This window comes from Chitinophaga sp. RAB17 (genome assembly GCF_052114225.1).
Classification (GTDB): Bacteria; Bacteroidota; Bacteroidia; order Chitinophagales; family Chitinophagaceae; genus Chitinophaga.
Map to the genome: position 1 here is coordinate 288,358 of NZ_JBFREI010000006.1, position 57,671 is coordinate 346,028.

General features: G+C 45.1%; 46 protein-coding genes and 1 tRNA gene (2 of these 47 only partly in view). 29 read left to right on the forward strand and 18 right to left on the reverse strand.

Features of this window, described 5'->3' with window-relative positions; all coding sequences use genetic code 11:
- Together AB4Z08_RS20890 and AB4Z08_RS20895 are read right to left on the reverse strand one after the other, a co-directional pair.
- On the reverse strand, positions 1-517 hold the 5' portion of the coding sequence (locus AB4Z08_RS20890) for a serine hydrolase domain-containing protein (RefSeq protein ID WP_441575720.1). It extends 488 nt beyond the left edge of the window; only the first 517 of its 1,005 coding nucleotides appear in the window; the start codon lies at positions 515-517; its stop codon lies off the left edge, out of view.
- 24 nt (positions 518-541) lie between these two features.
- Positions 542-1,066, reverse strand: coding sequence for a class I SAM-dependent methyltransferase (locus AB4Z08_RS20895; RefSeq protein WP_441575721.1), 525 nt, complete (start codon positions 1,064-1,066; stop codon positions 542-544).
- Positions 1,067-1,357: 291 nt separating this feature from the next.
- Between AB4Z08_RS20895 and AB4Z08_RS20900 the strand changes: the two genes are divergently transcribed.
- From AB4Z08_RS20900 to AB4Z08_RS20950, 11 genes are all read left to right on the forward strand, one after another.
- Positions 1,358-1,969: an RNA polymerase sigma factor gene (locus tag AB4Z08_RS20900; RefSeq protein ID WP_441575722.1), complete on the forward strand. Its 612-nt coding sequence runs from the start codon at positions 1,358-1,360 to the stop codon at positions 1,967-1,969.
- Positions 1,970-2,161: 192 nt separating this feature from the next.
- Entirely contained in the window at positions 2,162-3,238 is a 1,077-nt protein-coding gene (locus AB4Z08_RS20905; protein WP_441575723.1) for a FecR family protein, read from the forward strand.
- A gap of 185 nt (positions 3,239-3,423) precedes the next feature.
- A complete protein-coding gene (locus AB4Z08_RS20910; RefSeq protein WP_441575724.1) occupies positions 3,424-7,155 on the forward strand; it encodes a SusC/RagA family TonB-linked outer membrane protein in 3,732 nt (1,243 codons plus the stop codon).
- 37 nt (positions 7,156-7,192) lie between these two features.
- Positions 7,193-8,794 carry a SusD/RagB family nutrient-binding outer membrane lipoprotein gene (locus tag AB4Z08_RS20915; protein ID WP_441575725.1) on the forward strand — a complete coding sequence of 534 codons (1,602 nt, stop codon included), beginning with the start codon at positions 7,193-7,195 and terminating at the stop codon, positions 8,792-8,794.
- Positions 8,795-9,075: 281 nt separating this feature from the next.
- On the forward strand, positions 9,076-9,963 hold the full coding sequence (locus tag AB4Z08_RS20920; protein WP_441575726.1) for a hypothetical protein: 888 nt from the start codon (positions 9,076-9,078) through the stop codon (positions 9,961-9,963).
- A 92-nt stretch (positions 9,964-10,055) separates the two neighbouring features.
- Entirely contained in the window at positions 10,056-10,349 is a 294-nt protein-coding gene (locus tag AB4Z08_RS20925; RefSeq protein ID WP_441575727.1) for a YHS domain-containing protein, read from the forward strand.
- A complete protein-coding gene (locus AB4Z08_RS20930) occupies positions 10,346-10,972 on the forward strand; it encodes an SCO family protein (protein ID WP_441575728.1) in 627 nt (208 codons plus the stop codon). Before AB4Z08_RS20925 ends, AB4Z08_RS20930 begins: the two co-directional genes overlap by 4 nt.
- Before the next feature lie 32 nt (positions 10,973-11,004).
- The gene (locus AB4Z08_RS20935; protein WP_441575729.1) at positions 11,005-11,343 is read left to right on the forward strand and encodes a hypothetical protein; all 339 of its coding nucleotides are present in this window, start codon (positions 11,005-11,007) and stop codon (positions 11,341-11,343) included.
- Between the two features lie 201 nt (positions 11,344-11,544).
- Complete coding sequence (locus tag AB4Z08_RS20940; RefSeq protein ID WP_441575730.1) at positions 11,545-13,005, forward strand: c-type cytochrome; 1,461 nt, start codon at positions 11,545-11,547, stop codon at positions 13,003-13,005.
- A gap of 18 nt (positions 13,006-13,023) precedes the next feature.
- Positions 13,024-14,361, forward strand: a complete 1,338-nt coding sequence (locus tag AB4Z08_RS20945) for a c-type cytochrome (protein WP_441575731.1) — start codon at positions 13,024-13,026, stop codon at positions 14,359-14,361.
- A gap of 8 nt (positions 14,362-14,369) precedes the next feature.
- Positions 14,370-14,537: a hypothetical protein gene (locus AB4Z08_RS20950; protein ID WP_441575732.1), complete on the forward strand. Its 168-nt coding sequence runs from the start codon at positions 14,370-14,372 to the stop codon at positions 14,535-14,537.
- Positions 14,538-14,617: 80 nt separating this feature from the next.
- On the opposite strand, the gene AB4Z08_RS20955 is transcribed toward AB4Z08_RS20950, so the two are convergent.
- Entirely contained in the window at positions 14,618-14,872 is a 255-nt protein-coding gene (locus tag AB4Z08_RS20955) for a hypothetical protein (RefSeq protein WP_441575733.1), read from the reverse strand.
- A 256-nt stretch (positions 14,873-15,128) separates the two neighbouring features.
- Here AB4Z08_RS20955 and AB4Z08_RS20960 point away from each other — a divergent pair, with 256 nt between their 5' ends.
- Positions 15,129-16,955 (forward strand): serine hydrolase, encoded by a 1,827-nt coding sequence (locus AB4Z08_RS20960; protein WP_441575734.1) that lies wholly within the window; start codon positions 15,129-15,131, stop codon positions 16,953-16,955.
- A gap of 200 nt (positions 16,956-17,155) precedes the next feature.
- Here AB4Z08_RS20960 and AB4Z08_RS20965 read toward each other — a convergent pair whose 3' ends face one another.
- From AB4Z08_RS20965 to AB4Z08_RS20995, 7 genes are all read right to left on the reverse strand, one after another.
- The gene (locus tag AB4Z08_RS20965; protein WP_441575735.1) at positions 17,156-17,452 is read right to left on the reverse strand and encodes a hypothetical protein; all 297 of its coding nucleotides are present in this window, start codon (positions 17,450-17,452) and stop codon (positions 17,156-17,158) included.
- A 332-nt stretch (positions 17,453-17,784) separates the two neighbouring features.
- Entirely contained in the window at positions 17,785-18,045 is a 261-nt protein-coding gene (locus AB4Z08_RS20970; protein ID WP_441575736.1) for a DUF4342 domain-containing protein, read from the reverse strand.
- Positions 18,046-18,149: 104 nt separating this feature from the next.
- Positions 18,150-18,533 carry a YybH family protein gene (locus AB4Z08_RS20975; RefSeq protein ID WP_441575737.1) on the reverse strand — a complete coding sequence of 128 codons (384 nt, stop codon included), beginning with the start codon at positions 18,531-18,533 and terminating at the stop codon, positions 18,150-18,152.
- Between the two features lie 11 nt (positions 18,534-18,544).
- A complete protein-coding gene (locus AB4Z08_RS20980) occupies positions 18,545-19,318 on the reverse strand; it encodes an isocitrate lyase/PEP mutase family protein (protein WP_441575738.1) in 774 nt (257 codons plus the stop codon).
- A gap of 103 nt (positions 19,319-19,421) precedes the next feature.
- On the reverse strand, positions 19,422-20,237 hold the full coding sequence (locus AB4Z08_RS20985; protein WP_441575739.1) for a DUF6597 domain-containing transcriptional factor: 816 nt from the start codon (positions 20,235-20,237) through the stop codon (positions 19,422-19,424).
- A 128-nt stretch (positions 20,238-20,365) separates the two neighbouring features.
- Complete coding sequence (gene msrA, locus AB4Z08_RS20990; RefSeq protein ID WP_441575740.1) at positions 20,366-20,857, reverse strand: peptide-methionine (S)-S-oxide reductase MsrA; 492 nt, start codon at positions 20,855-20,857, stop codon at positions 20,366-20,368.
- A 98-nt stretch (positions 20,858-20,955) separates the two neighbouring features.
- The gene (locus tag AB4Z08_RS20995) at positions 20,956-21,783 is read right to left on the reverse strand and encodes a glycoside hydrolase family 16 protein (protein ID WP_441575741.1); all 828 of its coding nucleotides are present in this window, start codon (positions 21,781-21,783) and stop codon (positions 20,956-20,958) included.
- A 141-nt stretch (positions 21,784-21,924) separates the two neighbouring features.
- Here AB4Z08_RS20995 and AB4Z08_RS21000 point away from each other — a divergent pair, with 141 nt between their 5' ends.
- Positions 21,925-22,440: a hypothetical protein gene (locus AB4Z08_RS21000; RefSeq protein WP_441575742.1), complete on the forward strand. Its 516-nt coding sequence runs from the start codon at positions 21,925-21,927 to the stop codon at positions 22,438-22,440.
- Positions 22,441-22,671: 231 nt separating this feature from the next.
- On the opposite strand, the gene AB4Z08_RS21005 is transcribed toward AB4Z08_RS21000, so the two are convergent.
- Complete coding sequence (locus tag AB4Z08_RS21005) at positions 22,672-23,070, reverse strand: (R)-mandelonitrile lyase (protein WP_441575743.1); 399 nt, start codon at positions 23,068-23,070, stop codon at positions 22,672-22,674.
- Between the two features lie 247 nt (positions 23,071-23,317).
- Here AB4Z08_RS21005 and AB4Z08_RS21010 point away from each other — a divergent pair, with 247 nt between their 5' ends.
- Complete coding sequence (locus AB4Z08_RS21010) at positions 23,318-23,719, forward strand: nuclease A inhibitor family protein (RefSeq protein WP_441575744.1); 402 nt, start codon at positions 23,318-23,320, stop codon at positions 23,717-23,719.
- 41 nt (positions 23,720-23,760) lie between these two features.
- Positions 23,761-25,116, forward strand: coding sequence for a DNA/RNA non-specific endonuclease (locus tag AB4Z08_RS21015; protein WP_441575745.1), 1,356 nt, complete (start codon positions 23,761-23,763; stop codon positions 25,114-25,116).
- A 506-nt stretch (positions 25,117-25,622) separates the two neighbouring features.
- Here the strand turns inward: AB4Z08_RS21015 and AB4Z08_RS21020 are convergent.
- Positions 25,623-26,366, reverse strand: a complete 744-nt coding sequence (locus tag AB4Z08_RS21020) for a hypothetical protein (protein WP_441575746.1) — start codon at positions 26,364-26,366, stop codon at positions 25,623-25,625.
- Between the two features lie 376 nt (positions 26,367-26,742).
- On the opposite strand from AB4Z08_RS21020, the gene AB4Z08_RS21025 reads away from it, so the two are divergent.
- The 9 genes from AB4Z08_RS21025 (at position 26,743) to AB4Z08_RS21065 (ending at position 38,944) form a co-directional block, all read left to right on the forward strand.
- Positions 26,743-28,080 (forward strand): hypothetical protein, encoded by a 1,338-nt coding sequence (locus AB4Z08_RS21025; RefSeq protein ID WP_441575747.1) that lies wholly within the window; start codon positions 26,743-26,745, stop codon positions 28,078-28,080.
- Positions 28,079-28,150 (forward strand) — tRNA-Lys (locus AB4Z08_RS21030). The genes AB4Z08_RS21025 and AB4Z08_RS21030 overlap by 2 nt, the downstream gene beginning before the upstream one ends.
- Positions 28,151-28,398: 248 nt before the next feature.
- Entirely contained in the window at positions 28,399-28,887 is a 489-nt protein-coding gene (locus tag AB4Z08_RS21035; protein WP_441575748.1) for a GNAT family N-acetyltransferase, read from the forward strand.
- Positions 28,888-29,034: 147 nt separating this feature from the next.
- On the forward strand, positions 29,035-29,625 hold the full coding sequence (locus AB4Z08_RS21040) for an RNA polymerase sigma-70 factor (protein ID WP_441575749.1): 591 nt from the start codon (positions 29,035-29,037) through the stop codon (positions 29,623-29,625).
- A 96-nt stretch (positions 29,626-29,721) separates the two neighbouring features.
- Entirely contained in the window at positions 29,722-30,711 is a 990-nt protein-coding gene (locus AB4Z08_RS21045) for a FecR family protein (RefSeq protein ID WP_441575750.1), read from the forward strand.
- Between the two features lie 370 nt (positions 30,712-31,081).
- On the forward strand, positions 31,082-34,483 hold the full coding sequence (locus AB4Z08_RS21050) for a SusC/RagA family TonB-linked outer membrane protein (RefSeq protein ID WP_441575751.1): 3,402 nt from the start codon (positions 31,082-31,084) through the stop codon (positions 34,481-34,483).
- A 12-nt stretch (positions 34,484-34,495) separates the two neighbouring features.
- Positions 34,496-36,319 (forward strand): RagB/SusD family nutrient uptake outer membrane protein, encoded by a 1,824-nt coding sequence (locus AB4Z08_RS21055; RefSeq protein ID WP_441575752.1) that lies wholly within the window; start codon positions 34,496-34,498, stop codon positions 36,317-36,319.
- A 201-nt stretch (positions 36,320-36,520) separates the two neighbouring features.
- Positions 36,521-38,635 (forward strand): outer membrane beta-barrel protein, encoded by a 2,115-nt coding sequence (locus AB4Z08_RS21060; protein ID WP_441575753.1) that lies wholly within the window; start codon positions 36,521-36,523, stop codon positions 38,633-38,635.
- A gap of 117 nt (positions 38,636-38,752) precedes the next feature.
- Positions 38,753-38,944, forward strand: a complete 192-nt coding sequence (locus AB4Z08_RS21065) for a pinensin family lanthipeptide (RefSeq protein ID WP_441575754.1) — start codon at positions 38,753-38,755, stop codon at positions 38,942-38,944.
- 53 nt (positions 38,945-38,997) lie between these two features.
- Here AB4Z08_RS21065 and AB4Z08_RS21070 read toward each other — a convergent pair whose 3' ends face one another.
- From AB4Z08_RS21070 to AB4Z08_RS21085, 4 genes are read right to left on the reverse strand one after another with little or no spacing between them, the layout of a single operon-like run.
- Entirely contained in the window at positions 38,998-40,794 is a 1,797-nt protein-coding gene (locus tag AB4Z08_RS21070; RefSeq protein ID WP_441575755.1) for a lanthionine synthetase LanC family protein, read from the reverse strand.
- A gap of 16 nt (positions 40,795-40,810) precedes the next feature.
- Positions 40,811-41,653 (reverse strand): thiopeptide-type bacteriocin biosynthesis protein, encoded by an 843-nt coding sequence (locus AB4Z08_RS21075; RefSeq protein ID WP_441575756.1) that lies wholly within the window; start codon positions 41,651-41,653, stop codon positions 40,811-40,813.
- A gap of 4 nt (positions 41,654-41,657) precedes the next feature.
- Entirely contained in the window at positions 41,658-44,234 is a 2,577-nt protein-coding gene (locus AB4Z08_RS21080) for a lantibiotic dehydratase (protein ID WP_441575757.1), read from the reverse strand.
- Positions 44,235-44,243: 9 nt separating this feature from the next.
- Positions 44,244-46,448, reverse strand: a complete 2,205-nt coding sequence (locus AB4Z08_RS21085; protein WP_441575758.1) for a peptidase domain-containing ABC transporter — start codon at positions 46,446-46,448, stop codon at positions 44,244-44,246.
- Positions 46,449-46,565: 117 nt separating this feature from the next.
- On the opposite strand from AB4Z08_RS21085, the gene AB4Z08_RS21090 reads away from it, so the two are divergent.
- The 4 genes from AB4Z08_RS21090 to AB4Z08_RS21105 are packed head-to-tail and all read left to right on the forward strand — an operon-like array spanning position 46,566 to position 52,356.
- Positions 46,566-47,957, forward strand: a complete 1,392-nt coding sequence (locus AB4Z08_RS21090; RefSeq protein ID WP_441575759.1) for a DUF3526 domain-containing protein — start codon at positions 46,566-46,568, stop codon at positions 47,955-47,957.
- 3 nt (positions 47,958-47,960) lie between these two features.
- The gene (locus AB4Z08_RS21095) at positions 47,961-49,391 is read left to right on the forward strand and encodes a DUF3526 domain-containing protein (protein WP_441575760.1); all 1,431 of its coding nucleotides are present in this window, start codon (positions 47,961-47,963) and stop codon (positions 49,389-49,391) included.
- A 12-nt stretch (positions 49,392-49,403) separates the two neighbouring features.
- Positions 49,404-51,608, forward strand: coding sequence for a TonB-dependent siderophore receptor (locus AB4Z08_RS21100; RefSeq protein WP_441575761.1), 2,205 nt, complete (start codon positions 49,404-49,406; stop codon positions 51,606-51,608).
- Positions 51,609-51,657: 49 nt separating this feature from the next.
- On the forward strand, positions 51,658-52,356 hold the full coding sequence (locus tag AB4Z08_RS21105) for an ABC transporter ATP-binding protein (RefSeq protein ID WP_441575762.1): 699 nt from the start codon (positions 51,658-51,660) through the stop codon (positions 52,354-52,356).
- A 39-nt stretch (positions 52,357-52,395) separates the two neighbouring features.
- Here the strand turns inward: AB4Z08_RS21105 and AB4Z08_RS21110 are convergent, their stop codons facing one another.
- Positions 52,396-52,866 (reverse strand): hypothetical protein, encoded by a 471-nt coding sequence (locus tag AB4Z08_RS21110; protein WP_441575763.1) that lies wholly within the window; start codon positions 52,864-52,866, stop codon positions 52,396-52,398.
- A gap of 101 nt (positions 52,867-52,967) precedes the next feature.
- Positions 52,968-54,296 (reverse strand): hypothetical protein, encoded by a 1,329-nt coding sequence (locus tag AB4Z08_RS21115; protein ID WP_441575764.1) that lies wholly within the window; start codon positions 54,294-54,296, stop codon positions 52,968-52,970.
- A 409-nt stretch (positions 54,297-54,705) separates the two neighbouring features.
- On the opposite strand from AB4Z08_RS21115, the gene AB4Z08_RS21120 reads away from it, so the two are divergent.
- Positions 54,706-57,671, forward strand: the 5' end (the start) of a protein-coding gene (locus AB4Z08_RS21120; RefSeq protein WP_441575765.1) for a SpvB/TcaC N-terminal domain-containing protein. 4,864 nt of this gene lie beyond the right edge of the window; 2,966 of the gene's 7,830 nt are visible here — the first part of the coding sequence; the start codon lies at positions 54,706-54,708; its stop codon lies beyond the right edge, outside the window.

The following is a 57,671-nucleotide window of genomic DNA, read 5'->3' on the forward strand; positions in this document are numbered from 1 at the left end:
TGGTGGCCTTTGTAAGGATGAGGGACATCAGGTGAGAAGCGGCGTTGTTGTAGTGCAACTCGCTGCCGGGGTCTGACAACAATGGTTGCTTCAATACGTACCCGGAAGGATCGGTCATATTCAGATAGATATCCAGCCGTTCCAGGTTTTCATGCCATAAGCCGGATGCCTGGTTCATGATGTCCCTCAGCGTAATAAGCTGCCTGCGTTTGTCCGGGTCCTCTTTCAGTGCGGGCAGGATGTTGGCCACCGGTACATCCAATGACGGGATAAATCCTTTATCAATGGCAATGCCTATCAGTACCGCACAGATATTTTTGGTGAGGGATTGACTATTGAAAAGATCGTCATTTTTTTTGCCGTTAAAAGACCGGTTGTAAATGATACTGTCTTTTACAGATACTACCAGCGAGTAAATGCCCCGGTTATCCCGGACAAGGGAAGAAGTATCAAAAGCAGTTTGGGCGCCTGCGGTCAACGTAGAAAAGAACAATAAAAAGAAAGTAATTATTCTCATGATGACAAATTGTTAATGGTTGAATTATCTGTTGAATAATGCGGCATACATATGTCCGGATCCATACAGCGATGGTCTTTCATTTAGTTTAACAGCAGCGATAAAACCAGCTTTATGAAAAAGTGCTTTTAAAGCCTGGAATGGTACCGGGTAGGGGACCCAGGGATTAGCTTTAGTGGTTTCATATTCTACGATCAGAAAGGAGCCATTTTCCCGGAGATGAGCACTTACTTTATCAATAAAGGCCGATTTCTCCCGGACATAATGCAGTGAATTGGCCATTAGTATTCCATCCAGTCCGGATACCGGGATCTCCTCTTCCAGGAAGTCCAGCCGCCCGGGTTTTATATCAATATGATGTGGATTGGCGAGGGCTGATAAGTGGGGGTTTCCTTTATCCCAGGCATAAATAGTACTGCCTTTTTCCAACAGGTTAGCCAGGGCATAGGTGAACAGGCCCGAACCACATCCAAGGTCGGCCCAGGTACTTTTAGGCGAAGCGCCAGTATTTGCCTGCGCTATCAGGGCAATGGCATCTCTTAAATCCATAACATGAAAGATAACTTATTTTCTTTTTGCCCGATAAATTTTGGCAACTCAAACAGCATGGGGCACGGTTACAGGTAAAAGCTGATTAGTTGTCTATTGTACGTTTAATAATCAGGTATCTTCATTCATTTCCTGCCGTGTTGGAATCCTGATATTTTTATGTTCTTCCATTATGGTATTTGAATCATATTTGACCAATTGCCGGAAAATATTTACATTACCTGAACATATTAAAGTTTTAACCAGCCAATATTTAATACCAAAATCAGTTTTGCTGTAAAAGATCCACGCATGCCTGCAATGATAGACGTAAGTTTTGATGAAGCTGCTTTATGGAAGCGATTTAGAGCTGGTGACAAAGCTGCTTTTACACTGATTTACCGCGAGTATACGGTATCCCTGTTTCAATATGGTTCCAGGTTTTGTACAGACCCGGAGAAGTTAAAGGACATCATCCAGGATCTCTTTATCGAGATGTGGAATACCCGGGCCAACACCAGTGAGCAGGTAGCCATACGGTTCTATTTATGCCGTAGCCTCAGGTATAAATTGATCCGGTCTGATTACCAGTACCGTGCGGCTACAGGTAAGCAAAACAAATACCTTCACGACATTACGGAGTCAGAAGCCACGATAGAGGAACGGATCATTGATTCAGAAATCAGCGACTCGCGTAGCATATTGCTGGACGATGCCATTAAAAAACTTTCCAGGCGCCAACAGGAAATTATTACCCTCCGTTTTTATATGGGTTTTACCAATGCCCAGATTGCAGAAATGATGCAGATGAAGTATCAGTCTGTCAGTAACCTGCTTTACAGCGCGTTGGGACGCATTAAGGAAACACTCGAAGCAACGCCGTTTGCCCGGCGTTTACTGGAAACATTCTACCTGTTTCTCTAATCAGTTGATCATCTTACTATCCTCCAATAGTATATAAGCGCAGCATTTTTGCTGCGGGGTGCCTGTCTTTTCCTTTATGGCAGGGCATTATAGCTGAAAGTTAAAAAAACTTTATTTTTTTTGAGTATAAAATGAAAGCTTTTGTCATTTATTAATGAAGGGCAGTTGATTGCCTCCTAAATAAATTATTGCATGAAGCATTTTGGAGAGGATACCTGGGAATTTATCCAGGATGACCGCTTTGTTCAATGGGTATTGTTTCCGGACGCAACTAATACTTTGTGGTGGGAACAATGGATGGCAGCCCATCCGGAGCGTGTACCTGTTCTGGAAAAGGCCAGGAGTATGGTGCTGGCATTGGGTAAAAGCTCGAAACCAGTCGCTGTGAATGAAATGCTGCTGGAAGAGGTGTATGCCGTCCTGGATCATCATCTGCAGGAAGAACGTAGGGTGGAAAAGTCTGCACCTATACGCCGTATGTTGCATTACAGATGGTGGGGGGTAGCGGCCGCAGTATTGGGAGGGGTTGTACTGGGATTCATCTACCTGAAAAAAGATAACAAAATGCTGGTGGCCGAAAAGCTGAAAAGCCACATAGAGGATCAGCAACTGATACGCGAAAATACGACGAACGTCAACCAGGTGGCTTATTTAACGGATGGTTCTTCCGTAGTGCTAAAGGCGGGTGCCTCCATCAAGCATGCCCTTTTTTTATGGCATTCCCAAAGGGAAGTATACCTGAAAGGAGATGCTTTTTTTGATATCGCCAAAGATGCCACCAGGCCATTTTTTGTTTATACACCTGAATTAGGAATCCGTGTGCTGGGAACAAGTTTTAACGTATCTGAAAAGAATGGTAGTCTTACCATAACGGTGAAAACGGGTAAAATAGCGGTGTATAACCTGGCAGATAAACAGCAGCATACTTATATTGTAACGCCTAATCATCAGATCCGTTTCAATACCCGGACGGCCGCATTTGTGGCTGATTCGCTGGATAACAGACAGTTGGCAGCCATACAGCCTGCCACTGAAGTACCGTCTTTTGTATTTGACAATACACCGGTAACTACCATCTTTAATGCACTGGAAGCAGCCTACGGTATTAAGATTAATGCCAGCGAAGAGGTATTTGGTAAATGCATGATTACTACCACTATCACCAATGAATCATTTGAAGATAAGCTAAAGATCATCTGCGCGGCCATTAATGCCGGCTATACGATCAGGGGGGATCAGGTATATATTACCGGGAAGCCCTGCAGTTAAAGGTATTGTTCACTTGTAATTCCACTAAAACGTTCCCTATGTTTACTTGATATTATCAGCCAAAAAAAGTGACGATGCGCTAACATCGCCACCTGTAATTTTTTCCTGTAAGGTCTGGACAACTGATACAGGAAACGGATTGTCGTACTAATCATTTTATTAATCACAACAAAACACTTGAAGTTATGCACAAATTTGCAAACTCCAACCGGACTGTCATATTTTTTATGAGGGTTGCACTACTACAAATAGGTCTTTTGTTTTGCCTGATTACCTGCTCGTTTGCTAAAACTGCACACGGACAAGAGGTATTGAGCAAAAAGGTGTCATTAAACATGCCGCCCAGTGATCTGCGTAGTATTCTTAAAACCATCACAGAAAAGACAGCTGTAAACTTTACTTACAGCAGCAGCACTTTACCGGCGAAGCAACGAATTGCAGTAACAGCCCGCGAAGAGCAACTGGGCGATGTATTGCAGCGTTTATTCAGCCCCTTCCACATCACTTTTGAAGTGATCAACGAACAGATTGTTTTGAAGAAAGCCAAAAGTAATGAGTCCGCTATGAATATAGAAGGGCTGAACGTACTTTTTCAGAAGATCAGCGGGATCGTAAAGTCCAATACCGGAGAGGCATTGCCTGGTGTGAATGTAATGGTGGCAGGTACTAACCGGGGTACTGTAACAAATATAAACGGTCATTTTGAGCTGGAAGCGAAACAGGGAGATGTACTCATTTTTTCTTCCATCGGCTTTGCACAGCAACGCGTCACCATTGGCACTGACGCCGTGGTGAATGTGGTACTGGCTACCTCCGCTACCTCACTGGATGCCGTAGCGGTCACCGCACTGGGTATCAAAAGAAGTGTAAGAACACTGGGCTATTCACAGGAAGAAGTAAAAGGGGGAGAAGTGGCCAGATCCAATGCTCCTAATGTGCTGAACGCATTGGCCGGTAAAATGGCCGGTGTGAATGTAACCAGTCCAAATGGCGTTGACGGCGGTACCACACGTATTGTCATTGGCGGTAATAACACCATACAGGGCGATAACCAGCCTTTAATCATTGTGGATGGTATGCCTATGGCCAATGACCTGGCACAGCCCTACAACGTGCGTACTGCGCCTACAGGTAGTGCCATGTACGCGGGGAATAATGCAGATGCCAGCAACACCAGTTCTCCCAAAGATTTTGGTAGCCCTATAAATATGATTAATCCTGAGGACATTGAAACGATCAGCGTACTGAAAGGCCCCACCGCTGCGGCTTTGTATGGTGGTAAAGGTGCTAATGGGGTGATCCTGATCACCACTAAGAAGGGTGCTCAACGCAGCGGATTAGGCGTGGACTATACCTATGGATTTAAAAGTATTGATCCATACCGTTACCTCGAATTGCAGAATGAATATGGAGCGGGTGGCATGGTTTCGCTGAATGCACCACAATACTTAACAGATGCCAGCGGGAAGCCCAAGTTAACAGAAAACTGGAAGGGCATGTACGTGGATCCTAAAACAGATTCCGGCCCATTCGGCGTAAATACCTACAACCAGGTAGGATGGCCTGGTTCCGGCGTTTCATGGGGGCCTAAAATGGATGGTAAAATGATTACCTGGTGGGATGGTACACAAAAAGCCGATTTACCACAACCTGATAATATCAAGTTACTGTTCCGCAATGGTATACAGTCATCCCATAATGTATCACTGGCAGGTGGAAACGAATGGGGATCTATCAGGGCCTCCTTTTCCCGCCTGGATAACACCGCGGTACTGCCCAACAGTGGCTACTACCGTAATACTTTCAACCTGGGAGCTAACATGAAGCTGACTAAAAGGGTGAATGTACAGTTAACAACTTCCTACATTGTTAATCAATATCATAACCCTCCGCAACTGGGTAATGATGATGGCAACTCCTGGATGAAACGACTGATATACAATGCCGGTAGAAATTATCGTGGCGAGGATATTGGTATCTATAAAAATGAAGATGGTTCCCAGAATACGTTGACGAATTTCCCCTGGGTAGGAAACGGCGGCGCTACAGTATGGAATATCTATGAAAATAACACCAACCAGAACAGGCGGAAATTACTGGCAGGTGTTCAGTTGAATTACGAAGCCACTGATTTTCTGAATTTCATTTTCCGTGGAGGGGTGGATAACAACACCAACGAAATGACCATGAAGAATACACCTACTGATGTTGTAGGTATTAAAGGATATTATGGACATGGTACGGAGCGGGATAATGCGTCCAATATGGATTTCATTGGTACGCTGCATAAAGATAAAATGCTGGGTGGCGCCATCAATGCCAAGTTTTCCCTGGGAGGAACCGTGTACCAGCGCGAAATGTATGGCATGTTTAGTTACAACGACAACTGGGCGATACCGAATGTATATTCCCTGAATACCGGCACTTATCTTGGCAACCCGCATCCGGTAACAGAAAGCCAGTTACGTAAACGCATGAATTCTGTATACAGTTTTATTAACCTGTCATACAAGGATTTCCTTTACCTGGATATAACTGGTCGTAATGACTGGTCATCTGCTTTGCCTAAAAATCAGTGGTCTTATTTCTTCCCTTCCTTTGCGGGAAGCTTTGTGTTTTCCGATGCCTTCAAAATAGATCCTTCCATCCTGAGCTTTGGTAAGATAAGGGTTGCCTGGGCACAGGCAGCTACTGATCCATTGCCTTTCCAGATCAACTATAACTATTCTACCCTGACATTCGCCGGTCAGGCAGCTACGATGTTGCCGAACACATTACCGGCACTTAATTTTAAACCTGCTATCAACACCACTGCAGATTTTGGCGTAGTGTTAGGTTTTCTCAATAACCGCCTGAACGCAGACTTCAGGTATTACAAAGGAAAATCGAGGAACCAGATACTCATCTCTCCACTGCCCCTCAGCTCAGGTGTGAGCAGCATCGTGGTAAATACCGGTGTACTGGAAAATTCAGGTATAGAATTAATACTGCGTGCGAAAGTAATTGATCAGAAAAATTTTGGATGGGACGTATCCCTCAACCTGGCGCATAGCAACAATAAACTGCTGTCTTTATCTGACGGAACAGATCACGTAGATATGGCCAGTGCCTGGGGTGACGGCGGCGCACACGGTCCTGTTATTTCAGCAAGGGTTGGAGATCAGTACGGCACGATATACGGATATGATTATGTATACGATCCGAAAACGCACCTGCCTTTGATGGTCCAGAATCCATATGATAAACCGGAAATGAATGGAACCATGTACCAGGCTACAGATGGTTTGGTACCGTTGGGAAATGCTACCCCCAAATTAACCGGTGGTATCACCAACACCTTTAGCTTTAAAGGAATTTCTGTAAGCACATTGATTGACGCCAAAATAGGTGGCGACATCTGGTCGGGTACTTATGCTACGCTCATGCAGCAGGGACAGGCAAGGGAAACGCTGAAAGAAAGAGATGGCGGCGGTTTGGCCTATACTACTCCCGATGGCACCAAAACCAACTGGGGAGTGATATTGCCAGGTGTATTTCCTGATGGAAAGGTCAATGATAATGTAGTGCATTACTATTATAAATACATGCCATATGGCGTATGGAGCAGTACCGACATTGGACACGGTGTGAAGGGAAGTGACTGGATCAACAGAAATTCTGTTTTGGAAAATACATGGGTAAAGATGAGAGAAATATCAGTTAGCTACCAGGTGCCGCAAAGTTTTATCAGGAGGACAAAAGTTTTCCAGGCAGCATCGCTGTCGCTTGTTGGAAGGGATCTCTTTTACCTGTATACTTCTTTGCCGGATCATATCAACCCGGAAGGCGTAAATGGCGCAGGAAATGCGCAGGGGCTGGAGTTTATGTCTATGCCTAGTTTCCGCTCATTAGGTTTCCAGGTAAGAGTTTCTTTCTAAAGGAAACAGATCTACTCACCGATTAAAACGTGCAAACATGAACAAAGCAAACAAAATATTTTTCTATATAGCCGGTATTTCCATCACGTTCGGCGCCTGTACCAAGGACTTTCAGGATATCAATACCACCCCTGGATTGCCTACCACCACCACGATACCACCCCTGGTAAATGGTGTGATCAGTACCCTGTTCCTCAAGGGCCAGGAACAAGCTGCCATTCATAATGAATATTATTATCCGGTTACCCAGCTGGCAACCATCAGTGGCAATTCCGGCTACCTGGTGCAGAATGGCGCATTGGATATATGGACAGACTATTATGCCGCGCTGCAAAACCTGAACCAGATCCAGGATAAAATAGATGCTTATACAGGAGACAAAGCAGAAATGGATAATGTGCAGGGAATCACCTACATTTTAAGGGCGTATAAGACACTACGTATTACTGATCAGTTCGGGGACATACCTTATTCCAAGGCTGGCCGTGCTTATGCCAATGAAGCCGCTAATTTCCGGCCGGCATATGATTCCCAGGAAAGCATCTATAAAAGTGTGTTAACACAGCTTAAATGGGCTTCCCAACATCTTACCACTGCTGCCAGCACGCCCGGAGGTAAACCTTATGTAACACTTGGTTCTTCTGAAACATTGTTTAACAGCAACATAGCCATGTGGCAGAAGTTTGGTAATTCTTTACTGCTGCGCTACGCCATGCAGATGGTTGAAAAAGATGCCGCCACCGCTACTCCTTACCTGCAGTATGCTTTGAGCGGTATTCCACTGATCGGGGAAGGTGATGACGCTGGTATGTGGCCGGTAAAATTGAATAATTATGTGTTGAACGATAGCCGTTTCTGGTCTTTCACCTCCCATAAATTTGTTCGTTTAAGTACTACCTGCTGGAATATGATGTCCGATGGCACAGCTGCGTCACAGATCTTTGATCCAAGGGTAGCGCTGTTTTTTGAAACCAACCAGGCCGGTAATTGGGCGCCCCTGAAGCCGGGAAGCACCGCCAGCGATAATACGAATCCTTACCAGGATAAAAGGGATGCTACTTTCAGCAACAAGGATAATTGCGTATTCTCTCCCTTCAATTACCTGATAGTAAGAGATATTTATTATCAGCCTGAATTATTTATGACGGCTGCTGAAGTACATTTCCTTAAAGCCGAAGCATTGGCGCGTGGTCTGGGAGTAGCTAAAAATATGGTGACTGCCGGAACAGAGTATGTCGCTGGTATTACGTCTGCGGTGAACTTCTGGTATTTCATTGCACACAATACCAATGTTACAAATGACAACTGGTCGGCTGTAGCTCCCGCCAGTCCTACTGCAGCACAGATGGCTACATTTCTGGCCAATCCCAAAGTGGCCTTCACCGGCACCGATGATCAGAAGCTGGATAAAATCTACGCGCAGGAATGGTTGTCTTTTTTCCGCCAGCCATGGCTGGCCTACAATTTATGGAGAAGGACGGGTCGCACTCCTCGCGATGGCAGCCCGGCTACCTATGCAAACTTTAACAGGTTGCAATATCCACAACAGGAATCGATTAACAATACTGAAAATTATAAAGCACAGTCTGATCGCATGGGTGGTAACTCTACTACCGTAAAAGTTTGGTGGATGAAATAGCATAGTGAATGATGTCGAGTGCAACAGCCCTGGAGAAGATCATCTCTCCGGGGCTGTTTTGTTTTTTATATACCGTATCAGTATAACAGTAATTTATTTAATTTGCTCTTTTCCGCCCTCCATCCCTATGCCACTGCGATGAAAATCATCAGAAGGGGAGCGAGGTGAGGGAATGTGATAATGTGTAAATTTCCGGCAGGAGCGAAGGAGAGCAGGTGGATTGTTTACCTGCCATATGCTGACCGGTAAAAATAAGCTATACAAAGATGATCGTCTTTAAAATGCAATCATATATCGAAGCAATTGAGAAAGATGCCTCCCTCTATGAAGAAAGAAATTTTGAAAAACGCAGTGAGGCCATTGATTTCCTGGGATTTCAGTTAATAGATCAGATAGATGAATTCCTGCAGGAATCGTCTTCACCGGATAAACTGCTGCAGCTCCGGCAGCGTGCGGAAGAATTAGTATCTGCGCTGGAAGCAACAGACCGGAAACTGTTTCAGCGCATCCAGTCAGCTATCCGGCTAAAAGGATGTACAGGAATGGCATTCAAAAAGCTGATTAAGCAGTACGTTGATTTTAATATAGCTGATGCCGGCTCCCTGGAAGAAGTTGGTTATGATAACCTCGATGTATTTATCAATGGGCTGTCTCTCTTTGAAACCATGCCGGAGCAGACAAAAGACCTGGAACCGGAAATGGTCTATTATCAGAAAACGCCCGCCCGGATTATTTTCGAACTGGTAGAGAAATCTGATTTCCGGAAAGACGATGTTTTCTTTGATATAGGTGCGGGCCTTGGACAGGTAGCCATCCTGGTAAATTTGCTGGCTGGCATCACCGCCAAAGGGCTGGAATTTGAGCCTGCCTTTTGCGACTATGCACGGGATTGTGCGGCGGCACTTGATTTGTCGGACGTAACATTTATCAACGTAGATGCACGACAGGCAGATTATTCCGAAGGTACCGTGTTTTTTATGTTTACCCCCTTTAAAGGAGAAATCCTGGACACCGTACTGGACATGCTGAGGCGGGAGTCGTTACAACGGAAAATAAAAATCATTACCTATGGCCCCTGCACTGCCCGGGTGGCTGCACAAAGCTGGCTGCATGTTGCCGTTCCGGAGCAAAGTAATATATACACACTCCATATTTTCACTAGTTTTTAAAGTACCCTTTTTCTAAACAATTGTCCCGTTCCGTTAATTCCTCCTCCTCATTTAATACCTAATTTTGCTGCTGACTTCAAAGAAAACGCAGCATGAAAATTTATCCTGGATTATTGATCCTGACGGTGCTGGCAGCATGTGCCGGAAATAGCAGCTCCGTTAAACAGACGCCTGCAAAAGATTCCATGACAGCCATGACGCCGGAGGAAGTGGAATATGATACCGCATTGGTGGCTAATAAACGAGATCCGGTGTGCAGAATGCCCATACGTGCAGGCATATACGATACCGCACATTATAAAGGTGCTGTTCTCGGATTTTGTTCTTCTTCCTGCAAAGACAGCTTCCTGCTGAAACCAGACACCTACCCACTCGTTATGAAATGAAACAGTGCATTGTTATCGCCTTGATACTGGCATCCGGATGTAAGCAAGCGGAGAAACGGCTCCCGATACTGGGAGAACCTGCTGTGACATCGCATCAGCAGCATGGCACGACGGTATATGACACCATTTACCCGGCTATTCCACCTTTTTCGTTCACAGATCAGGACAGTCTGACGGTGAGCGAAACGGCATTTGCCGGTAAGATCTATGTGGCCGACTTCATTTTTCTTTCCTGCCCTAATATATGTCCTAAGATCACAGCGGAAATGAAGCACGTATACGATGCTTTCAAAACGGAGGATCGTGTACTTTTCCTCTCACATACCATTGATCCGGAAGATGATTCTATTCCCCGGTTAAAAGCATATGCCGGCAGCCTGGAAGTAAGCAGCCCTAAATGGCGCTTTGTTACCGGCCACCAGGATAGCATTTACCACCTGGCGGAGAAAGGATATTTCTCCACTGCCTATAAAGATAGTACCGCTCCCGGTGGATACGTACATAGTGGAGGCCTGGTGCTGGTAGATAAAAACCGGCATATACGCGGGGTATATAATGGCACAGATCCAAAGGAAGGAAACCGGCTGATAAACGATATTCACATCTTACTAAAAGAAAATTGAAAAGAGCACTGACCATATGGCTCTTGTGCATCATGCTTTTACAAAGCACGGGCAACTGCTTTATTGTAGCAGCGTTTTACCTGAACAGGAATTACATTGCGTCTACGCTTTGTATTAACCGTTTTGATCTCATCCCGGTATGTAAAGGGTCCTGCTTCCTGGAACAAAAAATGAAGGAAAACAGCCAGCAGCAGGGAAATACCAACAGCATCCGCTACAAGGAAATTACTTTGTTTTGCCAGCCATATGAACGGATACCGGCAAAACAACTATCCTCCGAAAGCCTTATTACATTTGGTGATTATCGTTCACCGCATTTTCCCCGTCAGCTACTCTCCCAGGTATTCAGACCACCAGTTCCTGCCGTGTAATTATTCCTGCATTACACATTTATTACGGAAGATTTGTCATCTTCCCCGGATTACTATTGCCCAAAAATAACGGTATGAGTACGATCATTCTCTTAAACAGGGTATCGGTAGGCATTTTATTATGCTGCCTGATGCTACTGCTTTTAAAGCTGTTGTAAAATCACAGCACTGTTTTACTAAAAGTGTCAAAAATATTATAGCATGGATTTTCCAATGTTTCATCTCGACTGGCTCAATGACCGGTTCCTCATCGCTATGATTGCCATCGTGCATGTTTTCATTAATCATGGACTGGCGGTAGGATTTATTCCTTACATCACCTGGCTGGAACAGAAAGGCGTTAATATGGCAGGGCCTTCACAAATCACGCACCCGGAATGGGATGCAATGGTGTACAAAAAAATGATGGTAGCATTTATTATCACCACTACCATTGGAGCCATGACCGGCGTGGGGATTTGGTTTGCCGCCGCACTGATCAGTCCTGCTTCTATCGGAAGCCTGATTCGGGTATTCTATTTTGCCTGGTTTGTGGAGTGGCTTACGTTCGTAACAGAAGTGGTATTGATTATGATCTATTTCCTCACCTGGAAGCAGGCGAATACCAACCTTCGGGCAAAACTGCGTCATATCAGGTTTGGCTGGTTCCTGTCCTTGTTCTCCTGGATTACGATGGTCATAATAGTATCTATACTTGGTTTCATGATGGACCCGGGCAACTGGCATCAGCACCATAGTTTGCTGAATGGGTTTACGAATCCCATATACCTGCCGCAGCTTTTCTTCAGAACACCCGCTGCCATGATATTGGGAGGGATATTCGGTATGTTGCTGACCACCATTTTTGCAAAGAAAGGAACCATGGAAAGAAGAGTAGCCCTGAAAAGTGCTGCCCGCTGGATATTGGCCTGGGCGCCTATTGCGCTTACCGCTTCCTATATTTACTACCACGTGATGCCGGAAGCCATGCGTTTAAATATGAGTACAGCCGTAGGCACCATGGAGTTTGCACAATACTATGAACTGCTGCGCTATATTATTCCGGCTGCGCTATCTCTGTTGGTGTTGATTAGTATCTGGGCATTGTTGCGACCACGTACCATTCGTTTTGCATTTGTATTGTTGCCATGCCTGGCAGCTTTCGGCTTCCTGGGCATATTTGAACGTGTAAGAGAATTTATCAGGAAGCCATATGTGATCGGCGGCTACATGTATTCCAATTTATTGCGGGAAGAAGACTATCCCTTATATAAAAGAGATGGAATACTGAAGTATGCTACCTATGCCAGCACAGCAGAAATAACGGACAACAATCAATTGACTGTGGGCAAAGATGTATTTATGTTATCCTGTAGCCGCTGCCATACCACTAACGGGATTAACTCCATTGTAGCTGTATTTGAACGGGTATACGGCGCAGGTAAGCCGCTGTCTGAAAATGACATGGAAGCCTATATCCCCAATATGCATAATGGCAGAACATATATGCCACCTTTCCCCGGAAATAAAAAGGAATTACATGCATTAGCTGTCTACATACGGCATCTGCAGCTAAGCGGAGAATCATTGGAGGGGGCACAAACGGAAGGCGTGATGGTGAACCCGGTAAATGATATGTCTGCTGCAGAAGAGTTGATAAAGGAAGAAGAAAAAAAGAAGTAACGACAAAAAATTGATGACATGACCTATTGCTTATTGGCCAATACACCCGTACCCAGGGATATTCCGCTGGATTTACCTTTACCTGAATGGTTGTTGGTGGTGCTGCTGGTGCTTTCTTTTCTCGCACATATTGTATTCGTAAACCTGATGCTGGGAGGATCTGTGCTTACACTGTGGGCACAAATCAAAGGACTGAAAGACAAAGAATACGACACCCTCGCGTATGAAATAGCCAGGACCATTACCGTGAATAAAAGTTTGGCGGTAGTACTGGGTGTAGCGCCATTACTTAGTATCAACACGCTGTATACTATTTATTTTTATTCTGCCAATGCACTGACAGGGATGATGTGGATCTCCATTATTCCACTGGTCACTTTTGCATTTCTGCTGACCTATCTGCATAAATATACCTGGCATAAACTGGAGCATAACAAGCCATTGCATATAGCTATTATTGCAGCAGCTGTGTTACTGTTTTTATTTATCCCGCTCATCTTTCTCACCAACATCAACCTGATGCTGTTTCCGGAAAAATGGGGTACTATCCGTGGATTTATCAGTGCATTAACATTGCCCAATGTTTTTCCCCGATACCTGCACTTTCTCTGTGCCTCCATGGCCGTTACGGGATTGTTTTTATTTTGGTATTTCGGGAGAAGAAAATATCCTTTTGAATGTGCCTTCAACAGGCTTACCCGTTACGATATCAAGAGGAAAGCTTATTCCCTGACATTCGCATTTTCCCTGTTTCAGTTTATGATAGGGCCCATTGTACTCATGACACTTCCTGTCAAAGGCGTGAACTGGCGTTTGTTGCTGGTCATCTTTGCCGGCGCTGCAATGGCTGTGCCGGCGATGTACTGGATGTGGAAAGGTATCACCGGGCCTCCGGAGCAGATCAGCCGGCATTTTGGGAAAGTGGCAGTGACCATGACTATCACGGTGTTGCTGATGGGGAGCGGGAGACATGTATACCGTGCCAATGCCCTGGCTCCCCATAAAAAGATGATGGCGGCGAAAACAGCGGCATTTGAAAAACTGTCGGCCGAAGCACGGCAGCATCCGGAGGAAGAAGAAGCGCCGTCTCTGCCTGATGTCCCGCTGGGTGAAACTGCAAAAGGAGCCGCTATTTTTCAGGCCAACTGCAGCGCGTGCCACCGGCCTCACGAAAAATTAATAGGTCCGCCTATGACAGAAATGGTCAGTATCTACCAGCATAATATCGATGGACTTAAAAACTGGATCAGGGCCCCCGGCAAGAAAAGAGCCGGATATCCGCAGATGCCGGGATTTCCTCAGTTGTCGGCAGCAGATCTCAACGAATTATCTAAATATATTCTTTCTATTAAATAGCTTTTTATATGTGGACGACTACATTTTTTATCGCCATCATCGTGTTGCTTTTTTGCATCCTGCGACTCCTGATACTAATCAGCACCGCGATACAGTTGTTATCAAAACAAACAACGCTCCTAAAAGAAAAGGGCGCTGCCGAAGAGGAATATCAATTTGTAAAGGGATTGTATTGACGAGGAAGCCCTGCCGGAAAAAGGCAGGGCTTTTCAAAAAACGGGCAACCCGCTTTTCTTATAATAGTTGTCGTTATTGATTAATTAATGCCAATAGCGTCTGACAACTGTTGTTCCAGCTGTATATAGGCGGGAGGACAGGTGTTTCTGTCAGTAATCTTGAAATTCAGGCCGTCAGTAGCCTGCATATGAAAGCGCACAGGGGTATTGTTGTAGTGCGTATACACCTGGTATAGTTGCTTTTCCCTGATATTCACCGGGTGCATATCAAATTTTACTTCTGCTTCATCTACCTGGGCAGAGAATATGAACTTCTTTATTACTGGTATCGCCATATCTGAGTTTCTACTAAAGTTGGGAGCGCGAAGGTCTGGTATTAAAGTAGTATTTGCAAATTGGATTTGAATAGACTGTGGGGTATTGTATTTTACCTATATAGCGAAAACCCGGCAATTAACAGGCTTGCAATAGTGTAGAAATGCTCATCCTGCTGAATGTTCCACTGATCCTTTTACTGCTGCCATTCTGCAGAATACGTTTGCTTAATTCATTTATTTGCTGTAAAATTAGGTCAGGTAACAATTTAACCCGATGAGACGATCAATCATACGCAGCTGCTTCGGCAGTCTGTGTTGTCTGGGCGCAATGGCAGTAGCCACTGCCCAAAAGCCTGCTGACAAGGCCAACAAACTCGAAAAGATAGATGCCATTTTATCGTCTATACTACAGGAGGCACATGGCGCCGGGTTTGCAATAGCCGTAGTAGAAAAAGATAAAGTCATATTTTCCAAAGGGTTCGGTTACCGCGACATGGCCCGTAAACTACCGGTAACGCCGCATACGCAGTTTGCGATAGGCTCCTGTACCAAATCATTTACCAGCACCCTGCTGGGTGATTTACGCAAACAGGGAAAAGTAGATTTTGATAAACCCGCCACCACTTATTTACCTGCCCTGGATTTTTCTGATCCTGCATTGAACTACCAGGTCACATTACGGGATATGATGTGCCATAGAACCGGCTATTCCCGTTACGACCTGGCATGGTATCTTTTTAATACCAGCTCAAGGGACACGTTGTTACAGCGTATACATTTTATGAAGCCTACCGCTCCATTACGCGCCCGCTGGCAGTATAATAACTTTATGTTCATGGTGCAGGGGATGGTGGCTGAAAAGTTAACCGGTCAATCCTGGGAACAGAATATCAACAGCCTGATTTTTCAGCCGTTGGGGATGAATGAATCTTCTATAGGCACCATTGCCCTGGCCGCGGCCCCCGAGCCATCGCGCGGATATACACTCGACAAAGACCAGGGTATCAAAGAAATAAAGTATCATCCTATCATCGCCATGGGCCCTGCAGGTGCTATCAACAGTACTGTAATGGATATGTCCAAATGGCTGATCGCCTGGATGCATGGAGGGATGTATAACAACAAAGAAGTTATCCCGGCAGATTACGTGAAAGAAGCTACTTCTTCGCAGATGATCATGGATGCAGGCGCCCCGGATCCCAAAACGCCCCATGTGCAATTTGGTAACTATGGATTTGGCTGGATGCTGTATGCCTATCGTGGCCACTATCGGGTGGAGCATGGGGGCAATGTGGATGGATTTACTGCGCTGACTACCTTTTATCCTTTAGATAGTATTGGCATTGTTGTCCTTAGCAATCAGATGAATTCCAAAATCCCGGCTTTGGTCATCGATGTTGTATCCAATCAGTTGTTCGGCGCGGCGGCCCTGCCTAAAAAGAAGGACATGTCCGTTGATAAGGATACCACCAAACCATACGTCGATCCTGATTTTAAAGCGCATGCGCCTACCCATCCCATCAACGCTTTCGTGGGCGTTTTTAAAAATGATGCATACGGTAACCTGAACATTTATAACAGGGCAGATTCTTTGTTTGTGGGACTCCCTGATATCACCTGGTTCCTGAATCATGAAGATTATAACATTTACTCCCCTTACGATGCCACGGATTCCGTTATTGATCCGGCCTACAAATCCAATATGCGCCTGCAGTTCCTGATGAGTAATTCGGGAGATATTGATCGCGTGAGCTTTTCCTATGATCCGTATGGAGATCCGGTGATATTTGATAAGCAACCGGCAGGTGCAGCTACGTCTGCTGCCGTATTGGAGCCCTTTACAGGCACTTATAACCTATCCGGCACACCTATTACAATAAGTGTCGGTGATGGAAATATACTTGAGATGGATATTCCAGGTCAACCGAAGTTTACATTGGAAGCAGTGGACAGTCATGTTTTCCGTTTAAAGGGACTGAAAGACTATAAAGTGAAATTTATCAGTGATGCCAATAAGAAAGTGACGGCATTGATTTTTATGCAGCCCAATGGTGCTTTCAGAGCGGAAAAAACGGAGAAGAAGGCTGCAGAGAAGAAATAGAGCTATTATTTACAGGCTTTTATTTGTCAGCAGGAGGATGGAGATGTAATGCCGGCGCATTTATTCTTTTACCACTTTTCTGCATCCATCAGTCATCGATCTGCAGGATATGGATGTATTGACTACAGATATCACCAGTGATGGTAGTAAACTGGATGCGTACCGGAATCCGGGTATGAAACTGGTATAAACAAGTAGTCCTACTCGTTATTTTTTTCCTTTTGCTCTGCCTTCCAGATCAGCAAATCTATGCCGGATAATCCGGAAGGATGTGCTGTTGCTTCGTTCTTCGGTTCTTTTGCAACAGGAGGAGCCTTCTTTGCAGGCTTCTTTACTTCGCCGGCAAAATCAGTGGTGGCAGGCCGGTTGTTTTCCCAGAAATTTGACAGGAAGTTCAACGCTTGTTGAGGGGTATCTATCTTCTCTTCTTCCTTCAGCAATTCCATTATCTTCAAATCGAATCTTACCGCAACTGGTTTGTTCTTTTCTTTTGCCATAGTTACAAATATAGGGAAATCGTAGCCGATTCTGTTCCGGACACTATAATTGGGCAGGAGTCACACCAAAGCATACCGCGCCATAAAAGGATTGATTTGTACATGAATTACCGTCAATAGTACAATTTTTATATGCCCTTCCTGTCCGACCTTTGCGAAGTATTATTGGCAAACAGCATCTCCATAAAGATAGTGTTACAACTTTAACAGTGTAACAGTTGTAGGTTTATAGAGCGGGCTCCGATGTTAATCGGAGCTTTTTGTTTGCAAATGCCTCTGGAGTCACCAACTGCAGAAAGTAGCGCTCGTAGATAAAGGGGGGAACATGTTATTTAAGGCTTAGGCGTTTCCTCATCAGGTTCTCTTTCCACGATAATGCTGCATTCCCCGATCAGGGCAGCTATTGCGCCAATGGCGGCCAGGATGGGGGCAAAAATAGCGCCTACAATGCCTATCGTGAGTGGGAAAGACATCAGCTCTTTGCCTTCTTTATCTGCGATCGTAATTTTCCGGATATTTCCTTCTGCTATCAGTTCTTTTACTTTTTTTACCAGGTTTTCGCCGTGGAGGGTAAACGTTTCTTTTGTGGTCATAGTAATTATCTGGTTTTTCTTTAAGTTATCGAAAATAGTTTAATATCCGGAAGGAATTTTAAACCACCAGGGGAAGTGGTGGCCAGGTTCCCGGCCACCACTTTTTACCAGGCTACCAGGTTTTCCAATGCGCCAAAGGCATGGTCAATCAAAATTTTCCAGGTGCCATCTGCCTGTTGCTGCATGACTTCAATTCCTTTGGCGCTTACTTTCACTTCGTCGCCATCCGTAATGTTCCATTCAGAACGCCCTACTGCCAGGTTGCCTGTTTGAAGGCAGTACACCGTTTTAATTTCCATTTTCCCTTTAACAGATAAAATGGACCTGATGGCTGACTCAAAGGCTTCCTTACCTGAAACCGGCTTTCCAGGCTCAGGTACAATAATGCCGTTAAAATCATACATACTCAATACAGTAGCTACATCGCCGGTGTTGAATGCTGCAGCAAGCGTTGCATGGGCGTCTGCAGCCCTTTTAGGTAGATTCATGGTACTTGTTTTTATATAATAGGTGAAAAATTGTTGGTAAGGCCGATTTCCTGGCTAAGCCGGCTGATGTTATCATACACTTTGTTAAACAAGAAAGGGCCCATACTCGCCCGTTTTACGCCGAGTTTATTCAGTGTGTCAAAGTCAGGCAGACCGGGGATACACATCACATTTAAAGGCAGGGATGTATTGCTTACTGCTATCGCAATATCTTCCGCTGTGCTGATGCAGGGGAGGAAAATGCCGTCTGCTCCGGTGTGATCGTAAATTTTTAATCTGCGGATGGTTTCGGGTTGTGTATGATCTACATTCAGTATAAATGTATCACAACGAATATTCACGAACAATGACAGGTTTTCCTGTAGCAGTTTGGTTTTAATATATTCGATGGTGTGGGCAAATGTGCTGGCATCTTTCAGCACTCGTCCCTTGTGATGAATAATGGAGTCTTCAATATTAATCCCTGCAACACCCAGTTCTGCCAGCTTTCTGACGTTGGCAAAGATCGCTTCATCGGATGTGCCGTACCCCATTTCTATATCTACGGAAAGTGGAATTTGTATAGAAGACAGGATCCTGTTAATCACAAAGAGGTAGTCGTTGAAAGGCATGTCTTCGCCGTCCTGGTAACCGAGACTACCAGCAACCGCAGCACTGGACGTGGCTACGGCAGGAAATGCCTGTTCCTGGAAAAGTAAAGCACTTTTCGCATCCCAGGCATTGGGTAAAATAAAAAGTTGTTCTGAATGATGTAGGCGGCTGAATTTTTCGAATGAGGAAGTCATGATGTTGCTATTTCAGATGAATAAATTTGTTTGCTGATGTTATTGTTATCAGGAACAAAATTATTCACATAGCATCACCTGTAATTGTATAAAACGGAACTACTTAATTATTGGCAGTAGCCAATGTAACGGGGGAGTTCTCCAGCGTGTAGCCGGAAGGGGTATATCCTGTGAAAGATTTGAATTCTCTTATAAAGTGCGACTGGTCAAAGTATCCACAGTCATAGGCAATAGCGGTTAACGAGGATTCTCTTTTAAGAACAAGCTGCAGGCTGTTCTGGAAGCGGCTTATTTTGCTGTATAGTTTGGGCGTAAGACCGGTATATTGTAAAAATATTTTTTGAAGATAACGGGACGTGATACCATATCGGGACGCGACGTTTTCTATATTATCAAAGAAATCATATCGCCGGATTTCTTTCATCACATCACTGACTACACCTATCTTATTAAATTTCGGTTCCGCAATGGCAAGTCTGTTTAACAGGAAATTTTCAACCAGTGTAATTCGTGTATGCCAGGAACCTGTTTCCTGTAGTCTTCCATATAAGAGGTTCACCGTATTATCTGACAGGTCGCTGAAGTCTGCTACCTGGTTATTAAACRGGTCCACCTTCTCACGCAGAAACAGTGCCGCAGCGTGGGGGTAAAAACGAATGCCCAGCATGATATTTTTGCCGATAGACTTAATGGGCAATGGCCGGATGATTTGCCCCCACAATTCTATGGAAGGCGTGGTCACAAAAGTGTCGCCCACAGCTGTTTGCCATTTACCGGTTCCCAGGTTAAATATAATTTCTATGCAGCCGCTCGGAAATACAGTGTCATCAAAGGGCGTATTGATGTCAGATTCATAGATGTAATAACATTTTATATAGGGCAGCAGCGGGTTACAAGGTTTGAATTCATTATATTTCATGGCAGACAAAATTAATGCTGGCAGCAAAGGTCAGTCATACGAAACCTCTGAAATTGTATAAAACGGAACAAATCACCTTTGAAATACCGTAGTTGTTTGATAGCTACGGTATTTCAAAGGTGATGCAGCTACTTTAATTTCCAGTCGGGCCGCTCGAAATGGCAGGTATATCCATGCGGATGCTTCTGCAAATAGTCCTGGTGTTCCTCTTCTGCATTCCAGAAGTCAGTGGCTGGTACAACTTCTGTTACGATCTGCCCAGGCCATTTGCCGGAAGCAGTCATTTCCGCGATTAATGCTTTTGCTGTTTCCTGTTGAGTTTCATTCAGGAAGAAAATAGCGGAACGATAAGAGGTGCCCACATCATTGCCCTGCCTGTTCCTGGTGGTAGGGTCGTGGATCTGGAAGAAATATTCCAGCAGCTTCCTGTAGGATATCTTTGCAGGATCAAATGTAATTTCAATACCTTCTGCATGCGTACCATGATTGCGATAGGTGGCATTCGGCACATTGCCACCGGTGTATCCAACTACGGTTGAGATAACACCTGGAAGATGGCGGATGAGCTCTTCTACGCCCCAAAAACACCCTCCGGCAAGAATGGCTTTTTCAATCTCCATATATCTTTCGGTTTAAATCAGATGAAGTTTAACGCCAGCCGTATGTCAGACCAGCTAAGAGTGAAAATTAACATATTTCCGCGATACGGAAAAATACCCTACTGATATACCTTCACCCAATCCACAATCATCTGCACCGGCAAGGTGGCGGGATCTACTTTTCCCACCCAGTCGCCGCCCAGCTGCTGATCTATCAGCATATAAAAAGGTTGGTCGTAGGGCCACTGCGATGGATCCACGCCTTTTACCCGGGGATAGGTGAATGTTTCTTTTCCATTCAGCAGGAACACGATTTTATCAGGATACCAGCTGATGCCAAAGGTGTTGAAAACCTGCGGATCTAACTTTGCGGTTCCGAAATGAGGTGGATGCTCCGTTTGTTTAAGATCGAGGGTATAATAGGAGTGAGTGGTCTGGTAAATGAGGGTGTCATAGTTAAGATGCTCCATGATATCGATTTCGCCGTTCCTCGGATATTTACCATATTTGTTTGTTTCGGCCAGCAGCCACATGGCAGGCCATGCGCCACGCGCACATTCCAGTTTTGCGCGGATTTCAATTTTCCCGTATTGAAATGCAAACTTGCCTTTTGTATAGATACCGCCTGTGAGAAATGGTCTCGGATCTTTTGAGGTGTCCGGGTTCCTGATACCACGGAGGTATATCCTGCCGCTATCAAGTTTGTAACATTGATCATCATTGCTCATATGCTTGTCCCAGGCGGCAGTACCGGGAGGGATACGGGTCCACCTGGTGGTATCCAGCGCGGCGCCGTTGAAGTCTTCCTGCCAGACGAGCTTCCAATGCTTATTTTCCCTTCCTGATTTTTGGGTGTAAAGGTATCCGCCTTTGCCGCTTCGCGTGGTGACTTTGCACGCTGAGAAGCCAGCTATCAGAGATAGCAGCAGGAGTATGTTTTTTTTCATTGTCGACTGTAATTGTTTGTTCTAAGCAAATATAAGCGTTTATATACAGGTAATTATCTGCCTTTTAAGTAGTTACATAGAGATGAATATTTTTGTGATTATCTTTATTTCATTAGCAATGGTAGTTAAATCATTCTCACAATGGGCAGTTACATAAATGTGATGATGCCGCTTAGCGGGTTAATAGTGTATCTCAAAGATCTGATAGAAAAGTACGGTATTGTTGTGTACCTCGAAAAAAGGGATGCAGCCATGAAACCAGGTCATGTACGTCTGCAGCTGTCCGGTGGCGAGCTGAATGATGGATATAGCCAATTTTTCTTTAGCTCCAGGGAGATACCGCTGGATGAAGGAACCAGTTTTTATGCGGATAGTGTTTTCGACTACTGTGTGGAAGGAAGCGGCGGCCGGGAAACGGAAGATGATATTGAGTTGATAAAGTTGCGAATCATCAGCAAGCACCCCGATAAAGCTATTCAATCTTTTTTTGCAGCGGTATACAGGAAGTTGAAGAAAGATGAAGATATGGGGATGGGGGTTTACGCTGGCGCCGGTTCCTTTTATAAAAATATCTTTTACCTGAAATCACTGGTGGGAGAGAAGAACATGTGGTTTGATTTTAAAAGAAAAGATAATCCGATTAGCATACATGCGTGACAGATGATTTGTGGCTGCACATCGTGGCGGCCGGCCCGGAAAAAAAGTACATATGCTCACGACTGTTTTACCACTCCGGGAACAGGCCATAGATAAACGGCTGTATGCGGCATTAATTATCGCGAGGCAATGGCAGGATGATCAGCCGCCTGCCGGCGTGAGGGATTGATTATGGTTGCACGAAAACAGGATTGTTAACGTGCATGCATATACGCGATATGAAATCCTTTCTCAGGAGTGATGATATTGCTCATCTGTCACTTGTTCCATCCAGTCAACGGGGGAGCCATTCAGCTTCTCCTGGATAGCGATGTGGCTCATGGCCGTAGTGGCGGTAGCTCCGTGCCAATGCTTTTCTCCCGGTGGAAAGAAAACGATATCTCCGGGGTGAATTTCCTGTCTTGCTTCTCCTTCCCGTTGCACCCAGCCGGCGCCTGCAGTGATGATCAGTGTCTGGCCAAGCGGATGGGTATGCCATGCCGTGCGGGCGCCCGGTTCAAAAGTGACGAGTGCCATCGCCACACGGGCGGGTTCCGGAGGATTCATCAGCGGATCGATTCTTACGGTGCCGGTAAAATATTCTGCGGGACCTTTGCCTGAAGGTTGTGAGCCGCTGCGTATGATTTCCATAAATGCTCCTCCTCTGATTTTTAGGGTGTGAGTAAAATATTTAATTTCATAAATACCACCTGGTGGTTATTAAGGCCTGATAATAGCTGAGCAGCAAATGTAACAGAATTTGTTGGATGCCTGTTATACTCAACGGTTTTCTGCCTGGTAGCGGGTGTCAGAAAAGAGCCTGTTTCATTATTATTAAGGTATTGTTATCATTGCCTGCATGATAAAATGGAGCAATGAAAACTTATACATTTATAACATGGAAAACGCCATTGTTTTTGAAAAACTTACAGACAAAATAGCTGGCATTTTATATTTCAGCGAATCAGAGTACCCGCTTACCCTTGAGCAATGGGGCACACTGCCGGCTACTGAACTGGCTAAGAAAATAGCCACATTAAACAAAGTGGAACCAGCCACGTTGAAGGCCGTAAAGGAAGAAGATTTTTTTAATGAGATAGAAAGGACTGCAGATCCGAATGACACGCCGATAGTAGAAAACGCACGAAAATTTAAAGCACTTCATCAATTCCTGAAAGAAAACCTTACCAACATCCAGGTAACACGCGTGGAAGGAGGAACCAATGTTCCTTTATACATTACCGGTTACAGGCCTGATGGTACCTGTGTGGCCCTGTTAACCACATCAATAGAATCCTGAACAACCCAAATATAGCTTCCATCACCCTCTAAAAATGAATTATGAAACAATTCATCAGGCATATCTGCGTAATAAGCTTTGCAGGTATATTGTTTGCTTCCTGTAAAAAAGACCTCGATGTAACACCACTCCCGGAACAAAAGATCAGCCGGGCAACGACTGAGTCTACCACCTTGCTAACGGAAAACTTTGAATCAGGCAGCAAATCAGCCTACACTTCCGGATCAGTTACCCTTTCCAGTGGCTCCTGGACCTTAGATGATGCCTTAATAGGTAACCTCGCTACTGATCTGAAAAATGGTACTAAATCCGTACGGATCAGGAACACGGGTACCGTTACTTCCAATTTCAATATCACCGGAAGCACAGGTACTATTACCATCACCATCAAGCATGGTACATTTGGCTCAGACGACAGCAGCGACTGGCAACTGTGGACCTCCTCCAACAGCGGAAGTACCTGGACACAACAGGGAAATACAATTTCTACTTCCAACAGCCTGCAAACAGCGACCTTTTCGGTGACTGCAACCACCAGTCTGCGCGTCTCTATCCGCAAAATTTCCGGTGGCAGCAACAGAATCAATATAGACGACATTGCTATTGCGCTGGACGGCGGCGGTGGCACCACACCACCAACAGCCGGAGACGATGACAACATGCTGATGGGTAATCCCAGCAATGCTTTGGCCAGCATATCTTCAGAAAATAACTACCTGATGGTTAAAACCTATTACGCGTTATCGTATAGCCGCAGCCGTGGCACGCCCAACTGGGTAAGCTGGCACATTCAATCGTCAGATCTGGGCAGTATTTCCCGCAGTAATGATTTCAGGGCAGATAATACATTGCCCTCCGGCTGGTACCAGGTACAGAATAGCAGCTACAGCGGATCAGGATTCGATCGTGGCCACAATTGTCCTTCCGGCGATAGAACCGCTACAGCTGACGCCAACTCCGCTACTTTCCTGATGACCAACATGATGCCTCAGGCGCCTAATAACAATCAAAAAACATGGGCTAACCTGGAAAATTACACCCGTAGCCTTGTTAACGATGGCAATGAAGTATATGTCATCACGGGCTCATACGGACAAGGTGGATCCGGTTCACTCGGTGGCACCACCAATACGATCAATAATGGAAATGTTACAGTACCTTCCAATATCTGGAAAGTGATAGTAGTCCTGCCTGATGGTAATGGCGATTTGAACAGGGTTTCAGGCAGTACCCGTGTGATTGCAGTGAATACGCCCAACAAAAATGATATCAATACCGATTGGACGCAGTATAAAACAACGGTGCGCAGCATAGAAAGCGCCACCGGGTACAATCTCTTATCCAGTCTGCGCACTACACTACAGGACAGCCTGGAAACCAGGATAGATAATCAGTAATTTAGTAGAGGCAGACGCAGACGCACAACGATAGTATATAGAGAAGCCGGGACAGATAGTATACAATGACTATCTGTTCCGGTTCTTTTTTAATCCCGTCGTTTTGGGCGTTCCTGATTTTTCAGATGCCCCCAATTTAAAAGCCTGTTATGGGATCAGGTTGAAAACCTGGGGGAGTATAAATTATACGCTTTTAAGATATAGTGCATTAGGAACACACATCATTATAGTCATCATTACCTTTTCACTATGTAGGCTCCGTCGAGCCTATGCTTAGCACCCGCTAAGTACCTATAGAAGCCCTGCAGGAGAGGTGGACTTGATGCGGGGATGAGCTTCGGATGTATAATCCCGATGAAATTGAATCAGCAGATGAAAAGAGGTGAGAACCGGCCATAGCAGAGCTACTTCAGTACCAGGCTGTAGTTGTGGAAAAAGATATACTATTTAAAGAAAGCGGGTATAAAGGGTTTATTCATCAAAATATCTCCGGGGGCAGGATCGCTTTATTCCAGTTGAATGATAGCTGGATATGCGTATGTATAGGTAAGGTTGGGAAGTAATATTTTCCGCTTTGGGTTGGGTCGTTTATGAGCATATTTGGGTACTTGTGGCGCTGCCACCGCAATGATATCGGCAGCCATGTATTGTCTGCTGCGTGATGGGCCATCCCTGTACATCGCTCTTACCTGGAAAACTACTACCAGTGAGCCCTTCCCGGGTACCTCCAGCGAAACATTTGTTTCCTGGAAAGTGGTATCCGTATCTATCATGAGCGTAACCGTTTCGCTACCTGCCACCTGACGTGATATAAAATCAATACGCGTAGCGATCACTTTTACTTCCAGGGCAGTAATACCTTTATACCCGTCGATGGTTTGTGCGGGAATATTTAATACTCCGTTACTCAAAAGCCGGGGAGCCACCGGGAAAAAACGATCTACTCCGGTATGCTGATTGAAGCGGAAGCCAGTGATGGCGGCGTGATGATCGCCGGCAGCAATGAGCAGCCTGTTGAGGCGGTTGATGTGGCCACCGTCACAATGGATATCCAGGTTACTGTAGAAAGCCTTACGGATAAAAGCGCCTTTCCTGCTGGCGATGCCAAAGCGGCGGGATGCGCGGCGGGTAGCAGCCGTTTGCTGCACGCTTTCCGGCATGGAGCGCAGGAAGTATTTGCCATTGCGCTTATACCCAATGAGAGGACCGAGTTTTCCCGTAAAGGAAATGATAGACATTTGTTTTGCCATGGGAGATTATTTTGATTACTATAAATATAACATAATTCGGGGAACGTGTTTGCGGGACAGGTTGAAGATTAACTAAAGGGAGTGTATGGCGTATTATATAATATTCAAAGATAGTGTAGTAGGGATTTGAGAATAGCAAACGCGAGTGTATGGGCATTTAGCCAATATTGAAAAAAGATATTCCCCCGTTTTCAACTTGATCCCTGTTATGCTGAGTTAAAATAAAAATTTCCTCTTTTTTTAAAATAAAATATACTGCGCAGGTCAGTTGCGCAGTATGGTATGCATCTTTGTATCGCAGCATTTATTATGTGCTGATAAAAAAATAAAGAGGTACATATATTTTTTTTAACTTACGATTAAACAATTATTGGCGTTGACACTGGAAGCATTATACGAAACAATTCATCTGCGAAAAAGACCGGAAGATGTAGCCGCCCTGATACAGGATGTGCTGGGTTCCCGTTTGAGCGTAGCCGAAGCGGAGATATTGCAAAAAGCGGTGGCAGCAGCCTTGCGCAATACGGTGTGGAAGTATACGGCTATGCTGGAACAGTTTGCAAAAGTAATAGGTGCGGAAAAGCAGGTGCGTAAAGCGATCGAATTGTTTAAACTGGACATTACACCCGGGGCAAACGCCTATGATGACCCGGAAGTTGTTGCGGCGTTTATAGCTACTGTTAGTCCACTGATACATAAGAACCCGGGATTTAATGATTATAAAACGGATCGGCTGAATCGTGAGGAAAGAGCGGCTGCCGGCCTTGATATTTCCAGACGCCAGTACAATAAACTATTTCGTTGCCTGCGCTTCCTGGAAAAGAAGCTGAATACCCTGATCCGGGAACGGAAAAAAAGTTTTTTCCAGCGGGCAGGTAAGCATGCTTTTGCGGAAGATATTTCAAAGGAAGATTTTATGGCGGATGTAAACAGCGCTTGTTTCATCGCCTATTATACGGCCCGTTGTAATCTGCGTAGCGAATTTACGGTGAGTGGGCAACAACGGCCCTACGATGAAATTGCTGATATGCTTTTTCAGCGTTGCCTGATGGGAAGGAAGACTACCAACTGGTGGGCAATAGCGCAGGTATATGCGAGGCCGGAGGTATTGGATAAGTTGTCCGGTGAGCAGCAGGGTGCCTTACTTGGCAAGTGGACTTCCCTGCTGGAGCAGGTAGCCGTTTTTTTAGGAGAGCTGTGGGCGCAGAATGATTTTAACCGCGCCACCATGACGGTTCGGCTGGGAAATGATTCTACCACCTGGAACAATACCGCCAATGCCTGGAATAAGGCAAGAGACAACTGGATGAACCTGATCTATGCGCTGGGAATGGAATTTGTGTTGGAGGAGATGTGTTTCGGAAAGGCGATGCGGTTGATAGCGGGAGATGTGGCTGCCTGGCATCAATCAACAGGCAGTACCGGAGATCCGAACCTGCCGGTATGGAATACGCTGCCCCTTCCCTGGGAAGTACTTTCGGGAAAGACAAACTGTAATCTTGCTATGGTGTTGGAAGCCTGCAAAGCAGCGGGACTCGATCCGGAAAAATCCGGCTGGATAGCGCCAAGAGCGCATGGAGTAGTGCCTTTCCGTCCTACACCAGAACTGGTACATGGTGTCACCGTTTCAAATCCCTATCTTGCAAAAATATTAAAACAGCATAAATACTTTTCAGGGAAAGACACTAAACCGTTGTTTCCTGAAAATAACTAACGGAGTAGTTCAGTGGTAGAGCTTCCGGCACTTATCCGGATAGACGCAGGTTCGAGCCCTGCCTCCGTTTCAACGATCAGGTACTCAGCAGATAGCAGGGTACCTGATCGTATTTATCAATATCGTCGCTAATGGAATCGGCACCGACACGTTTGCATCAGGAAATTAAAAAAAGTAACCGGATAGTTGATTTTTTTAATTTAGTGAGATGTCTCCTGTACATATAATAAGAGCAAGGCAATAAAAAGATATCATTCTCTTAAATTATTCAGATCAGCCGTCTTTTAAAACTGTTACGTAAAGATCAACTTACAAGCTATGACCATTTACCCAATGACAGCTGATCATGCAGCAAGTGTCCTCCGTATTTATGAGGAAGGTATCTCTACCGGAAATGCAACATTTCAAACTACTGCTCCTTCCTGGGAAGATTGGGATAAATCTCACCTGACCACTTGTCGTATGGTGGCAATAGAAAATGATGAGGTGATTGGTTGGGCAGCGCTTACTTCAGTCTCCGACAGATGTGTTTATGCAGGTGTAGCAGAGGTAAGTGTGTATGTTGCTTTGAACGCAAATGGGAAAGGGGTCGGAAAAACTTTAATGCAAAAGCTGGTAGAAGCGAGCGAAGAGAATGGTATTTGGACACTTCAGGCTGGTATCTTTCCGGAAAATACCGGTAGTATAAAAATCCATAAAGCCAATGGCTTCAGAGAGGTAGGCAGACGGGAAAAGATCGGTAAAATGGGGGACCGTTGGCGTGATACCCTGCTACTGGAAAGACGAAGCACCAAAGCAGGTATCTGACCGGTGGATTTGCGTAGGTATAATTGCAACATTTTTATTGTTATGTCCCGTTTACCCCGCATCGCAGATGCGCCTGTTCTACGTATTGTATATTAATATTATTATCATTATCTTGGATGAATTGTTTCAAAACACTTTTGTAAAGCCATGGGGGAGCCTGTAGAGGAAGGGTATAAAGCCACCACGTTATTACAGCCAGCCGTTGCCGATCTTGAGCTGGTATTTAAAGAGTGCTACGCAGTTCTCCTGGCTTATGCCTGTAAGTATGTATTGCGCGAAACTGCTGAAGACATTGTACAGGATGTTTTTGTACAAGTACACCGGAAAAGTGCGTCCCTGCACATTACCACCAACATCAAAAGCTACCTGTTTCGGAGTATTCACAACAGTTGTCTGGATTATATTAAGCACCAGGCGGTGCATCAGCGTTATGTGAATGCGGCTTTGCCCGCCCTTACCGCCGCTGAACTGGATTATTTTAATCCGGATGGTTCCCGGCAAAGCCTGCTGGAGCAGGACAACCTGGAGGCCAGCGTATGGCAGGCCATAGAGGAATTGCCTCCTAAATGCCGGGAAGTGGTGAAGCTCCGTTATCTGGAGGGACTTAAAACCGGCGAAATCTCTGCTGCCATGGGCATCTCTTCCCGTACTGTAGAAACACAATTATATAAGGCCATTAAGCAGCTTAGGGGTATGGTCCGTAGGGTAAATTACCTGTTCTCTTTTATTTTATTATAGCCTGTAGCCCCGTTTTTGCCCATCTTTCTTCTTTCTGAAAAAAAATATAAAAATCCTGTACGTAGAAATTATCTTCTTGTCGTCTAAATAAATGACATGTCACCACACTACAATACGAACGACTTGGATTATACGATTTTAATTAAATTCCTGGACGGGCAGGCAAGTCCCGAAGAATCAGTCCTGGTGGCTGCCTGGTTAAAGGCTTCCCCCGATAATCAGGCGCTGTATTTTCAGATAAAAGACATATTCGACCAGCAGCTGGCAGCAAAGATCACCGCCGCAGATGCAGATCAAAGCTGGCAGCAGGTAATGGCGCGATTATCGGCAGCTGATCCACGTATGTCCCCGGTAAAGCAGTTTGGCTGGCTGAAGTATGCAGCGGCCATCCTTATGCTGGTACTGGCAGGAGGAATCGCTACTTACCTGTTTATGCATACAGGTTCCAGGCAGGCGCCTTTGATAGTGCTGGTATCGAAAAAAGGATCTGTACAAACGGTATTGCTGCCAGATAGTACCCGGATATGGGTAAAGCCGGGAGGGCTGGTGAAAATGCGGAATGTAAAAGAAGGAGGCGGACGTGAAATATGGCTGGAAGGCAGTGCTTATTTTGAAGTAGTGAAAAAAGCAGAGACGCCGTTTATGGTACATATGCGGGATATGACTGTGACAGTACTGGGTACCTCTTTTACCGTAAATGAAAATAACCGTCATACTGCTGTAGTAGTAAATACCGGGTTGATTAAAGCAACAGCCTTTAACCGGGAGTTATTGGTGCATCCGGGTGAAAGAGGGATGGTTGTAGATAGCCAGATACAGATGGATCATATAAACCCGCAGTTGTATGCTGCCTGGAAAGATGGGGATTATAAATTTGAGAACACATCTATAGACGAAATAAAAGATCTTTTGCGCGCGAACTACGGATATGAAATGGAAATATTACAACCAGAAAAATTCCGGGATACCCGGATCAGTGGACGGGTACTGATAACAGATGAAGTCAGTTTATGCAGATCATTGGGTGCTATGCTGGAAGCAGGTGTGCGTAAAGAAGGTAACCGGATTATTATTCAACCAAAATAAGTGTAACTAAATCAATGTATCGTCAGATGCCTGTCAGGTAATCATTCATTTAATCTGAATTTTCCTGTTTTGAAAATCCTACGTATTGCAGCCTGGTGGGGCAGGTATAGTGGTTTTATGTGCCATACCGGTTGAAATAGTTATCATGTAAACCGAACCGGGCCCGCGTTACGTATCTATCTTATCAACGAAGTACTGAGCCGGTATTGGAATACGTACAACTTTAGAAACCATATTATAATAACAGTGACAATTTATAACAATGACAACGCGTAACGCAATGATATCTGTACCATTTTAATGAAGTAGTCTTTAACCAAATATGTAGTCTTTAACCAAATATGTAGTCTTTAACCAAAATTTTTCCGTTATGAAATTTGGATCTCTACGGCATTGCCTGAAGGGAGTGGCTGGCCTGTGCATTGTACTGAGTGCTACGACTTCGTCTTTTGCGCAGGATGCAATGGCCGGCATCCAGGAACAAACCAACCAGGAACGCAGCAGAAACAGTTCTCCTGATGCAGGGCGGACGCAAATGATACCGCTGAAGGATGCCCTGGAAAAAATTTATACCAAATACCAGCTCAGGATTGCACTCAACGAAAAGTATGCAAAAGATATTTATCTGCCTGACAAGGTATTGAAAATGGACCCGGAGAAAGTAGTTCCGTTTTTGCAGAAATCATTGCAGGGGCATCATCTCACCCTGAATTCAATGGGCCCTTCCCAGTATGTGATTACACCGGCAGAAAACCACGCTGCTCCTGCCGTACATAAACCGGCAGTAAAGCTGAAAGTATCCGGTACGGTAAAAGATAAACTGGGCGCCCCGTTGCTGGGCGTAACGGTGAAGATCGTGGGCACACCTACCGGTACTACTACCAATGAAAAAGGCTACTATGAACTGGATGTGGAACCTACAGATATACTTGAGTTTTCTTACATCGGCTATCAATCTCAACAGGTAACGGTGAGAAATAAGGTAGACATCAATGTGGAGATGCTCGCAAAAGAAGGTGGCCTGAATGAAGTAGTGGTGGTAGGATTTGGTGCACAAAAGAAAATCAGCCTGGTAGGGGCGCAGTCAACTATAAAACCGGAAGAACTGAAACTGCCGGTGAGAAGTCTGACGAATGCACTGGGAGGACGGCTGGCAGGTATAGTAGCCGTGCAACGGAGCGGTGAACCAGGCTACGATGGCTCCGACATCTGGATACGTGGTATCTCCACCTTTGGGTCCAGTCCGCGCGGCCCACTCATCATCGTAGACGGTGTACCGGATCGTAGCATCAATGACCTCGACCCTGAAGATATCGCCAGCTTTACGGTACTGAAAGATGCTTCCGCGACTGCTGTATATGGTACCCGTGGTGCCAACGGCGTAATCCTGGTGAATACCAAAACAGGTAAGCCGGGAAAGCCGCAAATCAATATGGAATTAAACCAGGCGATTACAAAATTTACACAGCTGCCTAAGTTCGTGGATGCGCCCACCTTCATGAGATTGTATAATGAAGGTTTGCAGATGAGAGGAAGAACACCTCTTTATACAGAAGAACGGATACAGCAACATGCTTCCGGCGAAGACCCGGATCTGTACCCTAATGTAGACTGGTTCAATGTGCTGTTTAATAAATGGGGACAGAGCAGAAGAGCCAACCTGAATGTACGTGGGGGATCCGAATTTGCGACCTATTATATTTCCGCTGGTTATTATTCGGAAGTAGGTTTGCTGAAAAGGGATCATGTACAATCATATAATTCAGATATTAAACTGGACCGATATAATTTTACAACAAACGTAGATGCCAATATTACCAAAACAACCAAGCTTGAATTAGGTGTAAACGGTTTTATCATTAACAGTAATTATCCTGGTATTGGTACCAACGCACTGTTTGATCTGGCTACCCAGGTGCCGCCTCACCTGATACCGCCGCAGTATTCCAACGGGCAATGGCCTAAAATCCCCGGTGGTAGCTATCCCAGCCCATATCGCAATCTTACACAATCCGGTTATGCTACAGAATACCGTAATACCATCCGGTCTAATATAAGGCTCCGGCAAAATTTCGATTTCATCCTGAAGGGCTTGTCATTTACCAGCATGTTTGCTTTTGATGCTTATGGCTGGAATAATCTTAACAGAAAAAGAGAAGTACAAACATATTATGCCACCGGACGGGACTCTGCCGGAAATCTTCTTACAAAAATTGTAGACCCCGGATCCAATGTGCTGGGATTCGATGTGGCAAGAGGAGGAAACCGCCGTTTTTATACAGAAACGGCGTTGAACTATGCCAACAAATTTGGTGATCATGATGTATCCGGTTTACTATTGTATAATCAGTCGGATTATATTGATGCGGACGCCGGCACCCTCATTTCTTCTATTCCCTATCGCATAAGGGGTTTGAGTGGAAGGGGTACTTATGGTTATAAGAACCGCTATTTTGCAGAAGTTAATTTCGGTTACAATGGTTCCGAAAACTTTACACCCAACAAACGATACGGCTTGTTTCCTTCTTATGGCGTTGGCTGGGTGGTATCCAATGAAAGCTTCTTTGCACCGATCAGTCATGTCCTCAGTTATTTAAAACTCCGGTATACTTATGGTTTATCCGGTAACAGTAATACCGGATCAAGATTTTTGTTTCTCACCAGGATAAAGAGCGATGGCGGTCTTGGTTATACTTTCGGCGTACCGGGTAACACTACCGGCTACGGCGGCTTACAGGAAGATCAGATCGGTTCTGAGGTGAGCTGGGAAACAGGTAAACGGCAAAACCTGGGCATCGAAATAAAAGCATTGCATGACGACCTGTCGTTGATTGTGGAACTGTTCAAGGAACGCAGAACAGGTATCCTGCTTAGACAATATGATATTCCTTATGCCTCTGGTTATACCAGTGATAACATCCCCTACAGAAATATAGGTATCACAGAAAACAAAGGTATTGATGTAACCCTTGATTATAATAAATCATTCTCCAAAAATTATTGGGTGGGCTTCAGGGGAAATTTCAACTTCAATATCAACAAGGACGTGTATGATGGATTACCACCATGGCAGTATCCCTGGCTGAACCGTACCGGACATCCCATTGATCAGCGCTTTGGGTATGTAGCCCTTGGCTTGTTCGCTGATTCCGCTGATATCACGAAATCGCCCAAACAGGCAGGAGACGTGCGTCCGGGAGATATTAAATATAAAGACCTGAATGGAGATGGTATCATCAACAGCTATGATCAGCAGGCGATAGGTTATGGTTCAGTCCCCCGTATTGTATATGGACTTAATTTCAGCGTGGGAGTGAAAGGATTTGATCTGAGCCTGTTTTTCCAGGGTGTGGCGATGGTAGATTTTATGTATAGCGGTGGCCATGCCACTAATCCTTTTTATGAAGGACCTACTATCGGTAACCTATATACGATAGCAACGGATCGTTGGACACCGGACAACCCCAACAGCCGGCCCTTCTATCCAAGAATGTCAACCCGGCAGGATATTACCACCAACTATTATGAAAGTACCTGGTGGATGAAAAAGGCAGGCTATGTCCGTTTGAAAAGTGCGGAGTTGGGTTATACTTTCAGCAGCGACAAATTACAGCGATACGGATTGAAGAGTGTACGCACTTATGTGAATGGAACCAACCTGTTTACCATTTCGCCATGGAAAATATGGGACCCGGAACTGGGTGATGGCAGGGGCACTGCTTATCCTAACATGACTTCATTCAATTTTGGTATCCGCGCTAATTTCAAATAAAACTGAATCACTATGATGCGTCATTTCTTCAAAAAAAATATCCTTTTGATACTGTTGCCGGTATTGTTGGCAGCTGGTTGTAAGAAAGGATTTCTCAATACAGTACCGGATAATATCACCACGCTGAAAGATGTATTTACCAATAGAGCCATGACCGAACAATGGCTGGCACGTATCTACAATCCTATGCCGGATATGTGGAACCAGCCTTACAGCGTTCCATGGACAGGTCAGTGTGATGAAGTGGACTATGCCTGGGTACAACCCGGTATTAACTCCGGTGCTATCACGGCAGATAATGCCAGTCCTTCCTATTGGAATGGTTATTACCAAACGATCCGGCAGGCGGCTATCTTCTTAAAAAATGCAGATCAGAATAAGGAAATCCTGGCCCAACCGGGTGGTGAACAGTTACTGAAACAGTATAAAGCAGAGGCGCGCTTTTTAAGGGCTTACTACTATTGGTTGCTGATGCGACAATACGGACCCGTGGTGTTGATGGGAGAAGAGCCAAAGTTGCCGGAAGATGATTTCCAGATACCGAGAAGTCCCTGGGATGAATGTGTAGCCTATGTATTATCAGAAATGGATAAGGCGATGCCGGATGTGCCGGTACAACATATGAATCCTGTTGACCCCACACAGCCGGATGTAACGCAAACAGGCCGTATCACCAAGCCCATCATCCTGGCGGTGAAATCGCAGATACTGTTATATAGTGCCAGCCCTTTATTCAATGGCAATAGCGAGATGAGCAACTTTAAAAACATGGATGGTACTGCTTTGTTTAATCCTTCCTTTGACAAGGAAAAGTGGAAGAATGCCGCAGATGCAGCTAAGGCAGTAATAGATCTCAACAGGTGGGAATTATATACGGTTGCAGATGCAGATCCGTTCCGCGCTGCTTTTCTTTCCTGCCGGAATTTATTCTTCGATGGCTGGCAGAAGGAAGCTATCTGGATTCGTACCAACTCTGATCATGTGGGCAACTGGGAGCGGCATTGTTCTCCCAGATGCGCTAATGGCGCTGGCTGGAACGGTATCGCTGTTACCCAGGAAATGGTGGATATATTCCGTACTGCGGGTGGAAAGGCGATTACAGATAACAGTAGCGGCTATACGGAAAATGGATTTACCGCTACTGCCACTCCTTATTATGTTAGTGGTACTTCCAATATGTATAACGGAAGGGAACCCAGATTTTATGTAGATGTAACCTTTAATGGGTCTGTTATTCCAGTGGTGCCGGAAAATGGCCAGACAAGAGTAGAGTTTTTCTTTACCGGTAATTCCGGCAAGAACGGCGCTCCCAGGGATTGGCCTACAACAGGATATACCGCCCGTAAAAATATTCACCCCAATACTGATTTCAGAAGCGGCAGAAGTTTTTCCCGCCCGGCGATGATGATCCGTCTCGGTGAAATTTACCTGAACTACGCAGAAGCATTGAATGAATACGATCCGGGAAATCCTGATATTCTAAAATACCTCAACAAAATCCGTAACAGGGGAGGACTTGCCGATATGGCCGCAGGGGCTGGTCAGGCAGAGATGCGTAAACAGATTCACCTGGAACGCCAGATAGAACTGATGTTTGAAGGACATCGCTACTGGGATGTTCGTCGCTGGAAAGTGGCGAATACACCGGAGCAACATCAGGGCGGGCAATTCCACGGTATGAATATTGAAAAAGGAAGTTCCCTGTCTGATCCTGAATTTCATAAAAGGATTGTGGCCTTCACCAGGGCCGAATGGAATAATAAATTTTATTTTTATCCGGTGCCTCAGAGTGAAATTGACAGAAATAAAAAGCTGGTACAGTTTCCAGGGTATTAACGGAGATGAAGAACGTTTAAGAAGATGTAATAACAGCCGGCTCCCGCTTTGCGAGCCGGCTTTATTGTGAATATATTAATTTGCAACATAGTTGCAAATTAATATATTTGCTTTCTTTAGCAAAGCATCATGATAGATCTATACTACCCTGTTAAGCTATTTCCCATTTTACTAATTGTCATATGGCTGCTTGCGCTACCTATGCAATTACATGCACAGGTAGCGCCGGGAGACAGCTCCATTAAAAAAAATGTTACGGATAGCCAGCAAACAGTACTACGGCCGTATTCGCAGCTCCGTACCATTGATATACGCGCCAGCACGCCACAGGTAAAAAAGGAGCTGGACCGGCTCATTTATGATGTACAATCAGATCCTGATCACCGCAGCCAGTCGGTATTGGATATACTGGCGAAGGTACCCCTGATCACGGTAGACGGAGAGAATAATATTAAGCTGAAAGGACAGGGTAATTTCAAAGTATTTATTAACGGCAAACCATCTGCTATTACAGCCAGCAACCCCAAAGAGGCATTGAGAGCCATGTCTGCGGTAAACATTGCCAGCATAGAAGTCATTACCACGCCGCCTGCTAAATACGATGGAGAAGGATTTACCGGCATCATTAATATTGTAACGGTAAAACAACGGAATGATGGATATAATGCATCTGTGGGAGTGGGGTTCAATAAGGTGAGTGGCGTTGGCCAGAACTATACCTTGCAGGCGAAAAAAGGAAAGTGGGGGATCAGCAGTACCGGGTATTTATATGAAGACCTTAAAAGAACCAATGCCACCAGTCTGTATCAGCAAAGTACCACGGCAGTGCTGCGCCAGGAAGGTACTACTGCCTATCACAGTATTTTTGGAGGCGCCTCACTCGAAGCCAGCTACGAAATAGATTCCCTGCAACTGCTTACCAGCGCGGTATCTGTATATAAAAGCAGGGACTATTATCTCACCAGTCAGTATACGTCAACGTCTGGCACTTCCTATCAGTATACCAATAATCATCATTTATACGATAATAGTCTGGATATTTCGGTTGGATATGATAAGGCAGCCCGGCGCAATAGCAAGGAAATATTTTCACTGGGATATCGCTTTCATCACAGTCCGCAACAACTTGCCAATAGCGTATTTTACGAACAGGTAACAGGTGAAAGTTTAACGGACTTCGGACAGCAAAATAATAATCACCTGGATGAACATACGTTGCAGGCCGACTATGTGTTGCCATTGTCCTCCATCCAGATAGAAAGCGGTATAAAAGGGATCTGGAGAGATGGGAACAGCAAATACCTGTTGGATGAACACACGGCCGGCCCCCCCGGCTTCCTATACAAACAGCAGGTATATAGCCTCTACCATTCCTACCAGCTGAATACACCTGTATTGGCGGTGAAAGCGGGAGCACGGCTGGAGTATACTGCGATGGATGTCTGGTATGGTACCGGGAAAAGTATCGTGGCCACTTATTATAACCTGATACCCGTGCTTTCCCTGCAGCATGATTTTCCAAACAGCAGCCTGTCGTTCGGATTTACCCGACGGTCAGAACGGCCAGGTATAGAACAACTGAATCCATTTATAGATAAGCGTAATCCCAACCAGTTTAATACTGGAAATCCTGCCCTTCGCCCGGTGATGCAAAATAGTGCAGAACTCTCTTTCCTGGCGGGTAAAAAAGTAAGTTATCACCTGATCGGCAGTTTTCTTTTTGCCAATAATACGATTGAGAAGCTGACCAATTTCACCGATAGTAATGCGATTACTACCTATAAAAATATAGGGAGTAACAGGGACCTTCATTTGAATGCCGGCTTTAGCTATCCACTCAGTGCACAGCTCAAAATAATAATGAATGCTGATGCGGGTTATGCATGGCTTAAAGGTAGCGATGGGGAAAATAGCTATCGCAATAGTGGTTTTATCGTATCCGGATTTTTAAATCTTCAGTATAAAATAGCGGACTCCTGGCGGCTGACTACCACGCTTTATGCCATTACGCCCTCTGTTAGTTTACAGGGAAAAACAAATGGTAACCTGGTACATACAATCAGGGTTAATAAAGAACTATTTAAAAAGAAGGCAACAGTGACATTCTCTGTCAGTAATCCGTACAGTAAATACCGGTACATCCGTACAACGCAGACTGGTGGAGCATTTGATCAGCTGTCAGTACAGCAGCTCAACTATCGTAACTACGGCGTTAGCTTTACCTATACCTTCGGAAAATTATCTCAGGCCATCAGGAAAAATCAACAACTGATCCGTAATGATGATGTGAAAACGGCATCCAAAAAAAGTAACTAAAATATTTGTTTATTTATTTGCAACGTAGTTGCAAATAATATATCTTTATAGCGTTGCAACAAGGGAGCGCCGAAACCCTGGATAACAGTAGGCATCAAACTTTTAAAACCTTATTTCATGAGAAACAATTCAAACAGCATCAAGCTTAACCTGGAAGATTTACAACTGGAAAGTTTTGTAACCAGCATTGACAGCGAAATGGCACAACGCCTTGCAGGTGGCCTGGGTAGTCTGGAACACCCAACACATACACAGCCTACTGACACAGATGATGTACCTCACGCAAAATGCACAACTGTAATTTGCTAAGCAGCATGGTATTTACAAGTGGGATGCACCTTTATGGTTGCATCCCACTTTTTTTATTGCTTTGCAGTAATCAATCCCGCCTCACCTAACAGCAGTAACTGCTGCCAAACGGTTTCTTTCGCCAGGGTGGAAGCACTGGTGTTAAACAACCCCGCAATCGTAGCTACTAAAACAGCGGGCGGCATATCCTGTTGGAGTTGGCTCAAAATAGCTGCTGTCAACCGATTCGTTACTTTTTCGGTGATGCCTTCGGGTGTCAATTCCTGTAATATAAAAATAGGTCCCTTACATTCAAGTGTAACCGGATGAAAAGCACATTCCACTATTCTTACATGGTCTGATATGCTGCAAACGGCGGCATACGCGGGATTTGACAGTTGCCTCACTGTATGGTCGTTCCGCTTATAGTAACAAAGAAAGCCTTTATGTGTTTGCCAGAAATGGCAAAGCTGTTGTTCGTATGCATACACCTGCTGGACGAATGGATCGGTGATGAGTTTTTCCAACGCCTGTTGATAGTCAGGCAGCGATAAGTGCTCCACCGGAATGTGGGTTTGATTTAAGAGGTATAATGTTCTCCGGAAATATTTACCGAAGATCTTTTGGCCTATGGATGCGGATGCATAAGCTGGTGCTACCGGGATATTACGCACCGGCAGTTGAATATTTAAAACGTCGTGGCCATTTCCCTTCAGTAAAATGTTGACCAGCATGTATCCCACGCCGGCCATTCCTGACATGAGTCCCATATCATGACTGTTGGCCGGCGCAAAAGTGTTGAAAGTGCCGGTACGTTCGTATAATTCAAAAGCGCCGTTGGCAATTTTATGAAGCGCATGATGCAGCGCCTGTTGATCTGCATAGAAAGATGCTGCCCGTAACAGGAACGTCACCATTCCTCCATAACCACTGCATAGTGTATAATCCTCCCGCGCTGCATCCAGGTGTGTCAGACTGCTTTTAACACTAGCCTCAATGATGTGGTGGTAACAGCCTTCCCCTGTAATGTTTTCAAACAGGATATGCGATAAACCAATGCCCACTGCGCCATGTGCCCAGGAGTTTACCTGTTTCATTGTTGGTCTGAAAACGGACAGGTCCCAGGTATGGGCACCAGGTAAATTGTACCGGTATGCCCCGATACGCAGGTCAAGCCAGTTACGGGTGGGCATATCGTAATACAACATCTCATAGTCAAACCCCAGTTTCGCGAGGCGGATTAATCCATCATAGTTAAAATAATGACCTACCTGCAGCAGCACATAAGCGATACCCGCTGCACCGTGTGAAAAGCCGGTGAGACTGTCATACGCCATTTTTTTATGATCCCATTTTATGCCCTGCGAAGCTACTCTCGCATCATCAATGATGCGGTTGAGCAGCTCCTGCAGGTAGGAATAAATGGTAGCATCCGCAGTATGATGATATAGCAACGTCATTACGAGCGTATTGCCGGCTGCACCGCTCAGGAGGTCCATCTCCTGAATATAAATAATGTTGGAGTGGTGCTCTTTTGCCACCAACAGGGCGGTTTCCAGGTATTTATTTTTACCGGTGATTTCATAAAGTTTTATGCATAAATAAATGATACCACAGATGCCGGTATAGAAACAATAAAATTTAGGTCGCCGGCAATAGGTGCTTTTCAATATCCTGTCAGTTATTTTTTCCGCCCATTCCAGGTCTGTCTTATCTCTATTCAATTCAAACAAAGCGAGAAAGAACAATGCAATGCCTGCGCCACCATTGAATATTTCGTGATATTCCCGGCGGAGGAATTGCCCGGTGTTCCTGTCGTAATAAGGTGTTTCCCAGAAAGGTCCTTTTTCATCCTGCAAGGCTGAGGACATAATCTGATCCCTTATTTTATGCAGAAAATTGTGCGTCATTTTGTTGGATATATTGAAGGCACGCTTTGGTGCAGTACATGATATAAGCTTCTTCGCTGTTTGCTATGCCCAGGCGGTTGTGTGTCATATGCATAATGCCGGCAATAGCTTCCATGAGCTGGGGCTCCGATAGCCCGCTGTGGCGGTACTGCTGCATGGCCTGCCTGCTTCCCGGGAGTAAAGAGGGGCCGTTGTTTTCGTACAATAGGTACATTTCATGTATGGCGGTGGTGATTTTTTCTTTCCTGCTACTGAATGCTTTGTCAAATGTGGCGAGCCAGCCTGTTTTATCTGGTAGTGCTGCGCGCTGGGGATGGAAAATTCTTAACCATTCATCAATAAAATAATCACATATTTCCAATTGTTGCGCAATGGGAAAATCTGCCGCCTGCAGTAATTGCACGTGAAATTGTATCGCCTGTATACTGGCCATGGCCGATGGAGTGGTCGCTGTCGCCAACCACTCCAGTACTGCTGCAGACGAATGGTAGAAAAGTTGTTCTGCCCATTTGATACTATGAACATCTCCGTAACGTGCTATTTCCGGGACGTATGCTACCACCGTCATACGGGCGTCAGGCAGGCCGGAACGGTTAAACGCATCGATATGCGCCGATAATAGAGCGAGTACTTTTTCTTCCTGTGAGGTTTGTATCCGCAGACGGATATGATCGCCTCCTTCCGGATAACGGATAAAGAAGTAGGGAGTGTCACTGTTAAAAAGTTCCCTGTGTTTTTCAAGAAACGGATGGATACAGTAAAGCAATAAATCGTTCAGCGACTCGTCATAATAAATGTAGGCAGATACCCAGGTTTCCATGTGTTCAGTGTTTATACCATTGCAATAAATATTCCTTTACCTGTCCGGTTGGCATCGGCAGGGCTTCTTCCAACCAGATATGACTGCCGGCCCTGGATAATAATTTCTTCAGCATCGTTAGCAGGATAGGCTGTTGAAAGGAAATGAACTGGGGTTTATAATCATCGGCCAGACCGCCCGCTTTTTCTTTTGTTTTGCTGTTGCCCCGGCGCCGCAGGAAAAGAAATACGGCTGCATCGATCTGGTGTTGCTCCCGCCAGTGCTGCAGCCGGATGAAATATTCCAGCTCTTTTTCATTATTCCTGATCACAGGAAAGTCCCTGGTATCTATTTCCCATGTCTTTCTTCTCAACACTACCTGTGTGCGGTAAGTGACCCTCGGCCAGACATATACCGGTGCATTGTGACGGGGATGTTTTTTTTCATATTCACCATCTATTATTTTTATCAGCGCTGTAATGGAGGGCCTGATATCCGGGTTGAAATGTGCAAGCAGCTGATAGAGACGGGAACGGTTACGAAAACTTTCCAGGCTCAGGTCATAGGCATACACCTGTTGCCCGCCATGGTAAAGCGATAGCTGCTTATCTTCGGCGGTAATATATAATTCATTTAAGGAGATTTGCTGCCCGGATGGATAGTTGTTATTTCCGCCCGGCATTTTTATCTCATATGCCGCCAGCGGCGGATGGATATTGGCGTTAAATCCGGATGCATCGTTTAGTTCCATCACCTTCTTATCGGGATGCAGCGAACGGTTGTAATCCAGGAAAGCAGTTGTTGCCTTGTTGTCAAACATGGACAGAAACCTGCCATTTACCTTGCCCATACCGGGAAGTATAGCATTCACCACTCCGCAGGTAATATTTTCCGATGAATAAAACTGCATGAACATTCCCCTGGATTGCGGCGTAGGGACTGTTGCTATGGCAGGAAAGTGTTCATCCCATAGATTAATAACAGCTGGTTGTCCGTATAACAGGTTATCGAGGGATTGCACAAAATTGTTTTTCCATGCGGTGGCTTCCGGCTCCGGATTATTGACAACATTTTCCTGACGAAGCTGCTGATAATAGGATTGATAGAAGCGGACCACCGGCACCGATCCGTTAACACCGTAATACGAGTAAAAGTGATGGAGCATCCGTTGTTTTTCTTCATACAGTTGATCCAGCGGTTGTATTAATTCCAGCAGGGCATCTACGTTTTCTGTTATTTGTTGCACCGTGTCTTTGCAGATCACTTCTGTTTCCGGGTTGTAGCAATCTTCGTAGAATAATTCATTTCCTTTAAAAAAGTGTGGCGCAAACTGCATCGTTCTTAACCCGCTGTTTGTGTCGTCTTCCGCGGCCGCCGGATCTACCTCCACCGGCAGTCCCGCTTCCTGCTGTAAATCACTGAATACAGGATTGATCGTATTTTCAGCGGCGGCTAATATGTTGGCTCGTTCGGCAGCGCTGGCAACAGTAAAGTTTTTTTTATATTTTTCGAGAGATGCCAACGCTTCGCAGATGCGTTTAGCCGGATCATGCGCGGTGCTATGGGGACCGAAGAAGGCGATCAGCTGACTGGCCCAGTTTTCTTCCATACCGGAAATGCCCGTACCCATTTCCAGCGCCCCGGTAGCGATCATCTTCAGCAGGTAGTCTTTAATTTCTGCGCGGGGAATTGGAGATGCCGCTTCGGTAAGCGTATTGATCAACCGGTGAAAAGAGAGTGGCCCGTGTTCCAGCAGTTCAAGAATCAGGATGTTGACAGCTGATGCCGGAATAGACTGAAAGGCTTCTACATTTAAGTAATTGACAAGGAAATGAAGCTTTTTATCTTCTTCCTGAAGTGTCATATTCTTTGAAACAATCAACAGTTCATTCAGCCCGGGATGCCGGCACAGTATGCCGGTCAGGTACCTGAAAATACTGTTGTTAAGCTTTACACGTCCGGCTGTTGGTCCAGGAGGATTTGTTTCAGTGGCAATGAAAGTACCCAAACGGGTATGGGTAAACGTACTGAAGGGAGACGTTTTGTAACAGGACCTGGTAAGATATCGTAACAGGCTGAATTCGATTTTATTTTCTGCATTTTTATAGTGGAGGGGGTCTTTCTCCCGGAAGGGTGGTAGTTGCCGGAATAATACCGGCGAGGATAATATGATGCCTTTTTCAACATCTGACTGTGCCAGCAGTTGATGGAGGTGACGCCGTTGTTGTAACAGGAAGGCATCGTACCTGTTATGTTGCTCCAGTAGCTGCTGCGCATGAATTTTTTTTGTGGAGATATAGTTATTGATATCTGCTGCTACTTCTTTTTCGAATAAGGGCAGCAGCAGATCCAGCAAATCATTGTCCGGTAGTTTATCATTGTACACCATTCTTTTCAAAGAAATGATTTTCCGGCGCAGGTGATCGTCTGTTTGTAGCATGACCTGTTCATACAGCTTATCACAGAGGGCTTCCCGCTGCTGTTGCTGCGATGCTGTGTGAAGATGATAAAGATGTGCATCCGGCAGCTGCCATTGTTCCAGCAGGGAGGTATGGATGCCGGCATAGCGCACTAATGGATATGGAAAGAGGTGTACGTTCATAGTCATCACTTATTTAGCTAATTCCAATTGATTTTTTACAAGATGATAGTAAGGCCCTTTTTGCAGTATCAGTTCTTCATGCGTACCTGTTTCCGCAATTTCTCCTTTGTGCATAACGATGATCTGGTCTGCATGTTTTACGGTACTAAGACGATGTGCTACCAGTAGCACTGTTCTGCCCGCAAAAAATTCCTGCAGGTTGTTGACAATCACTTTTTCATTGTTGGCATCCAGTGCGTTGGTAGCTTCATCCATAAAGAGGTAAGAAGGATTGCGGTATATCATCCTGGCAATCAGCAGTCTTTGCTGTTGCCCCTCACTGAGGCCATAGCCATCTTTTCCAATCACGGTATCATATCCAAAAGGCATCGATAAGAAGAAGTCGTGCATGTTGGCCATGGTAGCTGCTTCATACAAAGCCTGTTCATTTTTAACGGAGGCTCCGGCATAAATATTTTCGGCTACGCTGTCACTGAATATATATCCGTCCTGCATTACTACACCGCATTTCTTTCGCCATTGGTTGGCGTGAATGGTGCTCAGAGACTGTTGACCGATCAGGATTTTTCCGGATACCGGTTGATAGAATTTCAGGAGAATTTTAATGAGGGTGCTTTTACCGCTGCCACTCATGCCCACAATAGCGGTTACCTTTCCTGCAGGAATAACCACGTTGATGTTTTTGAGCACCAATGGGCTACCTGGCTGGCCATAGCTGAAGTGCAGCTGCCGTAGGGTAATGTCTGCCGCAGTGCCGGAAATTTTTTCTTCCCGGAGATGAAAGTCTTCTTCCGGTTCCTCATATATTTCTGCTATTCGCTTTAAGCTGAAGGAGGCATTCTGGGAAGACCTGATAAATTCGATCAGCTGCAGTACCGGTGTGTTCAGCTGTCCGCAGATATAGGTAATGGCCAGCATGGTACCAAGACTGATATCTCCTTTGATCACCAACCAGGCAGCAGTGAAGCTGATGAATATGTTCTTCACTTCATTAATAGAAACGCCTATGCCCTGCATAAACTGATCTAATCGGAGGCTTTCTGATTTTAAATCAAACGCCTGCCGCTGCAGTGATTCCCATTTTTGTTTTTTGTCGTCACCATTGCCGGACAGCTTTATTTCCTGCATAGCATAAAATATTTCCAGCTGTAGTTGCTGGCTGGCGGCCAGCACTTTAAACTTCTTCTGGTCCAGCAACTTCCTTCTTTGTTGCTGGGATATAGACCAGGCAAAGCTACCGGCAGCACCTAAGAAGAACAGTCCGAATATCCTGAAATCGTAGAACAGCAATACGCCTCCGAGGATCAGCAATGTGAGTACCGCCATTACGAAGCTGATGACAGCGCCTGTTAGAAAATCTTCTATTCTTTGATTATCAGTAACACGTTGCATATTGTCACCGGCCTGCCGGTTATCAAAGAAAGTGAAGGGAAGCTTTAATAGTTTATCGAGATATTTATGCAATAGGGTAATGCTGGTGATAGCTCCGATACGGAATAACCAGCGGGCCCTGATAAAGTCCATCACGGTTTTGCCGGTGAAAAGCATTAGCTGTGCCAGGCAAATTACCACCAGTATATGCACACTTCTTTCTTTAATCCCTTTATCAACTATTTGTTGCGTAAGGATAGGGAGCGCCAGCGAAAAACCAATAACAGCCAGTATGCTGAGTGCCAGGGGGACAACAGCGCGGGAATGGTTTTTCAGATAGGGCAATAAGCTCCATAGTGAGGTATTGTTTTCAATGCTATCTTCTACCTGATGGAATGCTGGTGTTGGGGCTACGAATAAGGCTCTTCCAATATCTGTGGTGGTATTTTTTTGCCAGGATGATAAAAAAACTGCTGTTGGAATAGTCATCCGCTGATCCAGGGAAGGGTCTGCGATGAGTGCTTTTTGGGTATTTATTTTTAGTAGTACTACATAATGACTTTTTTCCCAATGCAGTATGCAGGGGAGTGGTGCTTTTTCTATCAGCGTTGATAGCGGGAGTTCTACCGCCAGGCTTTTCATGCCCATTACCGTACAGGCTTCCTGCAGTCCGGCTAGTGTGGTGCCTTGTTTACCAATGTGGCAAATGCGCCTGAAGTACTGAATAGGCAGGTGTCTATTGTAATAAGCTGCTATCATTTTCAGGCAGGTGGGTCCACAATCCATAGCGTCTGCCTGGCGGTAGAACGGAAATTTTTGCCACTTTAAAAATTGTTTTATCATCTGTTGTAACGGGTCTGCTGGTTTTTTTCATTGATTTTTGCAACGATGTTGCTAATATCAGTATAAAAGTGCAACTTTGTTGCAAATAATCACTAATTTTTTTCTGAATCTTTTCTGATGCATGTTAGAACGATTGTCAACCGGGAGTTAAGCAGTATTTACAGAGAGCGGACATGGTTGCTTGTAAGTAGTATCACCTGGCTGCTGCTGTTGTCAGCTACCATGTTATCCTTTTATCAGTATCAGCATGGCGTATCAACAAGAGCTGCAGCCAATGAGGCATTCAGGGAAGCATGGAATAAGCAGGAGCGGAATCCGCACCATGCAGCGCATTTTGGTACTTACCTGTTTAAGCCGATTACGCCGGCATCGGTTTTTGATCCTGGCCTGAATGATTACAGTGGTACTACTTTCCGCATTGAAGCACATGTACAGCATGAAGTGGATTATAGCAATGCACAGGATAGTGACGCGGCGATGCGATTTGGGAGTTTAAGTCTCGCAACGTTGCTGCAGCTGATCATTCCTTTATTTATCGGCGTTACCACGGCGGCGGCCATCACTGCTGAAAAGGAGGGAGGTACACTGAAAATGTTGCTGCTGGCTGGTGCCGGCAGAATAACTATTCTCTTTTCCAAAGCCATTGCCTATTATGGCTTGTTTAGTTTGATCCTGCTGCCTTTCTGGTTATTGATGGTGTTGGGAGGATGGTTCCAGGGAAATTATCTACAACCATTACTGATAACAGGTATCTACCAGCTGTATTACCTGTTGGTGGTGTTACTCGCCATTGCAGTTTCTTCACTGAGCCGGCAATCTTCTACGGCCACGCTGATCGTGTTGGCTGGTTGGATACTTACGGGCATACTGTTGCCGAAACTAATGGTAAATGCTGTCAACAGATCGGTACCGGTAATGAGCAGGGCTGCATTTGAAGACAGTGTGAAACAGGGATATCTTAAAGGGATGGGTAATGACGGCAGCTATTACAGCAGGGGGGAGCAGTTTGCCCGGGAGCTGATGGAGAGGTATCATGTAGATACGATCAGTCAGCTGCCCGCTTACCTGGAAGGTCTGATGCTGCAACACAACGAAGATTATCAGCAACGTGTATTTGAACACTATTATGCCGGTGTAGCCACCACTTTTGAAAAACAGGAATCCCTGCTGGACAAAGTATCGTTCATTAATCCTTTGCTGGCTGTTAAGCGCCTGTCTATGTTGCTGGCCGGCAGCAGTTATGATCATCATCACCAATTTTACCGGCAGGCCCGCCACTACCGGAATGATTTTATCCGTACGCTGAATCTACGGATGGTAGCATCAAAAATGCCGGAAGGCTTTAAAGAAGATCCTGCTTTTTTTAAGGACATGCGACCTTTTATATACCAGGATGATACCGGTGGGATAACAACAGCACGGGGTTGGTTATTATTGGTTGCATTGATGTTTTGGATAGCAATAGTGGCTTGCGGCCTTTTTTGTACTGCTAAATTTTCTATACACTAACATATGTCATTACTTACCGCTGTTTGCCAGTTCGAAATCCGTCAGCTTAAACGGAGCAGGGTAGCTATCGCTTTATTTTTGTTGTTGCTGCTCACCGGGATATATAGTTTACGCTGCGGTTACGAGGTGATCAACAAACAATTGAAGGCACTGGAAATATTGGCGCAGCAGCAACAAGAGCGGCTGGGGGAGCTGCACGCACGCTTCACTGCCGATACAACGGTGGTGGCAGGCGTAAAATTATCGGATCAGGCAGGTGTTCCGCAGGTCATTGAATTCAGAAGGCCTCCCGTTGCTACTAATCCACCGCATCGCCTTGCGGTACTGTCGATAGGGCAGCGCGATTTGCTGCCCTTTTTTGATATTGTGAATACTAAGTATGATGTACTCACACCACCCAACGCGGAATTTGTAAATGCCGAAGTGTTGGCCGCCGGGAATTTTGACTTTTCCTATTTTCTTATTTACCTGCTGCCATTACTGATCATTGCAGTCACTTATAACTGCTATTCAAAAGAAGTAGAATTACATACACTGAAGTTATTGGTATTACAGGGCGGTAGCATTGCAAGGATGGTACGAATAGTATTTGCCATCCGGTTGCTGGTTATATGGTTGCTGGTGGTGGCATTGAGCCTTGCCGGTTACCTGCTGTCTGATGGTAATGTAGCCGGTAGCTTCGCCGATCTGGGATGGTGGATATATATCCTCACCTTATTATTATTGTTCTGGTTTGCCAGTTGCTACCTTGTCGTAAAACTCAGGAGATCATCCCGGCAAAACTTAATTATACTGCTTTCATTCTGGTTAATGGTGACGATTATTTTACCGGGTATTATTAACAGTATAGCCGCGTTGATAGCACCTGTTCCACTGAGATCTGAACTGGCCTCCAGGCAACGTGAATGCAAAGAAGAAACCTGGGAGCTGCCCGTCCCTGTACTGCTGGATAGTTTTTATCAGTATCATCCGGAGTTGCTTTCCGCAAGAAAACCGACAGATACTGCTGCTTATGGCAACCGGAGATTTATGGCCTACTACGATTTGCTGGGCCGCCGGATGGAGAGGATTTCGTGGGATTATCAGCAGGAAGTAGCCCATCATTTACAGATGGAACGAAGTGCCTGTTGGTTTAATCCCGTTATGCAATCACAATACTTATTTAATGATATCGCAGCATCGGGATTAAAACAGTATGAGCAATATGAATGGCAGGTAAAGGCATTCAGGCGGCAATGGCTGCAATTCATGAACAGCTATCTTTTTTATGACAAAAAGCTCCGCGAAAAAGACCTTGATCAGCTGCCCGAATTTTCACTTCAGCGTAAGGATCATATGGCCGCGTCTGTGCTAACAGAGAGCTTTCCTATACTCTTCCTGACCATCATTATTTTCCTGATGAGCATATTTATACGCCCACAGCATAACACGTAATAATCTATACAAATGAGAACAACGCATTATTTTTTTTGCCTGGCCTGCTTCCTGCATGCTGCGGTGGTAAATGCACAACGTAAAGACAGTACCCTTCACCACCGTGACTTACGTGCCGTGGATGTATTGTCCAGGAAAAACAGGGACCTGGTAAAAGATACTTTGCCGGCTTCGCTGAAGCAGCAGCTAACTTTCATAGAGATGCCGCAGAATATTATAGGGATCTCAGCGGAGCTGATAAAGCAACAGGGGGGACTGGAGTTGAAAGATGTAGCCCGCAATGCCAGCGGCGTATACTTCGGGTATAACAGTACGCCGTTTGATCATTCATCGTCTATACAGATAAGGGGCTTCAGCGCTTATTCCATTATCAATGGGATGCCCAGGCACGCCAATTACGGTGCTGTACTCGATGATGAGGCATTATTTGAAAGCGTGGATGTGATCAAAGGGCCGGCCGGATTCGTAAACTCCGTAGGAGAGGCAAGCGGCACAATTAATATCAACACCAAAACGCCTGGCAGCCGGCTGTTGAACGTAACCGCCACCGCCGGTAGTTTTGGTATGGGAAGGATTGCGGTAGATGCAGGGAGTAACGTGAAAAGCCGCGGCTTTTCCTATCGCTTTAATGCTGCATACCAGCACAGGAACAGCTACCTGGATGAATTGAAAACGGATAAGTATGTATTGGCGCCTGTACTGCAATATAACTTTAGGCCCAACACTTACCTGTTAGCAGAGTACGATCTTATCAGGGGTGAAACCAGGAACGGGTCTGATATTACCAAGATACGGACGGCAGCAGACGCCTTACATGATGGTATCGGTCTGAACTACGGTGCGGCTGTTGGCTTACCCAAATCATATTACCAGGCGCAAACAATGCGGCTATTGTTTAGTCATGCTATTAACAGCAACTGGAAACTGACTTCACAGTCACAATACAACCTGTCGCCCTACGATACCTGGAGCATGCTTTCTTCTGAAACCTATACCGGAGTGAGCTTTGATGAGCAGGGGCAAACCGCGAGGTTATCCAGTCATGCTGCGATAGGAGGAAAAACATTTGCTTCTCAATTATATTTTAACGGAAAGGTCATCACTGGTGCATTCACTCACCAGCTTATTATCGGAGGTGATATTACTTCCAGCAGGGATAGTCTTCAAACAGGATTTGGATTATATACCTTCCCTCTCTATAGAAATAAATTAAACTATTCGGTAAACAGGGACTCCGTAGCTATCATGAACCCTGGGGCAGGGAGTGTATTCAGGAATAACCTGACGTATGAATCTGCCTATGTATATGACAACATAAAATTTACCTCCCACTGGATATTGTCGCTGGGGGGAAGATTTACGTGGTACAATAATAAAACTATCCAGAAAGTAACGCCATCAAGGCCGGCAAAAGAGAATTTATTTTCACAGCGTGCCTTCTCACCAAGGGCTGCGCTCACTTACCTGATAGATAGTACTTTCTCTGCTTTCTTTTTATATGATCAGTCTTTTGTGCCACAAAGCGGCCTTAAAGCAGGAGGTGGTATTAATGAAGCAACAGGTAAATCCAATGGTGTACCCGTAGATCCGCAACGAAACAATGATATGGAGCTGGGCGTAAAGAAACAGTGGTATGGGGCCCGGTTACTTTCCTCCGTTAATGCCTTTCATACTGTTAAACGTAATGTGCTGATGCCGGATGTACAAAATGCGGCACTCAACTTTAAGCGGCAGATTGGTGAATATGCCAGTGACGGCGTAGAAGTGGACATTTTAGGCCGCGTAAATTCCCGCATATCCGTTTCTGCCAATTACACCTTTGTAAATGCCAGGATTACTAAAGATACCGCAGGATCTGCCCTGATCGGTAACAAGTTGCCAGGCACCCCCCAACAGATTATTAATACATGGGTGCAATACAGTATGCCGCTGAAAGGAAATAGAATTGTTGCTGTGAGCCTTGGACAAACCACCCAGGTAAAACGGAGTACTTATACAAAGGATGTTAGTCTTCCAGACTACACAAAATTTGATGCTGGTATCAATTTTTCCGCGCCACATTATTATGCAAGACTGGTAGTAGATAACCTGTTGAATAAAAGATATGTGACATCCGGTGATATTGGTAGTGACTACCCGATTCCCAATGCGGTGAACTATTTTTTTATAGAAGGAGATCCTGTGAATTTCAAATTTACGATAGGTATAAAATTATAAACCGGATAGTGCCGCGGGGGACATCCTGTGGCACTATAAATGATGTACTATGATTGTTGCTCGTGGACTAACAAAGCATTACAATGGGCACCTGGCACTCGATCACCTTGATTTGAATATAGGTGCGGGTGAAGCATTTTGTTTGCTTGGACAAAATGGTGCGGGAAAAACAACCACCATCAATTTGTTCCTGGGATTTATTGCAGCCACAGAAGGGGAGGCATTTATTAAGCAGAAAAAAGTAAAGGCAGATAGCCAGGATACCCGCAGGCATATTGCTTATATTCCGGAAGTGGTGATGCTATATCCGAATCTGACCAGCCTGGAGAACCTTGAATTTTTTAGCAGGATAGCGGGATTCAGCTATCAGAAAGCAGCATTAAATTCATTCCTGATCCGGGCAGGACTGGAGCCGGCAGCAATTCATAAGCCGGTAGGCAGCCATAGTAAAGGAATGCGGCAAAAAGTAGGCATTGCAATTGCCATCGCAAAAAATGCCGATGTGATTTTTATGGACGAGCCTACCTCCGGCCTGGATCCTAAAGCTACCGCCGAATTCAGCGCTATTGTAAAAGACCTCACCGCACAGGGGAAGGCAATTTTAATGGCTACCCATGATATTTTTAATGCTGTTAACATTGGTACGCATATAGGAATCATGAAAAGCGGGCAGCTGGTGCATACCTGCAAAGCCGCAGGACTTGATGCCAACGATATGCAGCGGTTGTATATTGAAACAGTTAGTTAGAGGATCTTTTAATCACAGCCATACACCGAAGAGGTGGGGCTATTTAAAAGATGCCGATATTTTTCCCAGTATACCATCAAACAGTTGCTTTTGATTTTCAGGATATCTTATTCGCAGATGATACAGCGCACCATTTCTGATAATACTTTTTTGGTAGAAGATAAACTCGATGCCATCGGTCAGATGACCACTTATCACATACCAGGTGGGTTTTATTATTTTATAGGTAATGCCCTTTTCTGATTTCAGGTCATTGTTGTAATAAGATTGTAACTCTTCCTGCGTACCGTTTCCCCACATTTCAACCGTAACGGATATGTCGTTGTCTAATTTTGTGGGGTACCACTGTAGCGTACCACCCGCTACCAGGGAGCCTTCTTTGAAGTAATCAGGCAATTGTAAGGTATAGCCATTTTTATGATTAAATGTTTTCCATGCAGACTGACTTTTGGCAGTAAAGGCAATCAGACAAAAAATCATTGACAGGAAAAGTGTAGATAAATGTTTCATGGACATAGGTACAATTGAAAATGCAAATATACGAAAGCCAGCAGTGTTGCCGCAGGTGTATTTGTATATTTGCATTTTCAGGATTCTTAATTATAATATGATTATTTTGACCAGGAAGTGCGCATTAACCCGGTGAGTTGGTAGTAATTTTCCAGGTGTTTGGTCATGATATTTTCACCAGCGCCCACCTGGATCAGGTTATCACCATCGGCACCATATCCGCCGAGGGCAGCCGAGCGTACATCGGCAATATACCCCGGCCATTTACCGCCGCTCCATGAGTAACCAAATAAAAAGCCATTCGTGGAAGCCAGTTTCATTTTATCCTTCCAGTCGAGCTGAAATTGTACGAACATTTCGCCTGGGCATACTGCTATTGAAATATTATTGTTGATAAGCAGGGTAATAAGATGTACGTTGAATGCACGTTTGGCGTCATATCTTCCAACAAAATGTAAAGAGTCTACTTTATACCTGATATCTGTTTCCTCACTGGCTGGCATGGCAATGTTTTTTGCCAGCTTCACCACTTCCCAGGCGAGTAATTCACCGGTGCGCTCCATGGGTGCATAGTTGGTTTGTACAGTATCTGTTGGCCCTGATCTGCGGGGACTGATCATCAGCGATTCAATATTACCTCCGCCACCATTCACAAATAAGCAGGCCACCTTGTTTCCAAAAGCTGCTTCCACCCTTCGGGATGCCACACCCGGGTAGTCGGCTGAAACTGCATAGTTAAAGCAAACTACATCAGCATGCATAGCATAGTTCATCATAATCACTCTTGGGTTATCCTTCATATCAGTTATTTTGAGTACACCTACTTCCGGGTCAACGGGACCAAACGGAATGCGTTCCGGATTTTCAACGCGGTAATGTTCGTCGCCCACCCACGATTCCCGTGCATGACCATCCTCACGTACTATCAAACGGTTGAAGCCGAGTTGCGGGAAAATACTTTTACCGGCAGCGATCTTTGCCTGGAACATATGCGCTACCGCTTCACCTACTACCCTGATGATCTGATCCTCGTAGAATGGCTGGAACGGGCTGCTCTCCGACACATTGATTTTATTATCCACCATAGGAGCGGAGTGGTCGTGCGAGGAACTGAGTATCACCTTTTCAATATGGTATTGTTGTTTGCAGACCCGCTCAACACGGTCGCTCGTAAATATGGGCAGGTCGAGCGAAACAAACGCCAGCCGTTGACCATTTACATCGAGTACCAGGCTTCTGGCGAAAACAGAATCATGGATTGGCTGATCAGTTTTAGGTGTGATGTTGATTTTGCTGGTGCCCGCCAGCAGTTTGCCATTATTGGCAATAACCTGATTAACGTGGACTACTAAAGAGAACAGCGCTGTAATGAGCAGTGTTTTTTGCGCAGATATAGCACAAAAGGATTTGAGAAAAATGACCTTTTTCATAACGTGGAAGTTGAATAAATTTCGTTAGAATTTTTGCTAACACTATAAAAATAATCGGTTAAGCTGATAATTTCCAGCTTTTGTTTGAGGTGCGAATATAATATCAATAATCAGGAATTTATTATTATATAGAAAGTAGCTATCTGAGATGAGATGAAAATGCTTGCTAACGTTTACGAGTATACGTTTTTTGAATGAAGAAAATCATGCCTTCATGACTTCCATAATATGAAAGGTATTTAACTGGTGTGGCTATTTTGCACTTCCGATACCTTTGTGTACCATGTACGCATGGATGTTTGGAACCCGAACGTTAATTTTTTGCACAATAGAAAAAAAACGTCCGTCGTTACAAGAAAAGATTTAATTTTATTACAGGAACCCCAAACCCTAAAATAAAAAGTAGATTATGCCTCTTCATGACCCCAAAAAAACGGGTAATCCTCCGGATTATCCCGGACGAAGCGTATTCTCATCAGGCAACGATTCAGCCTCATCCTCTTCCGGCGACATTCAGATGCCCGTTGTTGCATTGCCCAAAGGCGGTGGCGCCATTAAAGGTGTCGACGAGAAATTTAATGTCAATGCAGTTTCCGGCACGGCCGCTTTTTCCATCCCCATTCCATATAGTCCGGGTCGCAACGGATACTTGCCCGGCTTTGACCTGGCCTATCATTCCGGTAGCGGTAATGGCAGTTTCGGATTGGGATGGGAAATTACCATCCCTGCTATCAGCCGCAAAACGGAAGACGGGCTGCCTCGTTACCAGGATGCTACAGAATCAGATACCTTTGTGCTGTCCGGCGCAGAGGACCTGATCCCTCTCCTGGAGTGGAATGGCAGCGAATGGAAAAATACACCTGTCCCCAGAACGGTAGACGGCATTAACTATTCCGTTATGCGTTACCGCCCGAGAATTGAAGGTTCATTTACCCGTATTGAAAAATGGACAGACCTCAGTTCCACCCTGGTACACTGGCGGATAATTTCCGGCGATAATCATACTTCCTATTACGGTTTCACCGCAGACAGCAGGCTCGTTGATCCGGACAACGAAAACCGGGTGTTTAAATGGCTGCTTTGCCGTACCCATGACGACAAAGGAAACCTGGTGCAACTGGTATATAAAAAAGAAGACTTTGCCGGTATTCCGGCTCAAAAAAATGAAACCAACCGGCTCCATCACTGCACCCAGTTATACATCAAAAAAGTACTCTACGGCAACCAACAGGCCTATTACCTGGGTGATCCCCTGCCGGCTGAAAATGATTTTCTCTTCAAAGTGATTTTTGACTACGGCGAACATGATACCGCCATTGATATCCCGAAAGATATTGACCAGGAAAAAAACACCTGGACCTGCCGCAAAGATCCTTTTTCTACCTATCGTTCCGGCTTTGAAATTCGTACTTATCGCAGGTGTAACCGGGTGATGATGTTTCACTGCTTCCCTGATGCACTGCTGCCGGTAAATCCCTGCCTGATAAAATCCCTGCAACTGTTTTATGACGATGCGCTTCCGCTGACCGGTAACGGCGATCAGGTAAACGGCTTCTCTTTCCTGGTAAGGGCCCGGCAAAACGGACATCTCTGGGATGCAGGTAACAATGTATACCGAACAAAATATTTCCCGGAACTGGAGCTGCAGTATCAGGCCCATGAATGGAATACCAGTGTACAATCTGTAAGTGCCGATAACCTGGTACATGCTCCGGTAGGTATAGACGATAAAACTTATCTGTGGGTAGATCTCTATAGTGAAGGTATTGCGGGTATACTGACGGAACAGGGAGGCGGATGGTATTATAAATCCAATCTTGGTAATGGACAGTTTTCTCCTGCGCAGCCGGTAGCTCCGAAGCCCTCTTATAAAGGGCTCAATAAAGGAGTGATGATACAGGAGCTGGAAGGGAATGGAATCAAATACCTCGTACAGGTTGATAAACAATACAATGGTTTTTTCAAACTAACAGAAGATGCCGGGTGGGAAGGGATGCGGTATTTTGAGCAAACGCCGGTGCTTTATCCGAAAGAAAAGAACATGCGTTTTATTGATCTCACCGGAGATCATATGCCTGATATGCTCTATACCGATGAATACCAGTTTCGCTGGTATGCAGGAGCGGGTGAGAAAGGATTTAAAGTGCCGGAAACAGTGATGAAAGCTGCTGATGAAGAAAAAGGGCCGGCCATTGTTTTTGCGGACCAGGAGCAATGTATTTTCCTGGCGGATATGAGTGGAGATGCACTGACAGATATTGTACGCATACGTAACGGAGAGATCTGTTACTGGCCCAATCTTGGCTATGGCCGTTTTGGCGCGAAAGTGAGCATGGATCATGCACCGGTATTTGATCACCCCGATCAGTTTAATCCTGCATTTTTAAGATTGGCCGATGTTGATGGCTCCGGTACCACTGATATTATTTACCTGGGTAAAAATAATTTCAGTGTATGGATGAACTTAAACGGTAACGAATGGGCTGCTGCCCCGGAAGTGCTCACGGCCTTTCCTGCAGTGGATAATATGTCCCATATCTCCGTTATGGATTTCCTGGGAGCTGGTACGGCCGCTGTCGTATATGCGTCTCCGATAGCCAGCAAACCGCTGCAGTATATCGATCTGATGGGGAGTAAGCAACCGGCTTTGCTGATCGGGTATAAAAATAACTGTGGCAAGGAAGTGACCATTGAATACAAATCTTCCACATTTTATTATCTGGAAGATAAGGCGAAAGGCATTCCCTGGATCACGAAACTTCCGTTCCCGGTACATTGTATTTCCCGCGTAACAACTACCGATAAGATCAGGGAAACCATTTTTAGCAATACCTACAGCTATCGCCACGGCTACTACGATGCTACAGAAAAGGAATTCCGGGGATTTGCCCGGGTAGAACAAAATGATACGGAAGTATTCAGTCAGTTTAAATTGAATGTGGCGCTGAATGTAGTAGAAGAAGATCTGCACCAGCCGCCTGTTACCAGCATCTCCTGGTTCCATACAGGTGCTTACCTGGCCAATCAGCGGCTGTTGCATCAGTGTGCCGCAGAATATTTTAATGGTACTATTACTGCGTATGATATGCCCGAACCCATACTGCCAGCAGGTTTGCAGCCGTATGAAATTCATGAGGCACTGAGGGCCTGTAAGGGACAACATCTTCGAACAGAGATATATGCGTTTGATGGCAGCCTGCAACAGTCGTGTCCTTATACTGCCATGCAGGCCAACAATGAAATACGACTGATACAACCCAAAGGCAGCAACCGATATGCTTCCTTCCTGGTGTTGCCATCGGAAAGTATTACCTATGCTTATGAGAGAAATCCGGGAGATCCCCGTATCGCACATTCATTTGTATTGGAAACAGA

Bases quoted from the DNA above. Each gene is read 5' to 3' on its own strand.
- AB4Z08_RS20895 (WP_441575721.1), bottom strand. From the start codon at position 1,066: ATGGATTTAAGAGATGCCATTGCCCTGATAGCGCAGGCAAATACTGGC.
- AB4Z08_RS20900 (WP_441575722.1), top strand. From the start codon at position 1,358: ATGCCTGCAATGATAGACGTAAGTTTTGATGAAGCTGCTTTATGGAAG.
- AB4Z08_RS20905 (WP_441575723.1), top strand. From the start codon at position 2,162: ATGAAGCATTTTGGAGAGGATACCTGGGAATTTATCCAGGATGACCGC.
- AB4Z08_RS20910 (WP_441575724.1), top strand. From the start codon at position 3,424: ATGCACAAATTTGCAAACTCCAACCGGACTGTCATATTTTTTATGAGG.
- AB4Z08_RS20915 (WP_441575725.1), top strand. From the start codon at position 7,193: ATGAACAAAGCAAACAAAATATTTTTCTATATAGCCGGTATTTCCATC.
- AB4Z08_RS20920 (WP_441575726.1), top strand. From the start codon at position 9,076: ATGCAATCATATATCGAAGCAATTGAGAAAGATGCCTCCCTCTATGAA.
- AB4Z08_RS20925 (WP_441575727.1), top strand. From the start codon at position 10,056: ATGAAAATTTATCCTGGATTATTGATCCTGACGGTGCTGGCAGCATGT.
- AB4Z08_RS20930 (WP_441575728.1), top strand. From the start codon at position 10,346: ATGAAACAGTGCATTGTTATCGCCTTGATACTGGCATCCGGATGTAAG.
- AB4Z08_RS20935 (WP_441575729.1), top strand. From the start codon at position 11,005: ATGCTTTTACAAAGCACGGGCAACTGCTTTATTGTAGCAGCGTTTTAC.
- AB4Z08_RS20940 (WP_441575730.1), top strand. From the start codon at position 11,545: ATGGATTTTCCAATGTTTCATCTCGACTGGCTCAATGACCGGTTCCTC.
- AB4Z08_RS20945 (WP_441575731.1), top strand. From the start codon at position 13,024: ATGACCTATTGCTTATTGGCCAATACACCCGTACCCAGGGATATTCCG.
- AB4Z08_RS20950 (WP_441575732.1), top strand. From the start codon at position 14,370: ATGTGGACGACTACATTTTTTATCGCCATCATCGTGTTGCTTTTTTGC.
- AB4Z08_RS20955 (WP_441575733.1), bottom strand. From the start codon at position 14,872: ATGGCGATACCAGTAATAAAGAAGTTCATATTCTCTGCCCAGGTAGAT.
- AB4Z08_RS20960 (WP_441575734.1), top strand. From the start codon at position 15,129: ATGAGACGATCAATCATACGCAGCTGCTTCGGCAGTCTGTGTTGTCTG.
- AB4Z08_RS20965 (WP_441575735.1), bottom strand. From the start codon at position 17,452: ATGGCAAAAGAAAAGAACAAACCAGTTGCGGTAAGATTCGATTTGAAG.
- AB4Z08_RS20970 (WP_441575736.1), bottom strand. From the start codon at position 18,045: ATGACCACAAAAGAAACGTTTACCCTCCACGGCGAAAACCTGGTAAAA.
- AB4Z08_RS20975 (WP_441575737.1), bottom strand. From the start codon at position 18,533: ATGAATCTACCTAAAAGGGCTGCAGACGCCCATGCAACGCTTGCTGCA.
- AB4Z08_RS20980 (WP_441575738.1), bottom strand. From the start codon at position 19,318: ATGACTTCCTCATTCGAAAAATTCAGCCGCCTACATCATTCAGAACAA.
- msrA (WP_441575740.1), bottom strand. From the start codon at position 20,857: ATGGAGATTGAAAAAGCCATTCTTGCCGGAGGGTGTTTTTGGGGCGTA.
- AB4Z08_RS20995 (WP_441575741.1), bottom strand. From the start codon at position 21,783: ATGAAAAAAAACATACTCCTGCTGCTATCTCTGATAGCTGGCTTCTCA.
- AB4Z08_RS21000 (WP_441575742.1), top strand. From the start codon at position 21,925: ATGGGCAGTTACATAAATGTGATGATGCCGCTTAGCGGGTTAATAGTG.
- AB4Z08_RS21005 (WP_441575743.1), bottom strand. From the start codon at position 23,070: ATGGAAATCATACGCAGCGGCTCACAACCTTCAGGCAAAGGTCCCGCA.
- AB4Z08_RS21010 (WP_441575744.1), top strand. From the start codon at position 23,318: ATGGAAAACGCCATTGTTTTTGAAAAACTTACAGACAAAATAGCTGGC.
- AB4Z08_RS21015 (WP_441575745.1), top strand. From the start codon at position 23,761: ATGAAACAATTCATCAGGCATATCTGCGTAATAAGCTTTGCAGGTATA.
- AB4Z08_RS21020 (WP_441575746.1), bottom strand. From the start codon at position 26,366: ATGGCAAAACAAATGTCTATCATTTCCTTTACGGGAAAACTCGGTCCT.
- AB4Z08_RS21035 (WP_441575748.1), top strand. From the start codon at position 28,399: ATGACCATTTACCCAATGACAGCTGATCATGCAGCAAGTGTCCTCCGT.
- AB4Z08_RS21040 (WP_441575749.1), top strand. From the start codon at position 29,035: ATGGGGGAGCCTGTAGAGGAAGGGTATAAAGCCACCACGTTATTACAG.
- AB4Z08_RS21045 (WP_441575750.1), top strand. From the start codon at position 29,722: ATGTCACCACACTACAATACGAACGACTTGGATTATACGATTTTAATT.
- AB4Z08_RS21050 (WP_441575751.1), top strand. From the start codon at position 31,082: ATGAAATTTGGATCTCTACGGCATTGCCTGAAGGGAGTGGCTGGCCTG.
- AB4Z08_RS21055 (WP_441575752.1), top strand. From the start codon at position 34,496: ATGATGCGTCATTTCTTCAAAAAAAATATCCTTTTGATACTGTTGCCG.
- AB4Z08_RS21060 (WP_441575753.1), top strand. From the start codon at position 36,521: ATGCAATTACATGCACAGGTAGCGCCGGGAGACAGCTCCATTAAAAAA.
- AB4Z08_RS21065 (WP_441575754.1), top strand. From the start codon at position 38,753: ATGAGAAACAATTCAAACAGCATCAAGCTTAACCTGGAAGATTTACAA.
- AB4Z08_RS21070 (WP_441575755.1), bottom strand. From the start codon at position 40,794: ATGTCCTCAGCCTTGCAGGATGAAAAAGGACCTTTCTGGGAAACACCT.
- AB4Z08_RS21075 (WP_441575756.1), bottom strand. From the start codon at position 41,653: ATGGAAACCTGGGTATCTGCCTACATTTATTATGACGAGTCGCTGAAC.
- AB4Z08_RS21080 (WP_441575757.1), bottom strand. From the start codon at position 44,234: ATGAACGTACACCTCTTTCCATATCCATTAGTGCGCTATGCCGGCATC.
- AB4Z08_RS21085 (WP_441575758.1), bottom strand. From the start codon at position 46,448: ATGATAAAACAATTTTTAAAGTGGCAAAAATTTCCGTTCTACCGCCAG.
- AB4Z08_RS21090 (WP_441575759.1), top strand. From the start codon at position 46,566: ATGCATGTTAGAACGATTGTCAACCGGGAGTTAAGCAGTATTTACAGA.
- AB4Z08_RS21095 (WP_441575760.1), top strand. From the start codon at position 47,961: ATGTCATTACTTACCGCTGTTTGCCAGTTCGAAATCCGTCAGCTTAAA.
- AB4Z08_RS21100 (WP_441575761.1), top strand. From the start codon at position 49,404: ATGAGAACAACGCATTATTTTTTTTGCCTGGCCTGCTTCCTGCATGCT.
- AB4Z08_RS21105 (WP_441575762.1), top strand. From the start codon at position 51,658: ATGATTGTTGCTCGTGGACTAACAAAGCATTACAATGGGCACCTGGCA.
- AB4Z08_RS21110 (WP_441575763.1), bottom strand. From the start codon at position 52,866: ATGAAACATTTATCTACACTTTTCCTGTCAATGATTTTTTGTCTGATT.
- AB4Z08_RS21115 (WP_441575764.1), bottom strand. From the start codon at position 54,296: ATGAAAAAGGTCATTTTTCTCAAATCCTTTTGTGCTATATCTGCGCAA.